Annotated in this window: 49 protein-coding genes and 5 tRNA genes (1 of these 54 running past the window's edge); 28 read left to right on the forward strand and 26 right to left on the reverse strand. The window is 67.6% G+C overall.

The window, feature by feature from the left end; translation table 11 throughout:
- Positions 1-109: 109 nt before the first annotated feature.
- From A9K58_RS11250 to ahpC, 5 genes are all read right to left on the reverse strand, one after another.
- On the reverse strand, positions 110-1,066 hold the full coding sequence (locus A9K58_RS11250) for a transaldolase (RefSeq protein WP_065199455.1): 957 nt from the start codon (positions 1,064-1,066) through the stop codon (positions 110-112).
- 48 nt (positions 1,067-1,114) lie between these two features.
- Positions 1,115-1,519: a nucleoside diphosphate kinase regulator gene (gene rnk, locus A9K58_RS11255; RefSeq protein ID WP_065199456.1), complete on the reverse strand. Its 405-nt coding sequence runs from the start codon at positions 1,517-1,519 to the stop codon at positions 1,115-1,117.
- A 123-nt stretch (positions 1,520-1,642) separates the two neighbouring features.
- A complete protein-coding gene (locus A9K58_RS11260) occupies positions 1,643-2,605 on the reverse strand; it encodes a LysR substrate-binding domain-containing protein (RefSeq protein WP_065199457.1) in 963 nt (320 codons plus the stop codon).
- Between the two features lie 85 nt (positions 2,606-2,690).
- Positions 2,691-4,283: an alkyl hydroperoxide reductase subunit F gene (ahpF, locus tag A9K58_RS11265; protein WP_065199458.1), complete on the reverse strand. Its 1,593-nt coding sequence runs from the start codon at positions 4,281-4,283 to the stop codon at positions 2,691-2,693.
- Positions 4,284-4,508: 225 nt separating this feature from the next.
- Positions 4,509-5,072, reverse strand: coding sequence for an alkyl hydroperoxide reductase subunit C (gene ahpC / locus A9K58_RS11270; protein WP_065199459.1), 564 nt, complete (start codon positions 5,070-5,072; stop codon positions 4,509-4,511).
- A 322-nt stretch (positions 5,073-5,394) separates the two neighbouring features.
- Between ahpC and prmC the strand changes: the two genes are divergently transcribed.
- Both prmC and pip read left to right on the forward strand, forming a co-directional pair.
- Positions 5,395-6,252: a peptide chain release factor N(5)-glutamine methyltransferase gene (prmC, locus tag A9K58_RS11275; RefSeq protein WP_065199460.1), complete on the forward strand. Its 858-nt coding sequence runs from the start codon at positions 5,395-5,397 to the stop codon at positions 6,250-6,252.
- Positions 6,253-6,300: 48 nt separating this feature from the next.
- A complete protein-coding gene (gene pip, locus A9K58_RS11280) occupies positions 6,301-7,242 on the forward strand; it encodes a prolyl aminopeptidase (RefSeq protein WP_065199461.1) in 942 nt (313 codons plus the stop codon).
- Positions 7,243-7,314: 72 nt separating this feature from the next.
- On the opposite strand, the gene A9K58_RS11285 is transcribed toward pip, so the two are convergent.
- Positions 7,315-8,199: a LysR family transcriptional regulator gene (locus tag A9K58_RS11285; RefSeq protein WP_065199462.1), complete on the reverse strand. Its 885-nt coding sequence runs from the start codon at positions 8,197-8,199 to the stop codon at positions 7,315-7,317.
- A 105-nt stretch (positions 8,200-8,304) separates the two neighbouring features.
- Between A9K58_RS11285 and A9K58_RS11290 the strand changes: the two genes are divergently transcribed.
- The gene (locus A9K58_RS11290; RefSeq protein ID WP_065199463.1) at positions 8,305-9,723 is read left to right on the forward strand and encodes an MFS transporter; all 1,419 of its coding nucleotides are present in this window, start codon (positions 8,305-8,307) and stop codon (positions 9,721-9,723) included.
- A 133-nt stretch (positions 9,724-9,856) separates the two neighbouring features.
- Here A9K58_RS11290 and A9K58_RS11295 read toward each other — a convergent pair whose 3' ends face one another.
- Genes A9K58_RS11295 through A9K58_RS11310 form a run of 4 tightly spaced genes read right to left on the reverse strand, consistent with a single transcriptional unit; the run spans position 9,857 to position 12,711 of the window.
- Positions 9,857-10,654, reverse strand: coding sequence for an N-formylglutamate amidohydrolase (locus A9K58_RS11295; RefSeq protein ID WP_065199464.1), 798 nt, complete (start codon positions 10,652-10,654; stop codon positions 9,857-9,859).
- On the reverse strand, positions 10,647-11,201 hold the full coding sequence (locus A9K58_RS11300; RefSeq protein WP_065199465.1) for an NUDIX hydrolase: 555 nt from the start codon (positions 11,199-11,201) through the stop codon (positions 10,647-10,649). The genes A9K58_RS11295 and A9K58_RS11300 overlap by 8 nt, the downstream gene beginning before the upstream one ends.
- Positions 11,198-12,133, reverse strand: a complete 936-nt coding sequence (locus A9K58_RS11305) for a 5'-3' exonuclease (RefSeq protein ID WP_065199466.1) — start codon at positions 12,131-12,133, stop codon at positions 11,198-11,200. Before A9K58_RS11305 ends, A9K58_RS11300 begins: the two co-directional genes overlap by 4 nt.
- Positions 12,130-12,711: a nitroreductase family protein gene (locus A9K58_RS11310; RefSeq protein WP_065199633.1), complete on the reverse strand. Its 582-nt coding sequence runs from the start codon at positions 12,709-12,711 to the stop codon at positions 12,130-12,132. Before A9K58_RS11310 ends, A9K58_RS11305 begins: the two co-directional genes overlap by 4 nt.
- Before the next feature lie 331 nt (positions 12,712-13,042).
- Between A9K58_RS11310 and A9K58_RS11315 the strand changes: the two genes are divergently transcribed.
- A complete protein-coding gene (locus tag A9K58_RS11315) occupies positions 13,043-15,364 on the forward strand; it encodes a DUF1631 domain-containing protein (RefSeq protein WP_065199467.1) in 2,322 nt (773 codons plus the stop codon).
- Between the two features lie 51 nt (positions 15,365-15,415).
- The gene (locus tag A9K58_RS11320; protein WP_065199468.1) at positions 15,416-16,495 is read left to right on the forward strand and encodes an NAD(P) transhydrogenase subunit alpha; all 1,080 of its coding nucleotides are present in this window, start codon (positions 15,416-15,418) and stop codon (positions 16,493-16,495) included.
- A gap of 102 nt (positions 16,496-16,597) precedes the next feature.
- Here A9K58_RS11320 and A9K58_RS11325 read toward each other — a convergent pair whose 3' ends face one another.
- The 3 genes from A9K58_RS11325 to A9K58_RS11335 are packed head-to-tail and all read right to left on the reverse strand — an operon-like array spanning position 16,598 to position 17,974.
- The gene (locus A9K58_RS11325) at positions 16,598-17,068 is read right to left on the reverse strand and encodes a DUF3106 domain-containing protein (RefSeq protein WP_065199469.1); all 471 of its coding nucleotides are present in this window, start codon (positions 17,066-17,068) and stop codon (positions 16,598-16,600) included.
- A 4-nt stretch (positions 17,069-17,072) separates the two neighbouring features.
- Positions 17,073-17,393, reverse strand: coding sequence for a hypothetical protein (locus A9K58_RS11330; protein ID WP_065199470.1), 321 nt, complete (start codon positions 17,391-17,393; stop codon positions 17,073-17,075).
- Complete coding sequence (locus A9K58_RS11335) at positions 17,390-17,974, reverse strand: RNA polymerase sigma factor (RefSeq protein WP_081284036.1); 585 nt, start codon at positions 17,972-17,974, stop codon at positions 17,390-17,392. The genes A9K58_RS11330 and A9K58_RS11335 overlap by 4 nt, the downstream gene beginning before the upstream one ends.
- A gap of 98 nt (positions 17,975-18,072) precedes the next feature.
- Between A9K58_RS11335 and A9K58_RS11340 the strand changes: the two genes are divergently transcribed.
- Positions 18,073-18,393: an NAD(P) transhydrogenase subunit alpha part 2 gene (locus A9K58_RS11340; protein ID WP_005408173.1), complete on the forward strand. Its 321-nt coding sequence runs from the start codon at positions 18,073-18,075 to the stop codon at positions 18,391-18,393.
- The gene (locus tag A9K58_RS11345; RefSeq protein ID WP_065199472.1) at positions 18,390-19,850 is read left to right on the forward strand and encodes an NAD(P)(+) transhydrogenase (Re/Si-specific) subunit beta; all 1,461 of its coding nucleotides are present in this window, start codon (positions 18,390-18,392) and stop codon (positions 19,848-19,850) included. The genes A9K58_RS11340 and A9K58_RS11345 overlap by 4 nt, the downstream gene beginning before the upstream one ends.
- A 97-nt stretch (positions 19,851-19,947) precedes the next feature.
- Here A9K58_RS11345 and A9K58_RS11350 read toward each other — a convergent pair whose 3' ends face one another.
- Positions 19,948-20,367, reverse strand: coding sequence for a hypothetical protein (locus A9K58_RS11350; protein ID WP_065199473.1), 420 nt, complete (start codon positions 20,365-20,367; stop codon positions 19,948-19,950).
- Between the two features lie 122 nt (positions 20,368-20,489).
- On the opposite strand from A9K58_RS11350, the gene sufT reads away from it, so the two are divergent.
- The 3 genes from sufT (at position 20,490) to A9K58_RS11365 (ending at position 24,381) form a co-directional block, all read left to right on the forward strand.
- Positions 20,490-21,041 carry a putative Fe-S cluster assembly protein SufT gene (gene sufT, locus A9K58_RS11355; RefSeq protein ID WP_065199474.1) on the forward strand — a complete coding sequence of 184 codons (552 nt, stop codon included), beginning with the start codon at positions 20,490-20,492 and terminating at the stop codon, positions 21,039-21,041.
- 59 nt (positions 21,042-21,100) lie between these two features.
- A complete protein-coding gene (locus A9K58_RS11360) occupies positions 21,101-22,195 on the forward strand; it encodes a branched-chain amino acid aminotransferase (protein ID WP_065199475.1) in 1,095 nt (364 codons plus the stop codon).
- Between the two features lie 443 nt (positions 22,196-22,638).
- Entirely contained in the window at positions 22,639-24,381 is a 1,743-nt protein-coding gene (locus A9K58_RS11365) for a S8 family peptidase (protein WP_065199476.1), read from the forward strand.
- Between the two features lie 89 nt (positions 24,382-24,470).
- Here the strand turns inward: A9K58_RS11365 and A9K58_RS11370 are convergent, their stop codons facing one another.
- The 3 genes from A9K58_RS11370 to wrbA form a co-directional block, all read right to left on the reverse strand.
- Positions 24,471-24,956 (reverse strand): asparaginase domain-containing protein, encoded by a 486-nt coding sequence (locus tag A9K58_RS11370; RefSeq protein ID WP_010481766.1) that lies wholly within the window; start codon positions 24,954-24,956, stop codon positions 24,471-24,473.
- Between the two features lie 79 nt (positions 24,957-25,035).
- On the reverse strand, positions 25,036-25,371 hold the full coding sequence (locus A9K58_RS11375) for a DUF2069 domain-containing protein (protein ID WP_065199477.1): 336 nt from the start codon (positions 25,369-25,371) through the stop codon (positions 25,036-25,038).
- A complete protein-coding gene (gene wrbA / locus A9K58_RS11380) occupies positions 25,368-25,961 on the reverse strand; it encodes an NAD(P)H:quinone oxidoreductase (RefSeq protein WP_065199478.1) in 594 nt (197 codons plus the stop codon). Before wrbA ends, A9K58_RS11375 begins: the two co-directional genes overlap by 4 nt.
- Positions 25,962-26,038: 77 nt before the next feature.
- Here wrbA and A9K58_RS11385 point away from each other — a divergent pair, with 77 nt between their 5' ends.
- Complete coding sequence (locus A9K58_RS11385) at positions 26,039-27,313, forward strand: YihY family inner membrane protein (RefSeq protein WP_065199479.1); 1,275 nt, start codon at positions 26,039-26,041, stop codon at positions 27,311-27,313.
- A complete protein-coding gene (locus tag A9K58_RS11390) occupies positions 27,310-27,885 on the forward strand; it encodes a TlpA family protein disulfide reductase (protein WP_065199480.1) in 576 nt (191 codons plus the stop codon). Before A9K58_RS11385 ends, A9K58_RS11390 begins: the two co-directional genes overlap by 4 nt.
- 586 nt (positions 27,886-28,471) lie before the next feature.
- On the opposite strand, the gene ppk2 is transcribed toward A9K58_RS11390, so the two are convergent.
- From ppk2 to hemA, 4 genes are all read right to left on the reverse strand, one after another.
- Positions 28,472-29,254: a polyphosphate kinase 2 gene (ppk2, locus tag A9K58_RS11395; protein WP_065199481.1), complete on the reverse strand. Its 783-nt coding sequence runs from the start codon at positions 29,252-29,254 to the stop codon at positions 28,472-28,474.
- Positions 29,255-29,432: 178 nt separating this feature from the next.
- Entirely contained in the window at positions 29,433-31,133 is a 1,701-nt protein-coding gene (locus A9K58_RS11400; protein ID WP_065199482.1) for an O-linked N-acetylglucosamine transferase, SPINDLY family protein, read from the reverse strand.
- 5 nt (positions 31,134-31,138) lie between these two features.
- The gene (gene prfA, locus A9K58_RS11405; RefSeq protein WP_065199483.1) at positions 31,139-32,221 is read right to left on the reverse strand and encodes a peptide chain release factor 1; all 1,083 of its coding nucleotides are present in this window, start codon (positions 32,219-32,221) and stop codon (positions 31,139-31,141) included.
- Positions 32,199-33,482 carry a glutamyl-tRNA reductase gene (gene hemA, locus A9K58_RS11410; protein ID WP_065199484.1) on the reverse strand — a complete coding sequence of 428 codons (1,284 nt, stop codon included), beginning with the start codon at positions 33,480-33,482 and terminating at the stop codon, positions 32,199-32,201. Before hemA ends, prfA begins: the two co-directional genes overlap by 23 nt.
- Before the next feature lie 63 nt (positions 33,483-33,545).
- On the opposite strand from hemA, the gene A9K58_RS11415 reads away from it, so the two are divergent.
- The 8 genes from A9K58_RS11415 (at position 33,546) to ychF (ending at position 40,503) form a co-directional block, all read left to right on the forward strand.
- On the forward strand, positions 33,546-35,231 hold the full coding sequence (locus A9K58_RS11415) for a tetratricopeptide repeat protein (protein WP_196769189.1): 1,686 nt from the start codon (positions 33,546-33,548) through the stop codon (positions 35,229-35,231).
- Positions 35,228-35,887, forward strand: a complete 660-nt coding sequence (gene lolB / locus A9K58_RS11420) for a lipoprotein insertase outer membrane protein LolB (protein WP_065199486.1) — start codon at positions 35,228-35,230, stop codon at positions 35,885-35,887. Before A9K58_RS11415 ends, lolB begins: the two co-directional genes overlap by 4 nt.
- Complete coding sequence (gene ispE / locus A9K58_RS11425) at positions 35,884-36,753, forward strand: 4-(cytidine 5'-diphospho)-2-C-methyl-D-erythritol kinase (protein ID WP_065199487.1); 870 nt, start codon at positions 35,884-35,886, stop codon at positions 36,751-36,753. The genes lolB and ispE overlap by 4 nt, the downstream gene beginning before the upstream one ends.
- Positions 36,754-36,764: 11 nt before the next feature.
- A tRNA-Gln gene (locus A9K58_RS11430) sits at positions 36,765-36,841 on the forward strand.
- 139 nt (positions 36,842-36,980) lie between these two features.
- Positions 36,981-37,940: a ribose-phosphate diphosphokinase gene (locus tag A9K58_RS11435; RefSeq protein ID WP_065199634.1), complete on the forward strand. Its 960-nt coding sequence runs from the start codon at positions 36,981-36,983 to the stop codon at positions 37,938-37,940.
- Positions 37,941-38,049: 109 nt separating this feature from the next.
- Positions 38,050-38,667: a 50S ribosomal protein L25/general stress protein Ctc gene (locus A9K58_RS11440; RefSeq protein WP_065199488.1), complete on the forward strand. Its 618-nt coding sequence runs from the start codon at positions 38,050-38,052 to the stop codon at positions 38,665-38,667.
- A gap of 48 nt (positions 38,668-38,715) precedes the next feature.
- The gene (gene pth, locus A9K58_RS11445) at positions 38,716-39,294 is read left to right on the forward strand and encodes an aminoacyl-tRNA hydrolase (RefSeq protein ID WP_065199489.1); all 579 of its coding nucleotides are present in this window, start codon (positions 38,716-38,718) and stop codon (positions 39,292-39,294) included.
- Between the two features lie 117 nt (positions 39,295-39,411).
- A complete protein-coding gene (ychF, locus tag A9K58_RS11450) occupies positions 39,412-40,503 on the forward strand; it encodes a redox-regulated ATPase YchF (protein ID WP_065199490.1) in 1,092 nt (363 codons plus the stop codon).
- Between the two features lie 504 nt (positions 40,504-41,007).
- On the opposite strand, the gene A9K58_RS11455 is transcribed toward ychF, so the two are convergent.
- From A9K58_RS11455 to A9K58_RS11475, 5 genes are all read right to left on the reverse strand, one after another.
- Positions 41,008-44,256: an autotransporter family protein gene (locus A9K58_RS11455; protein ID WP_065199491.1), complete on the reverse strand. Its 3,249-nt coding sequence runs from the start codon at positions 44,254-44,256 to the stop codon at positions 41,008-41,010.
- A gap of 263 nt (positions 44,257-44,519) precedes the next feature.
- The gene (locus A9K58_RS11460; protein WP_065199492.1) at positions 44,520-45,161 is read right to left on the reverse strand and encodes a response regulator; all 642 of its coding nucleotides are present in this window, start codon (positions 45,159-45,161) and stop codon (positions 44,520-44,522) included.
- Positions 45,158-48,382, reverse strand: coding sequence for a hybrid sensor histidine kinase/response regulator (locus A9K58_RS11465; protein ID WP_065199493.1), 3,225 nt, complete (start codon positions 48,380-48,382; stop codon positions 45,158-45,160). The genes A9K58_RS11460 and A9K58_RS11465 overlap by 4 nt, the downstream gene beginning before the upstream one ends.
- A 112-nt stretch (positions 48,383-48,494) precedes the next feature.
- A complete protein-coding gene (locus A9K58_RS11470) occupies positions 48,495-49,679 on the reverse strand; it encodes an EAL domain-containing response regulator (protein WP_065199494.1) in 1,185 nt (394 codons plus the stop codon).
- Positions 49,676-52,447 (reverse strand): response regulator, encoded by a 2,772-nt coding sequence (locus tag A9K58_RS11475; protein ID WP_065199495.1) that lies wholly within the window; start codon positions 52,445-52,447, stop codon positions 49,676-49,678. Before A9K58_RS11475 ends, A9K58_RS11470 begins: the two co-directional genes overlap by 4 nt.
- A 164-nt stretch (positions 52,448-52,611) precedes the next feature.
- Here A9K58_RS11475 and A9K58_RS11480 point away from each other — a divergent pair, with 164 nt between their 5' ends.
- The 8 genes from A9K58_RS11480 to nusG form a co-directional block, all read left to right on the forward strand.
- Positions 52,612-53,628 (forward strand): isoaspartyl peptidase/L-asparaginase family protein, encoded by a 1,017-nt coding sequence (locus tag A9K58_RS11480; RefSeq protein WP_065199496.1) that lies wholly within the window; start codon positions 52,612-52,614, stop codon positions 53,626-53,628.
- A gap of 136 nt (positions 53,629-53,764) precedes the next feature.
- Positions 53,765-53,850 (forward strand) — tRNA-Tyr (locus A9K58_RS11485).
- Positions 53,851-53,874: 24 nt separating this feature from the next.
- Positions 53,875-53,948 (forward strand) — tRNA-Gly (locus A9K58_RS11490).
- A 49-nt stretch (positions 53,949-53,997) separates the two neighbouring features.
- Positions 53,998-54,073 (forward strand) — tRNA-Thr (locus A9K58_RS11495).
- Between the two features lie 41 nt (positions 54,074-54,114).
- Positions 54,115-55,305 (forward strand): elongation factor Tu, encoded by a 1,191-nt coding sequence (tuf, locus tag A9K58_RS11500; protein ID WP_065199497.1) that lies wholly within the window; start codon positions 54,115-54,117, stop codon positions 55,303-55,305.
- Positions 55,306-55,407: 102 nt separating this feature from the next.
- Positions 55,408-55,483 (forward strand) — tRNA-Trp (locus A9K58_RS11505).
- A gap of 49 nt (positions 55,484-55,532) precedes the next feature.
- Positions 55,533-55,946, forward strand: coding sequence for a preprotein translocase subunit SecE (gene secE, locus A9K58_RS11510; protein WP_065199498.1), 414 nt, complete (start codon positions 55,533-55,535; stop codon positions 55,944-55,946).
- Between the two features lie 10 nt (positions 55,947-55,956).
- Positions 55,957-56,270 carry the 5' portion of a transcription termination/antitermination protein NusG gene (gene nusG / locus A9K58_RS11515; RefSeq protein ID WP_004154362.1) on the forward strand. 247 nt of this gene lie beyond the right edge of the window, so the window shows 314 of its 561 coding nt (coding positions 1-314); the start codon lies at positions 55,957-55,959; the stop codon falls past the right edge of the window.

The following is a 56,270-nucleotide window of genomic DNA, read 5'->3' on the forward strand; positions in this document are numbered from 1 at the left end:
CCTCCAGGGATGGATTCACGGCGTCTCCCGCGAACCCAACCCGCCCGACCCAGCACGGCTTTTGCTCTGAGCCCCCCGCCACGAGGGGCTCAGCCGTTGGCCAGAATCCTCACAGTGCCGCGCGGATCCGCTCGCGCAGCGCTTCCAGATCCTTGGCAAACGCATCGATACCCGTCGCCAGCTTCTCGGTGGCCATCGGATCGGCCGCCAGGTCTGCCGCGAACTTCGCTGCATCGATCGGTGCCACGGTGGCACCGTCGGCCGCACCGGCCACCAGCTTGCGCGGCAGCGCGCCGTGGTCGGCATCCAGCTTCTCCAGCAGGTCCGGCGAAATCGTCAGCCGGTCGCAGCCGGCCAGCGCTTCGATCTGTGCGGTCGAACGGAACGAGGCGCCCATCACCACCGTCTTCGAACCACGGCGCTTGAATTCGTCATACACGCCGCGCACGAACTTCACGCCCGGGTCTTCGTCGATGCTGGCCGGGGTCTGGCCGTTGGCCACGTACCAGTCGAGGATGCGGCCGACGAACGGCGAGATCAGGAACGCGCCGGCTTCGCTGCAGGCCAGCGCCTGGGTCGGGTTGAAGATCAGCGTCAGGTTGCAGTCGATGCCTTCGGCCTGCAGGATGCGCGCGGCTTCCACGCCTTCCCAGGTCGCGGCGATCTTGATCAGGATCTTCTCGCGCGGCACGCCGGCGTCGGCGTACATCTGGATGAACTGGCGGGCCTTGGCCACGGTGGCGGCGGTGTCATAAGCCTGGTCGGCGTCCACTTCGGTGGACACACGGCCCGGCACCAGCGTGCTCAGCAGCGCGCCGACGCCGATGGTCAGGCGGTCGGCCACGGCGTGCACCACGGTTTCGCCGTCGCCAGCCTGCTGGCGGCCCCAGGCCAGTTCCCGTTCGATCAGCTCGGCGTAGACCGGCAGGTCCAGCGCCTTCTTCACCAGGGTCGGGTTGGTGGTGCAGTCCACCGGCTGCAGGCGCTTGATCGCCTCGTAGTCACCGGTATCGGCAACGACCACGGACAGTTCGCGCAGCTGGGACAGTTTGGACGGGGTGCTCATTGCGGCTCCTGGTTGGGGGATCGGGTCGCGCGCGGTGCGCAGCGGTAGTCAGGGGCGGTCGTTGTGGACCGCAGTCACGCGCAGGCGCAGCTTGCGACCGCCGGGCGCGTTCCAGTCGATGCTCTGGCCGATCGACAGGCCGAGCAGGGCACTGCCGACCGGGGCCAGCACGGAGACCTTGCCTTCATCGACGTTGGCTTCGCGGGGGAAGACCAGGGTCAGGACGTGCTTCTCGCCCGACATCTCATCTTCGCACTCCACGCGCGAATGCATCATGACGATGCCTTCGGGAATCTGGTCCGGCGCCAGCACGGTGGCCCGGTTGAGTTCTTCAGCAAGCGCGAGCGCGGCAGGCGTCTGGCTCAGCGCAGGGGACTCGAGCATGGCCTCCAGACGGTCCATGTCGAAGGAAGAAACGGTGATCGACGGCGGCAGGCCGCTGGCGGTGTTCATGGTGGAGCTCCTTGGTTGAAAGCCATGCAAAAGGCGGCACCTGCTGGCGCCGCCTGTCTGTATTGTGGGGACAAATGCGGCCGGAATCGACTCCTGCCGGTTCCGCACCGGTACCGCGCGGGTTCAGCCGTTCAGCGCGGGGCCGGATGGAGAGGTGGCCTCGCCTCCCGCGCCGAGGGTGTCGAGGGTGAACAGCGCCTGCGGCAGGCGCTTGAACTGATCGGCCAGCTCCATCAGGAAATCGTTCATCGCCGAGCTGCGGCGCCAGACCATGGCGATGCGGCGGCTGGGGCGGCCTTCGCCAGTGAAGTCGAGCAGGCGGATGTTGTCCGAGCGGGGCACCGGAGGCTGCACCGACAGGCTCGGCAACAGGGTGATGCCAACGTCGGCGGCGACCATCTGCCGAAGCGTCTCCAGGCTGGTGGCGCGGAACTCCGACTTCTCGTTGGCGCCGAACAGGCGGCACACTTCCAGTGCCTGGTCGCGCAGGCAATGGCCGTCCTCCAGCAGCAGCAGCTTCTGCGTGGCCAGTTCCTGCACGTCCAGATGCTCGCGGCGGGCCAGCGGGTGGCGGCCGGACACCGCCAGCAGGAACGGTTCCTCGAACAGGAATTCGGCATGCAACTGGTCATCGGCTACCGGCAGGGCCAGCAGTGCGGCGTCGAGCCTGCCTTCGCGCAGGCGGTCCAGCAGCACGTCGCTCTTTTCCTCGACCAGCAGCAGTTCCAGCTCCGGGAAGCGCTCGCGGATGCGTGGGATCACGTGCGGCAGCAGGTACGGGCCGAGGGTCGGGAAGATCCCCAGGCGCACCGTGCCGGCTTCCGGATCGCGGCTGCGCCGCGCCGCTTCCTTCAGTTGCTCCACTTCGGACACGATCACCCGCGCCCGCGCGGCCGCCTCCTGGCCGGCCGGGGTCAGCATCACCTTGCGCGGCGCGCGTTCCACCAGCGGAAGGCCCAGTTCCTCTTCCAGCTTGCGGATCTGCGTCGACAGCGTGGGCTGGCTGACGAAGCAGGCGGCGGCAGCCCGGCCGAAATGCTTGTGGTCGGCCAGGGCGACCAGGTACTTCAGATCACGTAGGTTCATCCTTACACCTCAGGGGTAACGGACCGGCTGACGGCAGGGTTACCCGACAGGCAGACAATGTTCCCGGTGATCTGGGAACGGTGGATCAGGCCGCTTCAGCAACGGCACCGTTGCTATTGCTCACCGACGAGCGGATCAGGTGATCGAACGCACTCAGTGCGGCAGTCGAGCCAGCGCCCATGGCGATGATGATCTGCTTGTAGGGCACCGTCGTGCAATCGCCAGCGGCGAACACGCCCGGCACGTTGGTCTGGCCGCGATCGTCGATGACAATTTCGCCACGCGGCGACAGCGCCACCACATCCTTCAGCCACTCGGTGTTGGGCAGCAGGCCGATCTGCACGAAGATGCCCTCCAGCTCGACGCGGTGGGCATCGCCGCCGATGCGGTCCTTGTAGACCAGGCCGGTGACCCTGCTGCCGTCGCCGAGCACTTCGGTGGTCTGTGCGCTGGTCAGCACCGTCACGTTGGCCAGGCTGCGCAGCTTCTTCTGCAGAACTTCGTCGGCGCGCAGGCTGGAATCGAATTCCAGCAGGGTGACATGCGACACGATGCCGGCCAGATCGATGGCCGCTTCCACGCCGGAGTTGCCGCCACCGATCACCGCCACGCGCTTGCCCTTGAACAGCGGGCCATCGCAGTGCGGGCAGTAGGCCACGCCCTTGTTGCGATACTGCTCTTCGCCCGGCACGTTCATCTGCCGCCAGCGCGCGCCGGTGGACAGGATCACCGAACGCGACTTCAGCACTGCGCCGTTCTCCAGCTGCACCTGCACCAGGCCGTCGTCACCGGCCGGCACCAGCGCGCTGGCACGCTGCAGGTTCATGATGTCCACCTCGTATTCGCGCACGTGCTGTTCCAGCGCCGCGGCCAGCTTCGGGCCTTCGGTCTCCTTCACCGAGATGAAGTTCTCGATCGCCATGGTGTCCAGCACCTGGCCACCGAAACGCTCGGCGGCGATGCCGGTGCGGATGCCCTTGCGCGCGGCGTAGATCGCCGCAGCGGCGCCGGCCGGGCCACCGCCGACCACCAGCACGTCGAAGGCGTCCTTGGCGGCGAGCTTCTCGGCATCGCGCTTGCTGGCATTGGTGTCCAGCTTGGCCACGATCTGCTCCAGGGTCATGCGGCCCTGGTCGAACACTTCACCGTTGAGGTACACGGTCGGCACCGACATGATCTCGCGCTTCTCGACTTCGTCCTGGAACAGGGCGCCGTCGATGGCCACGTGCTGGATGCGCGGGTTGAGCACCGCAGCCAGGTTCAGCGCCTGCACCACGTCCGGGCAGTTCTGGCAGGACAGCGAGAAGTAGGTTTCGAACCTGTACTCGCCTTCCAGGTTCTGTACCTGCTCGATCAGTTCGGCGGTGGCCTTGGACGGATGGCCGCCGACCTGCAGCAGCGCCAGCACCAGCGAGGTGAACTCGTGGCCCATCGGCAAGCCGGCGAAGGTCAGGTGGATGTCCTGGCCCGGCGTGCCCAGGTCGAAGGACGGCACGCGGCCCTGGCCGTCGCGCAGGACCTGCAGCGAGATCTTGTCCGACAGGCTCTCCAGGGTCTGCAGCAGTTCCAGCATTTCCTGCGACTTGGTGCCGTCGTCGGCGTGCGCGGTGATCTGGATCGGGCGGGTCACGCGCTCCAGATAGGTCTTCAGCTGCGACTGCAGGTTGGCGTCCAACATCGGGTCATCTCCTGGCTTCAGGCAAACACGGGGCGTGGCACCGCTGTACAAGGTAGCGGACCAGCTGGGGGGTAGGGGTGAACCCAAGACAGCGCCTGTGGAAGGGGCGGGCTGGCCAAGGCCTGCGAGCGTTGGCTGTCTTGGGTTCACCCCCACGCCGGCGGGGGGCCGGCACGGGGATGCAGGGCGCGCCGTGGCGTGGGGCCGCGGCGCGCCGGTGCTGCTTTAGATCTTGCCGACCAGGTCCAGCGACGGGGTCAGGGTCTTCTCGCCTTCCTTCCACTTGGCCGGGCAGACCTGGTTCGGGTTGGCGGCGGTGAACTGGGCAGCCTTCAGCTTGCGCAGGGTCTCGGAGACGTCACGGGCGATCTCGTTGGAGTGGATCTCCAGGGTCTTGATCACGCCTTCCGGGTTGATGATGAAGGTGCCGCGCAGGGCCAGGCCTTCTTCCTCGATGTGCACGCCGAAGGCGCGGGTCAGCTGGTGGGTCGGATCGCCGACCAGCGGGAACTGGGCCTTGCCGACGGCCGGCGAGGTCTCGTGCCACACCTTGTGCGAGAAATGGGTGTCGGTGGTGACGATGTAGACCTCGGCGCCGGCCTTCTTGAACTCGGCGTAGTGGTCGGCAGCGTCTTCGATCTCGGTCGGGCAATTGAAGGTGAAGGCCGCCGGCATGAAGATCAGGACGGACCACTGGCCCTTCAGGCTGTTGTCGGAAACCTTGATGAACTCGCCGTTGTGGTAGGCGTTGGCTTCGAACGGCTGGATCTGGGTATTGATGAGGGACATCATTTTTCCTCTTGGTGAAGGGGAGTGGGTGAATCGACAGGTGCTAGGTTACCGATTCGCTGGCGATAAGAACAATCCATTGATTACATCTATTTGATAGATGCAGGCTATCAAAATGCCATGAGCAGGCACTGAACCCGGCCGCTTTCATCCTGCAACTGCCTGTGCGACAAGGATAATCTTCCGCGGCAGGGAAAGACGGCCGATAGCCCCTCCTTATCCCGTTGCCGACAACCTGAACGGATTCCGGTTTTGCAGAGCCGAGCCCATGCTCGGCTGCGCCAGAAGCAGCCGAGCGTGGGCTCGGCTCTACAATTGCGAAATGTCCTTCCAAGCCCAAACCTCCCTGCGCCAGATCGTGGCCGACGCCAGCGCCCGCCTCGGCGGCATCGAGGCTCGCCATGAGGCGGAACTGCTGCTGCTGCATGTACTGGACCGCCCGCGCAGCTGGCTGTTCGCACATGCCACCGATCCGCTTTCCGTTGCTGACCAGGTCGCCTTTGAATCGCTGCTGGGCCGTCGCGTGGCCGGCGAGCCGGTCGCCTACCTGACCGGCCGCCGCGGTTTCTGGACCCTGGACCTGGAGGTCGGTCCGGCCACGCTGATTCCGCGCCCGGAAACCGAACTGCTGGTCGAGCTGGCGCTGGAGCGCCTGCCGCAGGACCGCGCGCTGCAGCTGGCCGACCTGGGCACCGGCAGTGGCGCGATCGCGTTGGCGTTGGCCAGCGAGCGGCCGCAGGCGCAGGTGCTGGCCACCGATGCCAGCCCCGGCGCGCTGGCCGTGGCCGCGCGCAATGCCGCCCGCCACGCACTGCACAACGTCCGCTTCGCCGAAGGTGGGCACGACTGGTACGCGCCGTTGCAGGGCGCGCGCTTCGACCTGATCGCCAGCAATCCGCCGTACATCGCCAGCAACGACCCGCACCTGGCACAGGGCGACCTGCGTTTCGAACCGGCGTCCGCGCTGGCCTCGGGCGTGGACGGCCTGGATGACATCCGCCGCATCGTCGACGGTGGCCAGGCGCACCTGCGGCCCGGAGGTTGGTTGCTGATCGAGCATGGCTGGGACCAGGGCGCCGCGATCCGCGCGTTGTTCGATGCCGCCGGTTTCGCCGAGGTGCAGACCGCGCAGGACCTGGAGCAGCGCGACCGGATCACCCTGGGCCGGCGTCCGGCCTAGAATGGCGGTTCTCCTGCCCCGGCAGGGCATCACCCTGGAGCTGCAAGCATGCGTACGCTGTACCCCGCCATCACCCCCTACGACGTCGGCACCCTGAAGGTCGACGATCGCCACACGCTGTACTTCGAACAGTGCGGCAACCCGGACGGCAAGCCGGTGGTGATGCTGCACGGTGGGCCGGGTGGCGGCTGCAGCGACAAGATGCGCCAGTTCCACGACCCGTCCAGGTACCGCATCATCCTGTTCGACCAGCGCGGCGCCGGTCGTTCCACCCCGCACGCGGATCTGGTGGACAACACCACCTGGGACCTCGTCGCCGATATCGAGAAGCTGCGCGAGCACCTGAAGGTCGATCGCTGGCAGGTGTTCGGCGGCAGCTGGGGCTCGACCCTGGCCCTGGCCTATGCCGAAACCCACCCGCAGCGCGTGACCGAACTGGTGCTGCGCGGCATCTTCATGCTGCGCCGCTGGGAGCTGGAATGGTTCTACCAGGAAGGTGCCAACCGCCTGTTCCCGGACGCGTGGGAGCATTACCTCAAGCCGATCCCGGTCGTTGAGCGCCACGACCTGATCTCGGCCTTCCACCGCCGCCTGACCAGCGAAGACGAAGCTACCCGCCTGGAAGCGGCCAAGGCCTGGGCAGTGTGGGAAGGTGCGACCAGCTTCCTGCACGTCGATGATGACTTCATCAACAGCCACGAAGATCCGCATTTCGCGCTGGCCTTTGCCCGCATCGAGAACCACTACTTCGTCAACGGTGGCTTCTTCGAGGTGGAAGACCAGCTGCTGCGCGATGCGCACCGCATCGCCCATATCCCCGGCGTGATCGTGCACGGCCGCTACGACGTGGTCTGCCCGCTGGCCAACGCCTGGGACCTGACCAAGGTGTGGCCGAAGGCGAAGCTGGAAATCACCCCGGCGTCGGGCCATTCGGGATTCGAGGCGGAGAACGTCGACGCGCTGGTGCGCGCCACCGATAGCTTTGTCTGATCGGTAGTGCCGGCCGCTGGCCGGCAAACCTGGAATGACTGGATTCCTGCAGACGCCGGCCGTCGGCCGGCGCTACCAGTCCCCGGCCAGCAACGCGTCGGCCAGCACCTGCAGCTTCGGCGAATGCTGGCGCGACGGCGGATAGATCAGCGAAAGCGCGCGGCTGCGGCCCTCGAACGGCTGCAGCACGCGTTGCAGGCGGCCGTCAGCCAAGGCACCGGCCACCGCGAAATCCATCACCTGCACGATGCCGATGCCGGCGATGGCCGCTTCCACCAGCGGATCGCCGCTGTCGAACACCATCCGCGTCGGAGGCGTGAACTCACGCAGTTGCCCGTCCTGCAGGAACTGCCAGTCCACCAGCCGGCCACTGCGCAGGTTGCGCACCGCCAGGCAGGCATGATCCTGCAAGGCGGCCACATCCTCCGGTGCGCCACAGCGGGCCAGATAGTCCGGGCTGGCCACCGTCACCCAGCGCAATGGACGCAACGGCCGCGCGACGATGCGCTGGTCGGCGATGACGCCGGTGCGCAGCGCGGCGTCGAAGCCTTCCTCGACCAGATCGACCAGGCGGTCGCTGAGCACCGCTTCCACCTGCAGCTGCGGATGCTGTTGCAGCAACGGCGCCAGCATCGGCACCAGCACTTTGCGCCCGAACATCGAGGGCGCGCTGATCTTCAGGGTGCCCGACGGCGTGCAGGGACGATCGGCCAACTGGCGCTCGGCATCCTCGAGGCCACACAGCAGCGGCGCGACCTGATCGACGAACTGGCGGCCGTCCGGGGTCAGCGCCACGTTGCGGGTGTTCCGCTGCAGCAGCTTCACTCCCAGCGACACTTCCAGGCGCCCGATCGCGCGGGACAGGCCGGACTGGCTCAGGCCCAGTTGGCCTGCAGCGACAGTGAAGCTGCGTGCTTCGGCCACCTGCACCAGCATGCGCACCGCATTGAGGTCCATCGAGGGTCCATTCATGCCAAAAATCATGACAGATATGGCGGGGGAGGGGTTTATTGATCTGCGTGCATCAATGAGACTGCGCTCCCCCTTAGCGCCAGACCGCCGATGCCTCCCCTCAAATACCCGCGCTGGGCGCTGACCCTGCTGGCCACTGCACAGCTGATCATCGCCCTGGACGCCACCATCATCTTCGTCGCCCTGCATGACATGGGGCGCGCACTGCAGATCAACGCGCAGCAGCTGCAGTGGGTGGTCAGTGCCTACACCGTGGCCTTCGGTGGCAGCCTGCTGCTGGGTGGCCGCGCCGCCGACCTGATCGGCCGTCGCCGCTTCTACCGGCTGGGCATGCTGCTGTTCGCCCTGGCCTCGCTGCTTGGCGCACTGGCGCCGAATGCCACCTGGCTGATCATCGCGCGTGCAGCGCAGGGCATCGGTGCCGCGTTGCTGTTCCCGGCCACGCTGGCACTGATCAACACGCTGTACGCCGAAGGCCCGGTGCGCAACCGCGCGCTGGCGATCTGGAGCATGGCCAGCGCGGTCGGCCTGGCGCTGGGCACGTTGCTCGGTGGCGTGCTGACCCAGGCGTTCGGTTGGCCCGCGGTGCTCGCGGTGATCGTGCCGCTGGCCACGGCATGTGCGGTCGCGGCCGGTGCGTGGCTGCCGGCCGATGGCCCGCGGGTCCAGGGCCGTTCATTCGACCTGGCCGGTTGCCTCACCGTCACTGCCGGCGGCAGCCTGCTGGTCACTACCCTCGTGCAGGGGCCGGAGTGGGGCTGGACTGCGCCGGCCACGATGATCTGCCTGCTGCTTTCGGCGGTACTGCTGACGGTGTTCGTGCAGATCGAGAAGCGCAGCCGTGACCCACTGATGCAGTTCGCGCTGTTGCGCCTGCCGGGCCTGCGCGCGGCGCTGGGCCTGACCTTCGCCTTCATGAGCAGCTATGGCGTGCAGTACTACTTCCTGGCGCTGTACTTCCAGGATGGCTACGGCTGGAGCCCGCTGCAGGCGGGGATGGCGTTCCTGCTGCCGACACTGGTGTGCACCTTCGGTATCCGCATCGCCGAACGCATGCTGCAGCGCCGTTCACCCCGGCAGGTGCTGGCGTGGGGCTTCACTGCCGGTGCGATTGGCATTGCGGCAGTGGCACTGGCGATGCCGCATGGCGCCAGCTACTGGCCGCTGCTGCCGGGCATCGTGGTGCTCAGCGTCGGCCAGGGCATGAGCTGGACGGCGATGTGGATCGTGGCAGGGCAGGGGGTGCCGGGGCCGCAGCAGGGTGTGGCGTCCGGCATGGCGGCCACCGCGCAGCAGATCGGTGGCGCGTTGGGATTGGCGGTACTGGTGATGGTGGCCAACGCCGCGCGCGGCACGCAGGCGGCAACCAGTCCCGAGGCCTTGCAGGGCATGGTCAATGCCCAATACGGCGCGGCGCTGTTCGCCGCGCTCGGCGTGGTCATCGCGCTGGGCCTGCGCCCGGTGCCGCTCCTATCGGCCGCGACCGTCTGCCCGACCAGCGAGGCATGATTCAAGGCGCTCCCGTGGATGGATGTGCAATGCCTCTGGTAGTGCCGGCCGCTGGCCGGCGATCCCAGGGCGGGATCATTGCGGTTGCCGGCCAGCGGCCGGCACCACAGGCGCGGGGTCGATCCACGCGCGTTCAACCCAGTCCCAGCAACTCCGGCTGCAACGCGATGAAGATCCGCGCCAGCCGCGCCGCCCACGCCTGCTGCCCGGCCACATCGGCAATCAGGTCCTGGCGGATCTCCAGCTCCACATGCACCAGGCCGCGGCCTTCGCCATGCACCGGCACCGCGTAGTCGCTGGTGCTGCTGACCGAATAGGGTTCATTGTCGCCCACCACCAGGTCGCCTTCGTCACGCAGCGCCCGCAGGAGTGCATGCGCGAAGCGCGTGTCCCGGTGGTACAGCACGCCGGCATGCCATGGCCGCTGCACGCCGTTCATTGCCGGGGTGAAGCTGTGCATCATCACCATCAGGGTCGGGCGGCCGGCATCGCGGCGTGCATCCAGTTCCGCCGCGATGCGCGCGTGGTAGGGCACGTGGATGGCATCGATGCGCTGCTGCCGCTGCGCCGCCGACAGCCCGCTATTGCCCGGTACCTCGGTGTGGTCGCTCACTTCCGGAATCAGCGTGGGCGAGGCCAGCGGGCGGTTGCAGTCGATCAGCAACCGCGAATAGGCCTGCTCGATCGCCCAGGCATCCAGCTGTTCGGCCAACGCCCGGGTGGTGCCGGCAATGCCGATATCCCATCCGATGTGGCGGTCCAGCTCGGCCCGCGCCAGGCCGAGCCCGGCCAGTGCGCGCGGCAGTTGCTGCCCGGCATGGTCGGCCAGCAGCAGGAAAGGCGAGGCCCCCTGCGGCCGATGGATCGTGTACACGGCGGGATCGTCGGCGCTCAGCAGCGCCGGCAGCGCGTGCAGGTCGGCATCAGCCACGCGGGCGCCCGTCCAGGTGGTGCTCGATCATCCACAGCCCGGCCCAGAGCTTGGCATCCAGCTCGTAGCCTTCGCCCATCTTCTGCACCAGCCAGGCCGCCGCTTCACTGCGCGGAATCTCGTGCACGGTGATGTCCTCGCTGTCATCGCCCCCGCCGCTACCGACCCGGCGCAGGCCGGTGGCACGCACGAAGGCGATCTTCTCGCTGCTGGCGCCGGAGGAGGTGGGGCCGATCATCAGCACTTCGGCGTGATCGGCGGTCCAGCCGGTTTCTTCCTCCAGCTCCCGTACCGCCGAGACTTCAATCGACTCACCGGCGTGGATGTCGCCGACCAGGCCGGCCGGCATTTCGATGGTGGGCGCCTGCAGTGGGACGCGGAACTGCTCGACGAACAGCACCTTGTCCTCGGGCGTGACGGCGATGATGATCGCCGCCAGGCCACCCGCATGGGTACGTTCGCTGTACTCCCAGGTACCGCGCACGACCATGCGCTGGTACTTGCCTTCATAGACGACACGCGGGGCTTCGGTATTGCGCTGGCTCATGCGGGCTCGCTGTGGGTGGGAAGAGGGTCGGCCACGCCGGCAGCATCGAACAGCCGGCGGCGTGTCATCGGGCCGAAGCGCAGGGCCTGGCACAGGCCGCCGAGCAGCTCCGGGTCGGCCGCCTGGCGCAGCAGCCCGGGCTGGCTGCCCTCCAGCGGCGCGTCCAGTGCGATGGTCGTCAGCTGGCGCCACAGCTGGGCGTGCTCGCGCTGCTCGCGCAGGCGCACTGCCATCTGTGCAGCGCCACGCAGGCGCAGGAACGGCACTTCGTCCAGCCGTTCGTACAGGGCGTCCAGGCTGCCGAAGTGGGCCAGCAGCACCGCTGCGGACTTGCTGCCGACGCCACTGACCCCCGGAATGTTGTCCACCGCATCGCCGCACAGCGCCAGGTAGTCGGCGATCTGGTGCGCGTGCACACCATGCCGGGCCTTTACCCCGGCCACGTCCCAGCGCTGGTTGCGGGCGTAGTCCCACTGCTCGTCGCGGTCGACCAGCAACTGCGACAGGTCCTTGTCGGCGGAGATGATCACCCCGCGATGGCTGCCGCGGTGCAGGTGCAGGGCGCTGCCGATCAGGTCGTCGGCCTCGTATTCGTGGTGGGCCAGGACCGCCAGCCCAAGCGCCGCGCACAGGGCCTTGCAGTGCACGAACTGGCGCTTGAGCGCCTCCGGCGCCGGGTCCCGGTTGGCCTTGTAGGCCGGGTACAGGCGGTGGCGGAAGCCACTGTCCAGGGCTTCATCGAAGGCGATGGCGATGTGACGCGGGCGCTCGCGTTCGAGCAGGTCCAGCAGGAAGCGGGCGAAGCCATGCACGGCATTGGTCGGCCAGCCCTGCGCATCCTGGAACTGGTCGGGCAGCGAATGCCAGGCCCGGAAAACGTAGATGCTGGCATCGACCAGGTACAGCGAGGGCAGTGCTGCCGGCAGGGTCATGCCGGCGGCGTCCAGTCACGCAGCAGGGTGGCCACATCGGGGCGCTCGCGCTCGGGAACCGCAGCCTTGGGCGTGCCGATATGGATGAAGCCGGCAATGCGCTCGCCCCCGGCCAGGCCCAGGTAGGCCTGCACGGCCGGGTCGAAGGCCATCCATGCGGTCAGCCACTGCGCGCCAAAGCCCAGCGCCTGCGCCGCCTGCAGCAGGGCGAAGCAGACGCAGCCGGCGGTCATCAGCTGTTCCTGTTCAGGTACCTTCGGGTCGGGACGCGGGCTGGCCACCACCACGATCACCAGGGGCGCATGGCTGAAGCGCTGGCGATCCTTCGCGAACACGGCCTCGCCGGCATGCGGGTCACGCTGGCGGCTGCGTTCGGCCACGAAGTCGCCCAGAGTGTGACGTGCATCGCCGGCAATCTTCAGGAACCGGAACGGCACGCGCTTGCCGTGGTCGGGCACGCGCACTGCCGAGGCCAGCATCCGCTGCAGGGTGGCTGGATCGGGCCCGGGCTCGCCGAGTTGCCGCGAGGGCACCGAGCGGCGGGCGTCCAGGGCAAGCAGGGCAGCTGGATCGGGCATCGAGTCTGAACCGGTCATCACGGGGAGGTGATTATAGTCGGGGCGATCAATGACGCCGTCTGTGTCGTGCCCAGCCACCGAACTCCAAACTGTGATGAACGTCCTGCCACTGCCGGGAAGCGGACGGCCGCTTCCCCTCGCCTCACGGGCCATGCACGGCTTACGATATCGATCTTGCCGGGCCGCCGGTCGTGAGGTTTGAAGTGAGGACTGTTTCACTGTCCGTGACGGGCTGGCCGGCCTACCATCGACGTACCGGTACATGGGGTGTGCCGGCCGTCGCGACATTCATGTTGCCTGTCGTACCAGAGAAGGTGGGGAGCCTTCCCGAATGATGAGCGCGCCCACACCGATGGGATCGCCGGGCCGTGACCCGGCCCAGCTCCTGCTTGCCAGGGACATGGTCCTGCCTGCGTTGTGCCAGGCTTTCGGGGCGGCGCTGGCGCGCTTCGACGATGCCCTGTTCGACCGGGCCAGCAATGCCGGGTCATCGCAGCTGCTGTTCCTGGACGCGATGCGCGAGCTGCGCCGTCGCCGCGAGGACATTGCCGCTGCCTTTTCCGGTCACCTGAAGCGTGCCTGGGGGGCATTGGCCGATGGCGAGCCGTTGTCGGCCGAAGCCAGCCTGTCCGGCCCGGCCGAGGATGGGCTGAGCCTGCTGCCGGAGCATGTGCTGGAATCGCGGCTGGCGGTGCGCAACTTCGCCACGGTGCTGCTGCGCGACTTCAAGCCGGTGCTGGCGCGGCTCGACCGTCGCCTGGGCCGGCTGACCGGTGGTATCGAACTGGACGCCGACCGCAACCCGATCAGTCCCGAGCATCTGGGCGTGGCCATCCATGAAGCCTTCGCCGGCTGCGAGCTGGCGCCGGAGGTACACCTGGTGCTGATCAAGCTGTGCGAGCGTGACCTGCGCGCGCCGGTGGGCCGCATCTACGAGAAGCTGGACGAGCAACTGGCTGCGGCCGGCGTGATGTCGCAGGGCGGCACGCCACGGCGCCCGCTGTCGGTTGCGCCCGATCAGCGCATGGCGCCTGGCCTGGACGATCTGGTCGAGCAGCGCCAGGGTACAGGCTTCGACGCCGAATCCGGCGATGACGAGCAGGCCGCGCCGGCCTGGGCGCAACGCTTCGCCGCGCGCTGGTCCGAGCGTCGCGGCCACATGCAGCAGCACCTGGGCGGCGAAGACGGCGGTGTCGGCGAGCCCTACACCGGCCAGCAGGGCATGCTGCTGGAGGCCCTGCACGAGCTGCTGCAGCAGACCCGCCATGTACGCGAAGACGCGACCTCGGCCGCGCAGGTGGCGGTGGGCCAGCAGCGCCCGCTGAGCCAGCGCGAGATGATGTCGGTGCTGTCACTGCTGCAGGCCACGCCCAGCGCGACGTTGCGCGCGGCGATCGGCGAGGATGGTGAATCGCTGGCGCAGCGGCTGAAGAGCGAGGTGCTGTCCAGCGCCACCCGCCTGGGTGTCGACCCGGGCCAGACCCGGCTCGACCCGCAGGACGAGGATGCGATCGACCTGGTCGGCATGCTGTTCGACGTGATGCTGGACGAACGCGAACTGGAGGGCCGCTCGCGCGAGCTGATCGGCCGGCTGGTGGTGCCCTTCGTCAAGGTCGCCATGCTCGATCGCCGCATGTTCGTGCAGAAGACCCATCCGGCACGCAAGCTGCTCAATTCGCTGGCCGAGGCCTGCGAGGGCAACACCGGCGAGAGCCAGGCCGAGCGCATGCTGATGGCCAAGGTCGAAGAGATCATCGAGCGGCTGGTGGCCGAGTTCAACGAGAACCTGGCGATCTTCCTGACCCTGGAAGAGGAGTTCCGCGAGTTCCTCGTGCAGCATCGCCGCCGCGTGGAAATCGCCGAGCGCCGTGCTGCCGAGACGCAGCGTGGCCAGGAGAAGCTGGAGATGGCCCGCAGCCGTGCCGGCGCCGAACTGGACCGCCGCATCGGCGATGCGACCTTGCCGCAGGCGATTGCTGAATTCCTGCGCCAGCCATGGCAGCACCACCTGACGCTGGCGCTGCTGCGCGAGGGCGACGAGGGAGCATCGGTGGCCGAAGCACTGAGCCTGGCCGACGGCCTGCTGGAGGAAGTGGCCGAAGCACGCCGGCAGATCGTCGGCAAGCCATGGCTGCAGGCCTGGCAGCCGGCGTTGGCGCGGGTATTTGCCAGCGTGGGCGTGCACGGGGACGCGGCCACCGCCGCCGTCGATGCACTGCATGACACCTTGCAGGGCATTGCCGAATCGCGCCCGGAACTGCAGCGCGCGCTGCCGGAGCTGCCGCAGGTAGCCTTGCCGACGCCGCCGGTGGCCGAGTCGCCAGCGGTGGAGCTGGCAGGGCAGGTCGAGGCCGATGACTTCGACAACGCAGACGCCGATCGCTTCCGCCGCATGGAAATCGGCAGCTGGCTGGACTTCGTCGACAAGGACGGCAAGGTCCAGGCCGGCAAGCTGTCCTGGGTCAGCCCGATTTCCTCGCGCCTGCTGTTCGTCAACCGCCGTGGCGTGCGTTTCTGCGTGGCGTCGCCGGAGGAGCTGGCGGTGATGGTACGGCTGGGCCGCCTGCGTGCGCATGTCGACGATGGTGCCTTCGACAGCGCGATGCAGGGCGTGATCGAACGCCTGGACACGAGCAGCGCCACCCTGCATTGAGCAGGGCCGCCTGCTAGGATCGGGAAAACTGACCGATCAGCGGGGACCTGCATGGCTGTGGCGTTGCTGGGGATCAAGGAGACCGCGCCGGGTGAACGGCGCGTGGCGCTGACGCCGGAAACCGCGCGCAAGCTCGGTGCCTTGGGCATTACTGTCTGGTATGAGGCGGGTGCCGGGTGGGCGGCAGGGTTCGCCGATGCCGCCTACGACGATGCGGGTGCACGTGCGTTTGATGCCGGCCGTTGGAGCGAGATCGACATTCTCCTGTGCGTGCAGGCACCGCCTGCGGCCGTGCTGCAGCAGCTCAAGCCCGGAGCCAGCGTGGTCGGACTGCTGACCCCGGCCAGTGATCCGGCCCTGGCGGCGTTGGCCGCAGATGACCGCCTGCGGCTGTTCCCGCTGCAGCAGCTTCCACGAACCACCCGGGCGCAGGCGATGGATGTGCTCAGTTCACAGGCGGGCATGGCGGGTTACAAGGCGGCGCTGATCGCCGCCGAGCGCGCCCCCCGCTTCTTCCCGATGCTCACCACCGCAGCCGGTACCGTGCGCCCCGCCAAGGTCCTGGTGATCGGAGCCGGGGTGGCCGGCCTGCAGGCCATCGCCACGGCCCGTCGCCTGGGCGCACAGGTCGAGGGCTTCGACGTGCGCCCGGAAACCCGTGAGCAGATCCAGTCGCTGGGAGCGCGCTTCCTCGATCTGGGCGTGAGCGCGGCGGGCGAAGGCGGTTACGCCCGCGCGCTGACCGACGAGGAACGCGCCGAACAGCAGCGGCGGCTGGCCGACCACCTGCGCGGCGTGGACGTGGTGATCTGCACGGCAGCAGTACCGGGGCGCCCGGCACCGACGATCGTGACCGCGTCGATGGTGGAGGGCATGTCCACCGGCAGCGTGATCGTCGATCTGGCCGCCGAGAGTGGCGGCAACTGCGCGTTGACGCGGCCGGGGCAGTGCATCGAGCACCAGGGCGTGACCATCGACGGTCCACTGGGCCTGGCCAGCCGCGGTGCGACCCAGGCGAGCGAGATGTATGCACGCAATCTGCTGAACTTCGTGGCGCTGTTCGTGCGCGAGGGGCAGATCGGTTTCGACTGGGACGACGAGCTGCTGGCGAAGACGCGATGGCAGGCGTGAATCTCATATGCCTCCTGTAGAGCCGAGCCCATGCTCGGCTTGCGCAGGCGCGATAAAGCAGCCGAGCGTGGGCTCGGCTCTACAAAGGGTTGAACGCTGCCTTTACCGCGGCTTTGCCGGCGGCGGGTTGTCGCGCACCCAGTCCCTGCGCTGTTCCGGTGTCATCTGCGACCAGCGCTCGCGCAGCGCCTCGCGCTGCGCCGGTGGCAGGTCCCGCATCTGCCCGAACAGCGCCCGCGCGCGCTCGCGCTGCTCCGGGCTCATGTGCTCGAAGCGGCGCAGTCCGCGTCGGGCCTTGGCGCGCTCCTCTGGACTCATCGACTGCCAGCGCTGCCCATGCGCGAGCATGCGCTGGCGCTGGCCGGCATCGGCGCTGTTCCAACGGTCGCGCAGCGGCGCCAGCAGGGCGTCACGCTGGGCGTCGCTGAGCTGTTCCCACGCAGGCAACGGCGCGGCCGGGGATGGGCGCGCCGCGGGCGCAGCTGCGGAGCCGGCGGCATTCTGCGCCAGCGCCGGGACGGCCGGCAGGAGAGACAGGGTCAGCAGCAGGGGCAGGGTGTGCAGTCGGGGCATGGGGTCACTCCATCGCCAGGTCGGTATCGCCCAGCCACAGGTACAGATCAGGATTCTCGTCGTACAGCGCGCTGTTGTCTTCCACCGCCGCAACCGCCGGTGCCGGGCGCGGAGGGGCGCCAGGGTGCGTGAAGTGCAGGCCGACGCCCAGCGCCACCACCAGCGAGCAGGCGCTGGCCAGCCACCAGCGTCCGCTACCGCGACGGGCAACGGGTGCGGCGTGGCGGGCCTGGCGCAGCCGCACCAGGGTCGCCGGCGACAGTGCCTGCAGCGACTGCGCATGCAGGCCGCGCAGGGTGTCATCGGAGGGCAGGGAGCGGTTCACGGGTGGGTCTCCAGGTAGTCCTGCAGCGCCTGGCGGGCGCGTGCCAGATGGGTTTTTACCGCGCCGTCGCTGCAGCCCATGGCGCGGGCGGTAGTGGCCCCGTCCAGGTCCTGCAGCACGCGCAGGGTGAAGGCCTCGCGCTGCCGTGCGGGCAGCGTGCGCAGCGCCTGTACCAGCCGTTGGTACTGCTGGCGCTGTTCGTGTGCCTGGGCCGGGTCGGGGCCGGGGTCGGCCCAATCGATCTCGCCGCCGTCGGCATCGCGGCTGTCGCGCCAGAACGGCAGGCGGAAGCGGCGTCGGCGCTGCAGGTCGATCACCCGCCGGCGCAGGATGCTCCAGAACAGCGGTGCCCATTCGGCAGCCGGCTTGTCGGCGTAGTCCAGCATGCGCAGCAGGGCATCCTGCACGGCGTCCAGCGCATCCTCGCGCTGGCGCAGGCCGGCCTCGGCAAAGCGGAACGCGCGCGGTCCGATACTGGCCAGGAATGCCTCCAGTGATACCGGCAGGGCATCGGATCCGGCATTCGGGGTCACGGGGCTGCTCACCAGCACAGGGTACGGTTCCTCGCTTGGGGTCACCACCGGTAACGCGCGGGCGCGGCTTCGGTTGACGCCGGGCGCGCGCCGGGTTCAGCCCGTGGTTATGATGGGACGACGAAGACAGAGCAGGAGCGTTGCCGGTGAGTGACGGGTTCGTGGCGCTGTACATCTTCATGCTGGCGGCCATCGCCGGCCATGTGATCATTTCGCGGGTACCGGTGATCCTGCACACCCCGCTGATGTCGGGGTCCAACTTCATCCACGGCATCGTGCTGATCGGCGCGATGGTGGTGCTGGGCCATGCGCAGACGCCGCTGGAAAAGGCACTGGGTTTCCTCGCCGTAGTGCTGGGTGCCGGCAATGCGGCCGGTGGCTATGTGGTCACCGCGCGCATGCTGGAAATGTTCAAGCCGAGCGCACCCAAGGGTGGCAAGGACGAACCGAAGGAGCCGCAGGCTTGAACGTCAGCACCGTCGAACTGCTCGATTGGCTGGTCAAGGCCAGCTATCTGGTCGCCGCTACGCTGTTCCTGCTCGGCCTGCAGCGGATGGCCTCGCCGCTGACCGCGCGCAGCGGCATCCGCTGGGCCGGGCTTGGCATGCTGCTGGCCACGGCCGCCACGTTCTTCCTGCCCGAACTGCACAATGTGCCGCTGATCCTGGTGGCGCTGGTGCTTGGCGCGGGGCTGGCCTGGTGGTCGGCCGGCAAGGTCGCCATCACCGACATGCCGCAGATGGTGGCGCTGTACAACGGCATGGGCGGTGGTTCGGCCGCGGCGATCGGCGCGGTGGAACTGCTGCGTTATGCCTTCCTGGCGCACCGCGATACCACCCACTGGAGCGCGCAGGCGCTGGCCGACCTGGCCGCGCGGCAACCCTCCGGCACCGTGCTGCTGCTGGCGGTGGTCGGCGCGGCCATCGGTGCGGTGTCACTGTCCGGTTCGGTGATCGCCTGGGCCAAGCTGGATGGACGCCTGGACAAGCGCGTGACCTGGCCCGGCCAGCAGGCGCTGAACCTGCTGGTGGCGCTGGTGGTGGTGGTGCTGGCGATCATCGCGGCCAGCACGCTGAGCACCTGGGCGATCGTCGCCTTCTTCGTGCTGGCGCTGGCACTGGGCGTGCTGATGACGTTGCCGATCGGTGGCGCCGACATGCCGGTGGTGATTTCCCTGTACAACGCGTTCACCGGCCTGGCGGTGTCGTTCGAAGGCTATGTGCTGGGCAATGAGGCGCTGATCATCGCCGGCATGATGGTCGGTGCCGCCGGCATCCTGCTGACCCGGTTGATGGCCAAGGCGATGAACCGGCCGATCCGCAACGTGCTGTTCTCCAATTTCGGCGCGGGTGCCGGTGGCGAAGCGCAGGCAATCACCGGTTCGCAGAAGCCGATCGAAGCGGCCGACGTGGCCGCGATGATGGCCTTTGCCGAGCGCGTGGTGATCGTGCCCGGCTACGGCATGGCGGTGGCCCAGGCGCAGCACAAGATCTGGGAGCTGGCGCAGCGGCTGGGCCAACGCGGGGTGAAGGTGAAGTTCGCCATCCACCCGGTGGCCGGGCGCATGCCTGGGCACATGAACGTGCTGCTGGCCGAAGCGGGCGTGCCCTACGACCTGATCGCCGACATGGACGACATCAACCCGGAATTCGCCAATACCGACGTGGTGCTGGTGATCGGCGCCAACGACGTGGTCAATCCGGTGGCGCGCACCGACCTGGCCAGCCCGATCTACGGCATGCCGGTGCTGGACGTGGTCAACGCACGCAACGTGGTGGTGATCAAGCGCGGCAAGGGCACGGGCTTTGCCGGCATCGAGAATGCGCTGTTCTACGCCGACAACACGCGGATGCTGTACGGCGATGGCGCCGAGGCGGCCGCGTCGCTGGTGAGCGAACTGAAGGCGCTCGACGGCGGGCATTGAAACCCTGGGCTCGGATCCCTTTCCGCAGGAAAGGGCTCTGCCCCCTTTCCCGAGCGGCCGGGACGCCCCCATCCACGCGTGGCGTGAATCTGCGCGTTCAGCGCGCCAGCCACGCACCCACGGCCATGGCCACGGCCAGCCACAGCCACTCCACCACGCCGTTGGCGAGCGTGATCAGCGTCCAGGCCAGGTGCGGGCCCATCCGCGTGGTGGCGTCCCACAGGTCCAGCCCGAGCGAGCCCCCCATCCAGGCACTGGCGATGGCCCAGTTGGCCACCGCAGCGACCAGCAGGGTGCCCAGCACGACCAGAGCGACGCGCAGCCGGCCAGGGCCCAGCGTGCCCATGCGCAGCATGAACACCAGTTCCAGGGCGGTCAGTACCGCCATCCAGCCGACCTGCCGGCCGGTCATCAGCGCCAGCACCATCCAGGCGAGGGGAGCAATAAACAGGCCCAGCAGCAGCATGAGGGGCCAGAGCCAGGTCACGGTCCTGGCACGCGGGGCATTGGAGGACATCGAAGCTTCCTGAGGATCACCCACAGGATACTGTGGTTTGCCGCAGTGCACCGGCGGGGACAGGGCGGCTGGGCTAGAATGCATTCTTGCGTGGCCGTGGCCACGGCCCCATATCGATCCCCATGTATTCCCGTAGCAGCGAACCTGTCCACTTCGAACGCGACTGCGAGGCCGTGATGGTCCCGCAGGGCGACACCGTAACCCTGCCCGCCGGCAGCTATGGGTACATCACCCAGGCCCTGGGCGGCAGCTATTCGGTGTTCGTCGAGGGCAATCTGTTCCGCATCGCCGGCAAGGATGGCGACGCGATCGGCAAAGAGGCTCCGGCCCCGTTGGAGCTGCCGGCCGATGCCACCGATGAACAGGTGGAGCAGCTGGTGTGGCAGCAGCTTCGCACCTGCTTTGATCCGGAAATTCCGGTGAACATCGTCGAGCTGGGCCTGGTGTACGAAGTCGAGATCAAGCACCTGGATGCAGGCCAGCGCGAGATCGATGTGAAGATGACCCTGACCGCGCCCGCCTGCGGCATGGGCGACATCCTCGTCGATGACGTGCGCAGCAAGCTTGAAATGATCCCGACGGTGGCCGAGGCTGACGTCGAGCTGGTCTTCGACCCGCCGTGGAACCAGCACATGATGTCCGAGGCGGCCCGGCTCGAGACCGGCATGCTTTGACCCAGGGCCCGCAGTGACGCGGGCCCGGCATTACCCGCAACCAGAACAGGAATCCTCCGGTGTCCCAGTCCATTCCCAGCTTCGCCGTCACCCGTTCGGACCACCCGCGCAGCGCTGAAGAGCGCGCCAAGATCCTTGAGAAGCCGGGGTTCGGCCTGTACTTCACCGACCATATGGTGGAAGTGCGCTGGGACAAGGACGCCGGTTGGCACGATGCCAGCGTGCGCGCGTATGGCCCGCTGCAGCTGGACCCGGCCGCAGCCGTGCTGCACTACGGCCAGGAGATCTTCGAAGGCATCAAGGCCTACCGCCACGCCGACGGCTCGATCTGGACCTTCCGCCCCGATGCCAACGGCCGTCGCCTGCAGCGCTCGGCGCAGCGCCTGGCGCTGCCGGAACTGCCGGTGGAGATCTTCGTCGAGTCGCTGAAGCAGTTGATTGCCGTGGACCGCGACTGGGTACCGTCGGCCGATGAGTCGAGCCTGTACTTCCGTCCGTTCATGATCGGCGACGAGGCCTTCCTCGGCGTGCGCGGTGCGCACAAGGCCGGTTACTACGTCATCGCCAGCCCGGCCGGCCCGTACTTCGCCAAGGGCGTTGCGCCGGTGTCGATCTGGCTGTCCACCGAGTACGCGCGTGCGGCCAAGGGCGGCACGGGCGCTGCCAAGTGCGGCGGCAACTACGCGGCCTCCCTGCTGCCGCAGCAGAAGGCGCAGGCACAGGGCTGCTCGCAGGTGCTGTTCCTGGACCCCGTCGAAGGCAAGTACCTGGAAGAGCTGGGTGGCATGAATGTGTTCCTGGTCTACAGGGACGGCACGCTGGTCACGCCGGAACTGTCGGGCAGCATCCTCGAGGGCATCACCCGCGAGAGCATCCTGCAGCTGGCCCGCGACCGCGGCATGAAGGTCGAGGAGCGCAAGGTCAGCATCGACGAATGGAAGGATGGCGTTGCCTCCGGTGCCATCAAGGAAGTGTTTGCCTGCGGCACGGCGGCGGTGATCACCCCGATCGGCGAGCTGAAGGGCGAAGGCTTCTCGGTCGGTGATGTCAATGCACCCGCCGGCGAAGTGACCATGTCGCTGCGCAAGGAGTTGACCGACATCCAGTACGGCCGCCTGCCGGACCGCCACAACTGGCTGGTCAGGCTGGGCTGATCGCCCGCCCTTCGCTGTAGAGCCGAGCCCACGCTCGGCTGGCGTCATCCCGGAAAGCCCGTCCTCGTGACGGGCTTTCCGCGTTCCGGGCCCGGGGACAGATCCCCTTCCCGGACTGGCCCTGGATCTTCCGTACGCCGATGTCGGCAAAGACACGGCGGGACAGGAAATGCGCCAGTCAGGTTCGTGCCTGGGGCGCGAAAGTTCTTCACCTTCACAAACCCTCGACCCAAAAAGTCTCAGAACTGACATTTCATCTTGCTGAAAAGACGCTGAAAATCTTGTGGTGTCCGGTTTTGGTCATTAGCGTCATCTACACGGCGGGTCGTTAGGGGGATCCGCCGGCGCACCGGACTCCGAACCTCGCCAAAGCAAGCCAGCCCACGGTTCGGGCCGGTGTTTCTGCCGATTCCGGCATTCACACCATTAGAAAGGGAAATACGATGTCCCAGGTTACGCAACCGCGTGTGCGTCGAGTGTGGGTGGTTCTTGGTGCGTCCGTTCTGTCATCGCTGCTGCTGGCCACGCCTGCGCTGGCCGGTGATGTCCAGCTCAGCGGCCTGCAGTCCGCGCCGACGCATCAGCGTTTCATCGTCAAATACCGCGACGGCAGCGCTCCGGTGGCCAGCACCAGCGCGCTGGCGTCGTCATTGAAGGCCGCCGCCGCAGGCCTGGGCGGCAGCCAGGGTCGCGCGCTGGGCCTGCAGCAGGTCCGCAAGCTGGCCGTGGGCCCGACCCTGGTCAAAAGCGACCGCCCGCTGGACCAGGCCGAATCCGAGCTGCTGATGCGCAAGCTCGCTGCCGACCCGAACGTGGAGTACGTCGAGGTCGACCAGATCATGCGCCCGACGCTGACCCCGAACGACACCCGTTTCAGCGAGCAGTGGGGCTTCGGCACCTCCAACGCCTCGATCAACGTCCGTCCCGCATGGGACAAGGCCACCGGCACCGGCGTCGTGGTCGCAGTGATCGATACCGGCATCACCAACCATCCCGACCTCAACGCCAACATCCTGCCGGGCTATGACTTCATCAGCGATGCCGCGATGGCGCGCGATGGAGGGGGCCGTGACAGCAATCCGAACGATGAAGGCGACTGGTACGGCGACAACGAGTGTGGCGCCGGCTACCCCGGATCCAACTCAAGCTGGCATGGCACCCATGTGGCCGGCACCGTGGCAGCGGTGACCAACAACAGCACCGGCGTGGCCGGTACTGCATTCAATGCCAAGGTCGTGCCGGTGCGCGTGCTGGGCAAGTGCGGCGGCTACACCTCCGATATCGCCGACGCGATCGTCTGGGCATCCGGTGGCAGCGTCAGCGGCGTGCCGGCCAATGCCAACCCGGCCGAAGTCATCAACATGTCGCTTGGCGGTGGTGGCAGCTGCTCGACCACCTACCAGAATGCGATCAACGGCGCAGTCGGCCGTGGCACGACGGTCGTGGTGGCCGCTGGCAACAGCAACACCAATGTGTCCAGCTCGGTGCCGGCCAATTGCCCGAACGTGATCGCGGTGGCCGCAACCACCTCGGCCGGTGCACGCGCCAGCTTCTCCAACTACGGCACCGGCATCGACATCTCGGCGCCGGGCCAGAGCATCCTCTCCACGCTCAACAGCGGCACCACCACGCCGGGCAGCGCCAGCTACGCATCCTATAACGGCACCTCGATGGCGGCGCCGCACGTGGCGGGCGTGGTCGCGCTGATGCAGTCGGTTGCTCCCAGCCCGCTGAGCCCGGCGCAGGTCGAGAGCATCATCAAGAGCACCGCGCGCCCGCTGCCGGGGTCATGCTCGGGTGGCTGCGGCGCCGGCATCATCGACGCCGATGCCGCGGTGTCCGCGGCGATCAACGGGGGCGGCACGCCGAACCCGGGCGGCAACGTTCTGCAGAACAACGTCCCGGTCACCGGACTGTCGGCCAGCAGTGGTTCTTCGCTGAACTACACGGTGAATGTCCCGGCCGGCAGCAGCCAGCTGCGCGTGACGATCAGCGGTGGCACCGGCGACGCCGACCTCTACATCCGCCAGGGCAGCGCTCCGACCGACACGGTGTATACCTGCCGTCCGTACCTGAGCGGCAACAACGAGACCTGCACGGTGAACAGTCCGACTGCCGGCACCTGGTATGTCCGGGTGAAGGCGTACAGCACCTTCTCGGGCGTGACCCTCAACGCCCAGTACTGAGCCCAGGCCCTCTCCATGGGCACGCCCCGGCCCCGGCCGGGGCGTTTTCTCTTTAGGGCAGGTGCCGACCTTGGTCGGCAGGCTGTTCCTCAAACCGACTCGAAGCGGTTCGCTGCCACGTTCTTGCGCACGTGTTGCGGGTCGAAGATGCGCCCGTTCATTGCAATGTACACGCCGCTCGGCAGCGACTGCACCGCACCGATCGCGCAGCCGATGTTGAACTCCGCATCCGAACCGCGGAAACGGGCGGGGCTCAGTGCCCCGGTCATCACGATGGTCTTGTCCGGAATCGTCGCCAGCACCTTGCCGGTCTGCACCATCGAGTCGGTGCCGTGCGTCACCAGCACGTGCCGGGTCGGCTGCGCGGCGATCGTGGCGCGGATCAGCTCGCGGTCTTCATCATTGATGTGCAGCGAATCCTTGCGCAGGATCGGAATGACGTTGAAGCGGAATGTCACGCCCAGTTCGCGCAGGATCATGCCGATCTGCGGATCGCCGATCTGGTAGTCCGACTTGTCGTCGAAGTAGATCTTGTCGATCGTGCCACCGGTGGTGACGACCAGGAGCTCTTCCATCATGTGCATGCGCGAAACCAGGACAGGTACTGCGGCGCGGGGCCGGGAACGCAGATGATACGGCCCTGCGGGCGCAGCGTCAGCGTCGCCTGCCGAAGCGGGCGCGCAGCCCGGGCAGGCTGGCGGCGAAAATCACCAGCAGGGCCAGGGCGATCTCGATCAGTGCCAGCCAGCGCGTTGCCGGATGGCTCCAGGCACTCATCACGCCGTGGCTGAACCAGCCCAGCGCCAGCACCGAGGCCCAGAAGCCGGCCTTGCGCCATCCCAGGCGCAGGGCAATGGCCAGCACCAGCGGCGGTGCGGTGAATACCAGCTGGGTGGCCAGCCAGTGCCTGTCATTGATGAACCAGCCGGCGAACAGCGCGGCCAGCCCCATCAGGGCCAGCAGCAGGACCGTGCGCGGCGGGCGGTTCATCGGGCCAACCGCTGTGCGATGTCGGCCACCCGGCGGCCCAGCGCACGGGCCAGCACGGCTTCGTCGTCGGTTGGCTGCGGGTCGTCGGCGGCACCGGCCACGTGGCTGGCGCCATAGGGCGTACCGCCGCTGGCGGTATGGCTCAGGGCCGGTTCGGTGAACGGGATGCCGACGATCACGCAGCCGTGGTGCAGCAATGGCACCTGCATCGACAGCAGGGTCGATTCCTGGCCGCCATGCATCGACGCGGTGGAGGTGAACACGCCGGCCGGCTTGCCGGACAGGGTGCCGTTGACCCATTCGGCGCCCAGGCCGTCAAGGAAGTGCTTCACCGGCGCGGCCATATTGCCGAAGCGGGTCGGGCTGCCGAGCAGCAGGCCCTGGCATTCGGCCAGGTCCTGCACGCTCACGTAGGGGGCGCCGTCGTCGGGTACCGGGGGCTGCGCGGTCTGGGTCACCGCCGCTACCGGCGGCACCGTGCGCAGGCGCGCGGCCATGCCCGGCACTTCACCGATGCCCCGCGCGATCTGGCGCGCCAGCCGTGCCACCGAACCGCCCCGGCTGTAGTACAGCACCAGAATCTCGCCCATCGTGCCCGCTTCTCCTCGTCGTGGAGGCACCAGTATGGCTATCCTGCCAGCATTCCGCATCGGGTACCCTTTCGCCGATGGAACCTTTGGATACGTTCAACCTGTGGATGGAGCGCGCGCGGGATCGCGCACGCGCCATCAGTTTCGGCCGCTTCCTGTGGCATCGCTTCCTCGACGACCGCCTGTTCCAGGCGGCGGCGGCGCTGGCCTACACCACCGTGTTCGCGCTGGTGCCGCTGGCGATCGTGGTCTTCGGTGTGCTGTCGGCCTTCCCGGTCTTCGATCGCTGGAGCGACCAGCTCAGTGATTACGTCTTCTCCAACTTCGTGCCCAGCGCCGCGCGGGCGGCCGAAGGCTATCTGAGGCAGTTCTCCGCCAGCGCCGGCCAGCTCACCGCCGCCGGCTTCATTGCGCTGGTGGTGTCGCTGCTGATCACCCTCAACAGCGTCGAAGAAACCTTCAACCAGATCTGGCGGGTCGGCTCGACCCGGCCCAAGCTGACCCGCTTCCTGGTCTACTGGACCGTCCTGACCTTGGGCGCGATGCTGGCGGCCGCGTCGTTGGCGGTGTCGGCGCGGGTGTTCGCGATGCCGCTGTTCGGCACCCAGGAGGGTCGCTGGCTGGCCGAGCTGGCGCTGCGGTTGGCGCCGGTGCTGATCGAGTTCGTCTGCATCGCGCTGATGTTCCGGGTGGTGCCGCACCACACGGTGAAGTGGCGGCATGCAGTTCCGGGAGCGATCCTGGCAGCGGTGATCCTTGAGGTGGTGAAGTGGGGCATCGGCGCCTACCTGGGCAGCTTCCAGTCGTACCAGAAGCTCTACGGTACGGTGGCCTTCGTGCCGATCCTGCTGCTGTGGATCTACCTGTGCTGGGTGGCCGTGTTGCTCGGTGCTTCGCTGGCCTCGTCGATGGCGGCCTTCCGCTACCAGCCGGTCGAGCTGCGCCTGCCGCAGGGGTACGAGTTCTACGGCCTGCTCCGGCTGCTCGGGCGATTCCATCATGCGCGCGCCAAGGGCAAGGGGCTGGCCGATGATGAGATCCTGCGGCTGGAACCGATGCTGACCGACTCGCTGTTGCAGGATCTGGCCTGCAACCTGCAGGAGATCGGCCTGCTGCGCCGTGACGAGCGTGGTGAATGGCTGCTGTCGCGGGACCTGGACCAGGTCAGCCTGGCCGATCTGTACGAATGCACCCAGCTGCGTATTCCGGTGGCCGAGCAGCACCTGCCGTACCGCGACGACAGCCTGGGACGTGCCGCGCTGGCGGCGCTGGACCAACTGCGACTGCCCCTGCGCGAACACCTCAAGCGCAGGGTCAGCGATATCTACACCGATGCTGGAGACACGCCATGACCCGCAAGACCCCGCTGCCGCTGGTATTTCCGCTGGCCCTGCTGCTGGCCCTGGCGGCCTGCAAGCCGGCCCAGGAGCCGGTGCCGGCCAGCAGCCAGCCACCGGCGGAGGCACCGGCGCCGCAGGCACCGGCACCGATCGAGGAGACGCCGGCCGAGCGCACCACGGCCGAGTTTCCGACGCTGAAGATGAAGGCGGTGGATGGCAGTGACTACGATCTGGCCGCGCAACGCGGCAAGTGGGTGGTGGTGAACTTCTGGGCGACCTGGTGCGCGCCTTGCCGCAAGGAGATGCCGGAGTTGTCCGCGCTGCACGCGATGCGCAGCAACATCGAAGTGGTCGGCCTGGCCTATGAAGAAATTGAAGCATCGGAGATGCAGTCGTTCCTGGCCAAGCATCCGGTCACCTATCCGATCGTGATCGTGGATCCGTTCGATCCGCCGGCCGATTTCGCCACACCGCGCGGCCTGCCGTTGACGCATCTGCTGGATCCGCAGGGCAGGCTGGCCCACACCTTCCTCGGCCCGGTGACGGCCGCCGAGATCGAAAAGCAGATCGCTGCTACCAAGTAATGGGGTTGGGCGGCAGGGCCTGCGGCCCTGCACCCGCGAAAGTGCCGGCCGCTGGCCGGCAACCCCAGCAACAGCAAAAGCAACAGCAACAGCAACAGCCCAAGCGGGGTTTCCTGTGGGTAGGCGGGGTGGGTCCGGTGGCGGGGGGCGCTGCAAGTACGTCCATGTAAGCTCGGTCGCCGCATCCATGCGGCTCACGCCCCCGCCACCGGACCCACCCGCCTTCGACAGTTCTCCGCGATCTGTCGGAATGCATGGCCTGCTCTTGGTGGGTGTCGACCCTGGTCGACACGTAGATCCACGCCATGCGTGGATGCTCTTCGTTCAATTGTCGAAATAATCAATTTCAATGGAGATTCATCCACGCATGGCGTGGATCTACCTCCGTCACCGGAAATCCGTCGGGGATGGGGCGGTGTGGGTTGGCAGGACCGTTGGCGCCATGGATGGCGCCATCGAGCCCCCATGGATGGGTTTACGGCGTGTCCTGCCAACCCACACCACCCCAGCCAACAAGCAAAACTCCCAGAGCCGGCTGTTGTCGTTGCCTCTGCAGGTGCAGGGCCGCAGGCCCTGCCGACCCACCCTAATCCTCGACCGGGAAGTTCTCGATCGGCTTCAGCACGTCGTAGTGTTCCCGATGCAGCTTGCCCTTCAGCTTCGGCAGTTCCGGCAACGGCGCATCCACGCGCGTATCCGGCAACCGGTCCAGCAGGTTGCGCACCAGGGTCAACCGGCCCAGCCGCTGGTCGTTGAAATCCACCAGCGTCCATGGCGCCGCTTCGCGGTGGGTGGCGCGCAGCATCGCCTCGCGGGCCTCGGTGTACGCGCTGTACCTGCTGCGCGACTTCAGGTCTACCGGCGACAGCTTCCAGCCCTTCAGCGGATCGATATGGCGTTCGCAGAAACGCTTCTCCTGCTGCTCCTGGTCCACGCACAGCCAGTACTTGAACAACAGGATGCCGTCGTCCACCAGCAGCTGTTCAAACACCGGCGCCTGGTGCAGGAACTGCTGGTACTCGGTCTCGCTGCAGTAACCCATCACCCGTTCCACGCCGGCGCGGTTGTACCAGCTGCGGTCCATCAGCACGATCTCGCCTGCGGCGGGAAGGTGCGCGGCGTAGCGCTGGAAGTACCACTGCGTGGCTTCACGATCGGTCGGCTTGGGCAGCGCCACCACCCGGCATTGGCGTGGATTGAGGTACTGGCTGATGGCCTGGACCGCGCCGCCCTTGCCGGCGGTATCACGACCTTCGAACAGCACCAGCAGGCGCTGCCCGCTGTGTTGCACCCAGCGTGCCATTGCGGTCAGTTCCAGCTGCAGCGGCTGCAGCAATGCGTCGTAGTCCTTGCGTTTGAGCTTGCCCATGGGTGCACCACGCGGAAAGGAAATCCGAGCGTAACGCAGGGCGGCGTCAGGTCATGTCGACGTCAGGCGGGCGGCCGGTACCCTGCGCCAGCAGGTCGCCTGGCAGCAGTTCCAGCCGTGCATCGCCCAGGTGCATGGCCGTGTCGCGCACCGGCTGGATCGAAAGATGCGCCGTCGTTCATCGCGTTCCCTGCCAACCGTGTTCGCGGGCCAGTGCCTGCAACAGCACCGACAGGTCGCGCGCAAACCCAGCCATGTCGAACACGCCGCTGCGCTCGCGTGCCTGCAGCAGTTCCGCGCGCAACGCCGCCAGTGCTCCCGGGTCGTTGCCCAGTGCACTTGCGGTGGCGACAAACGCGGCATCGTCGGCGACGTTCATCCGAACCAGGCCGAGGTGATGGTTGAGGCTGCCGGCCACGCGCGCGGCGAAGGTGTCACCCGGGCAGGTCAGTACCGGGCAGCCCGCCCACAGCGCGTCGGATGCGGTGGTGTGCGCGTTGTACGGATGGGTGTCCAGGAACAGGTCGGCCAGCGGGTAGCGGGCCAGGTACTGCGGATGCGGCAGCTTGGCCATGAACACCAGGCGCGCCGGATCCAGGCCTGCGGCCCGCGCGGCCGCACGCAGGCGCGCATCGGCCTGGCCGGGCCCGGACAGCAGCCACAGCACGCTGCCGGGCACCGCCTGCAGCACCGCGAAGGCGCGCCCCATGCTGCGTGGGTTGAGCTTGTAGCTGTTGTTGAAACAGCAGAACACCACGCCCTGCTCGGGCAGGCCGCAGTCGGCACGGGTCGGCGCTGGCGCCAGCACGCGGGTGTTGTCTGAGGGCTGGAAGACGCGCGGCAGGCGCAGCACGCGCTCGCTGTAGTGCGGTTCCAGAGCGGGCGGCAGGGCGAAGGCATCACCGATCACCGCGTCGATCCACGGCGCACCCGACGTGCCCGGGTAGGCCAGCCAGTTCAGCTGCAGCGGCGCAGGGCGCATCGCCAGCGCTTCCGGTGTACCGCCACCGCCCCATCCGCGCAGGTCGAACAACAGGTCGATGCCCTGCGCGCGGATGCGCGCGGCGGTATCGGCATGGCGCAGGCCGGCCACATCGTGCAGGCGCGTCGCGGCCTGCAAGCGCTGGCGGATGCGGCTGTCATCGGCGCGGTTCAGCGCGAACAGATGCAGTTGCAGTGCCGGATCATGGCGCAGCTGCTCGAACAGGGCCACGGTCAGCAGCCCCGTGGGATGGGCGCCAAAGCCATTGGAGAGGAAGCCAACCCGCAGTGGGCCCTGGGCACGCACCTTCACGGGTGGCAGCGGCCGTACCGAAGCGGCCACGGCCGATGCGCGCGCGCGCGCACAGGCCAGCTGCTCGGCGGCGCTGGCGTCTTCGCTGAGGAAGGCGAACGGTTCGACCACGCCGTGTCCGGAGGCCAACGCAGCACGCACCTGTGCGGCCAGCACGTCCACGTCCTGCCAGTCGCACAGGCGGCGCTGCCAGGCCAGGCGCTGGGCGGCGATGTAAGGTTCGGTGGGCATCAACGTGTGTGCGCGGCGATAGGCCGCGGCGGCACCTTCGGCATCATCGGCGTCTTCCAGCGCGTGGCCCAGCCATAGGGCGATGCCCGGGTGCTGCGGTGCCAGCGCCGAGGCTTGGCCGAGCAGCTTCGCCGCATCGCCATGTGCGCCGGCCATCCACGCTGCGCGGCCCAGCCGCGCCAGTGCTTCGGGATGGTTGGGGCGCAGTTGCAGCGCGCGTCGTGCGGCCTGTTCGCCGGCCGCGATGTCGCCGGCTTCCAGTTCCACATCGGCCAGCATCACCCAGGCGACGAAGTCGTCGGGCTGGCGGGCGATCGCCTGCTGCAGGTGTTGCCGCTGCTGCCAGGCCGACATCGTGCTCAGCCCGCCGACAGCTGGGCCAGGGCGTCGACCTGGTGTTCGTGGCTGAGCCGCTGCAGCAGCGGGTCGAGGTCGCCGGCCAGGATGTTGGGCAGGTCGTACAACGTCAGGCCTTCCACGCGGTGATCGGTGATCCGGCCTTGTGGGAAGTTGTAGGTGCGGATGCGTTGGCTGCGGTCGCCACTGCCCACCTGCAGGCGGCGCGATTCGGCCTGCGCCGCATCCTGGCGCTGGCGCTCGGCATCGAGCAGCTGTGCCTTCAGGCGCTTCATTGCCTTGTCGCGGTTGGCATGCTGGCTGCGTTCGGTCTGGCACTCCACCACCACGCCGGTCGGCACGTGGGTGATGCGGATCGCCGATTCGGTCTTGTTGACGTGCTGGCCGCCGGCGCCGGACGAGCGGAAGGTATCCACCTTCAGGTCGGCTGGGTTGATGACGATGTCATCGACTTCGTCGGCCTCGGGAATGATCGCCACGGTGGCTGCGGAGGTGTGGATGCGGCCCTGCGATTCGGTGGCCGGCACCCGTTGCACGCGATGCGTGCCCGATTCGAACTTCAGGCGCGAAAACGCGCCGCGGCCGACCACCCGCGCCACGATTTCCTTGTAGCCGCCGTGCTCGCCCGGATTGTCCGATTCGATCTCGACCCTCCAGCCCTGGCGTTCTGCATAACGCGCGTACATGCGGAACAGGTCGCCAGCGAAGATCGCGGCCTCGTCGCCGCCGGTACCCGCACGCACCTCCAGGAACAGGTTGCCATCGTCGCGTGGGTCGCGCGGAACCAGCAGCAGCGCCAGCTCCTGTTCCAGTTCCTGCAGGCGTGCCTGCGCGGCGGCGATTTCCTCGTCGGCCAGTTCGCGCAGGTCGGGGTCGGCACGCATGCCTTCGGCCGCGGCGAGGTCGGCCTTGGCGCGGGCCTCATCGGCGAGTGCGGCAGCGACCGGTTCAAGTTGGGCGAATTCGCGCGAAAGGTCGCGGAAACGGGTGTTGTCGGCGACCACATCGGGTTCGGCGAGCAGGCGTTCCAGTTCTTCGCGGCGCTCGGCCAGCGCTTCCAGCTTACGGCGCAGGGTCGGCGTCATCGGGTCTCACGGGTGGGTGGCGGTAACCCGGCACGGCCGGGAACAGGCGCTCGGCGGCGCGGGTCAGGTCGGCATCACCGCTGAGCGCGGCCGCACGCAGCGCGGCGGTCGGCGGATGCAGCAGGCGGTTGGTCAGGCCGTGGGCCAGCAGTTCCAGTACTTCGTCGGCCGGCTTGCCGTTGGCCAGCTGCTGGCGTGCGCGCTCCAGCAGTTCGGCGCGCGTGGCCTCGCCAAATGCGCGCAGCTGCCGCAGCGGTGCCTGGTAGGCACTGGCCTGCTGGGTCTCGACGAAACGCGATACCTGCAGGTCGATGATCGCCTCGGCTTCGGCAGCGGCTTCGCGGCGGCCGCGGCGGTTGTCTTCCACGGCACGTTCGAGGTCATCGACGGTGTAGAGGAACGCATCGTTGAGCGTTCCGACTTCGGCCTCGATGTCGCGTGGCACGGCCAGGTCGAACAGCAGCATGGGCTTGTGCCGGCGTGCACGCAGAGCCTGGGCCACCATGCCGCGGTGGATCACCGGTTCGCGCGCTGCGGTGGCCGAGAACACCACGTCGGCCTCGGCCAGGTGGCGGTCGAGTTCGGTCAATGGCAGCGCCACGCCGCCGTGGCGGGTGGCCAGTTCCTGCGCGTGGGCGAGGGTGCGGTTGGCGATCAGCAGCCGCCGCACCTTGCCTTCGCTCAGATGGCGCGCGGCCAGTTCGATGGTCTCGCCGGCACCCACCAGCAGTACGGTGGAATCGTCCAGGCGCGCGAACGCGTTCTGCGCCAGGCGCACCGCCGCCGAGGCGACCGACACCGGGTTGGCGCCGACCTGGGTGTCGGTACGCGCGCGCTTGGCCACCGAGAAGGTCTGCTGGAACAGCCGGTCCAGGCGCTGGCCGAGCAGGCCGTGGTCACGTGCGGTCGACCATGCCTCCTTCACCTGGCCCAGGATCTGCGGTTCGCCCAGCACCATCGAGTCCAGCCCGGTGGCGACCCGGAACAGGTGGCGCACCGCGTCAGCGTCGGCGTGCTGGTACAGGTAGCCCCGCAGGTCGCCCGCCTGGCTGTGCAGCCACTGGTCCAGGGCCTGCGCCGAGTCGGCCACGGCGTACAGCTCGGTGCGGTTGCAGGTGGACAGCAGTACCGCCTCGGCGATCTGCGGGGTATCACGCAACGATCCCAGCGCACGCGGCAGCGCCTCACCAGCGAAGGCCGCGCGTTCGCGCAGCTCCACCGGCGCTGTCTGGTGATTCAGTCCGAGCACCCACAGGGTCATTGTTCAGTTGCTTGCGATAAGCTGCTGGCCATTGGACGACATTTTAAGGCCCCGATGCCGACGATGCCCGCATTGATTCGCATCCCCAGTGTTCTGCTGCTGTCCCTGGCCTGCGGCCAGGCCCTCGCGGCGATCCCGGCCAAGGCTCCGGTGCGGCCCCCGGCCACTGGGGAACTGGCGCTGGAGCCGGTGATGGCCGGTGAGTTCGCCCTGCAGGCCGGCAAGCTGGCCGAGGCCGCGCGCTGGTACCTGCAGGCCGCGCAGCAGAGCGACGGCGACGCCGGCCTGGCAGAGCGCGCGACCCGTATTTCCATGCTTGCCAACGACGACGCCAGCGCGGCCAAGGGCCTGGCGCTGTGGCAGCAGCGCGCCCCCAGCTCGTTGACCATGCGCAGTGCCGCTGCCGCGCTGGCAATGCGCCAGGGCGATGTGAAGGCGGCGCGCAGCGATCTGCAGGCGTTGCTGGCCGACCCGGATGACCGCGGCTGGAAGTTCGCCCTGGCCGCGCTGATCGGCGGCGGCCGCGACCCGGCGGTGCCGGCGCAGGTGCTCGGCGAGCTGGTCGATGCCAACGCCATCCCGCCGAAAATCGAGGCCTGGCAGGAGTTCGGCCGGCTGGCCCTGCGCATGGAGAAGCCTGAGCTGGCCCGGCGCATGGTCGACGAGGTGGTCCGGCGTTTTCCCGAGGAACCCCGCGTAGCGTTGCTGCGGGCCAGCCAGCTGCAGCAGGCGGGCGAGACCGGCAAGGCGCTGTCATTGCTGCGGGACGTCGAGCCGAAGACCCGGGAGGATCCCGAACTGCGCAATGCGGTGGCCGTTGCCTACGACGGCCTCGGCCAACCCGCTGCGGCCGAGCGTGTGCTGGCCTCCGGTCCGCAGGATGTACAGACCTGGGGCATGCGCGCTTCGTTGCTGGCCAAGCAGGGCGACAATGCGGCGCTGTCCAACCTGTACAACGAACTGTCGCGGCAGGCGGCCAAGCCCGACCCGGCACAGCGCCTGCTGCTGGGCAAGATCGCTGAATACCTCAAGCGCTATCCCGAAGCCGTGCAGTGGTACCACAGCGTTCCCGGTGGTGATGAACTGAGCGAGGCGCGCCTGCGCGCGGCCAATGCCCAGGCCCTGGCCGGGCGCCTGCCGCTGGCACTGGACGAAGTGCATGCGATCCAGTCCGATGCGGTCGTTGACGATGACGTCCGCCGCGACGCCTATCTGCTGGAGGCCGAGCTGCGCCAGCGCGCCGACGACAGCGCTGGCGAGCTGGACGCGCTGGCCCGTGGCCTGGCCGCCTACCCCGACGACAACGGCCTGCTGTATGCGCGCGCGCTCACCTGGGAACGCCGCGATGACATCCCGCGCGCCGAGGCCGACCTGCGCAAGATCCTGGTGACCGACCCGGAGAACGTGCCGGCGCTGAATGCGCTGGGTTACACCCTGGCCGACCGCACGGGCCGCCTGCAGGAAGCACTGGAGCTGATCGACCGCGCCCGCGTGGCCGAGCCGGACAATGCCGCCATCGTCGACAGCTATGGCTGGGTCCTGTATCGCCTCGGCCGCAACGAGGAGGCACTGGTGCAGCTGCGCCGGGCCTGGACCTTGGCCAAGGACCCCGAGATCGCCGCCCATGTCGGCGAAGTGCTGTGGGTGCTCGGCAAGCATGATGAGGCTCGCCACTTCTTCGAAGAGGCGGCCAGGCTCGACCCTGAGAACCGCGCGCTGCTGCGCGCCCGCGAGAAATTCAATCCATGAGTGTTTCCCTGATCCGGCCGCTGCTGATCGCGGCCGCGGCCCTGGCGGTCAGCGCCTGCACCACCGTGGGCACGCAGAAGACCCCGGCACCGGCGGTGGTCGAGACGGTTTCGGCGGAAGCGGCGCAGGCCGAGGCCGTGCGCGTGGCCACCCTGCAGGCACAACCGGGCTGGACCTTCCAGGGCCGGGTCGCGGTCAGCAAGGGCAAGGACGGTGGCAGCGGTCGCATCGACTGGAAGCAGGAAGGGCGCCGCTATGTGGTCGAGCTGAGCGCGCCGGTGACCCGGCAGAGCTGGAAGCTGAGTGGCGATACCCACTCGGAAGCGGGCCACCTGGAAGGCCTGGCCGGCGGCCCGCGCGATGGCGAGGACGCCCAGCAGCTGCTGCTGGAAGCGACTGGCTGGGACATCCCGGTCAACCAGCTGCCTGACTGGATCCGTGGCCTGGTGGCCGCCGATGCGGCGGGCCCCGGCCAGGTCGAGCGTGACGCCGAGGGCCGGCCGCGGCGCATGCAGCAGATGGGCTGGCAGGTGCAGTACCTGGACTGGTACCCGGCCGACGCTGGGCGCCCGGCGGTGCCGCGCCGGATCGAGGCCAGCAAGGACGACGCCAAGGTGCGCCTGCTGGTGGACCAGTGGGGGCAGGGCGCGCCATGAGCGCCGGGCTCGATGACGCGGGCTGGTCCTGGTGGCCGGCCCCTGCCAAGCTGAATCTGTTCCTGCACATTACCGGCCGGCGTGCCGATGGCTATCACGAACTGCAGACCGTGTTCCGCCTGCTGGACTGGGGGGACCGCATCGGCCTGCGCCTGCGTGAAGATGGCCAGGTGCGCCGGGAGGGCGAGGGCGCGGCGGGCGTGGCCGAGGCCGATGATCTCGCGGTGCGCGCTGCGCGCCTGCTTAAAGAGTCGGCGAACGTCGCACAAGGAGCGGACATCATCGTCGAAAAGAATGTTTCGGCCGGTGGTGGCTTCGGCGGTGGCTCGTCCGACGCGGCCACCGTACTGGTGGTGTTGAACCGGCTCTGGCAGGCCGGCCTGGATGAAGATGCCCTGGCCGCGCTGGGCCTGCGCCTGGGGGCCGACGTGCCGGTGTTCGTGCGCGGGCACAATGCCTGGGCCGAGGGGGTGGGCGAGCGGCTGCAGCCGGTTGCGCTGGCACCGGCCTGGTATGTGATCGTCGAGCCGGGCGTTCATGTTCCCACGCCGGCACTGTTCGCAGATCCGGATTTGACGCGCGACAGTCCAGTGGCGAAAATAGAGGACTTCGCTTCCGGGACCCTGGTCGGGAACGTGTTCGAACCCGTGCTGCGCCGCCGTGAGCCTGCCGTCGAGGCGGCGCTCGCTGCGTTGAGCAGCATCGGGTCCGCGCGGCTGACCGGTTCGGGAAGTGGTTGTTTCGTCGAGTTCGCATCGCACGCTGCCGCGGAGCAGGGGCGGTCGAAGTTGCCGAAGGAGTTGCGGGCAAGGGTGGCAGCGGGCGTTGCACGTTCGCCACTGCTGGATGCACTCGAGCAACACTGATTTATCAATGCAGGGGCGTCGCCAAGAGGCCCAAGGCACCAGGTTTTGATCCTGGCATTCGTAGGTTCGAATCCTACCGCCCCTGCCAATAGCGGCTGTGTCCGCGCCTTCCAGCGCATCGCCCGCGCGGGACGTGGAAACAGCCGCGGTGTTGTCAGCTGCAAGGGTCCATCGGGTCCTTGCCGACCCCGGATCCCCGCCACTCGTCCCCGCCCGAGACAATCATGATGCAACAGTCCCCGAACCTGCTGGTCTTTTCCGGCAACGCCAACAAACGTCTGGCGCAGAACATCTGCAAGGAACTGGGGGTCCGCCCGGGCAAGGCGCTGGTCTCGCACTTCTCCGATGGCGAGGTGCAGGTGGAGATCGAAGAGAACGTCCGCAAGCAGGACGTCTTCGTGATCCAGCCGACCTGTGCGCCGAGCGCGGAAAACCTGATGGAACTGCTGGTGCTGATCGACGCGCTCAAGCGCGCATCGGTAAACAGCGTGACTGCCGTGGTGCCGTACTTCGGCTACTCGCGCCAGGATCGCCGCATGCGTTCCTCGCGCGTGCCGATCACCGCCAAGCTGGCGGCGAAGATGTTCAGCACCGCTGGCGCTGATCGCGTGTTGACCGTCGACCTGCACGCCGACCAGATCCAGGGCTTCTTCGATATTCCGGTCGACAACGTGTACGCCTCCCCGCTGCTGTTGGCCGACATCTGGCGCGCCTACGGTACCGAGGACCTGATCGTGGTGTCGCCGGACGTGGGTGGCGTGGTCCGCGCCCGCGCAGTGGCCAAGCGCCTGGATGACGCCGACCTGGCGATCATCGACAAGCGCCGCCCGCGTGCCAATGTCTCCACCGTGATGAACATCATCGGTGACGTCGAAGGCAAGACCTGCGTCATGGTCGATGACATCGTCGACACCGCCGGTACCCTGTGCGCCGCTGCCGCTGCCCTGAAGGCGCGTGGCGCGCTCAAGGTTGCGGCCTACTGCACCCACGCGGTGCTGTCGGGCCCGGCGGTGGACAACATCACCAATTCCCAGCTCGACGAGCTGGTGGTGACCGACACCATCCCGCTGAAGGACGCGGCGCGGGTGTGCAGCAAGATCCGCCAGCTGAGCGTGGCGGAAATGCTGGCCGAAACGATGCGCCGCATCGCCTTCGGCGAGTCGGTCAGCTCGCTGTACGTCGATTGAGTTTTCGTCCCTGCCGGCGACGGCGGGGACATGCCCCGGGTGCTTCTGGTCGCGGAAGCATCCTCAACCGCCAAGCCATCCGGCAAGGCAACAACCTGAGTAGTCGAAAATGTCGAAGACCCATGAAATCAAGGTCACCAAGCGTGAACTGCAGCGTAAGGGTGCGAGCCGCCGCCTGCGTCACGCCGGTGTGATCCCGGCCATCGTGTACGGCGGCAACGCCGAGCCGGTCGCCATCAGCCTGAACCACAACGAGATCTGGCTGGCCCAGCAGAACGAGTGGTTCTACTCGTCGATCCTGGACCTGAACCTGGACGGCAAGGTGCAGAAGGTCCTGCTGCGTGACATCCAGCGCCATCCGTACAAGCAGCTGATCATGCACCTGGACTTCCAGCGCGTGAACGAGAACGAAGCCCTGACCGCTTCGGTCCCGCTGCACTTCGTCAACGAAGACACCTCGCCGGCCGGCAAGGCCGCCGACGTCGTCGTGACCCACGAACTGAAGGAAGTGACCATCAGCTGCCTGCCGAAGGACCTGCCGGAGTCGATCGAAGTCGACCTGGGCGAGCTGAAGGCCGGTGACGTGGTGTACCTGTCCAACATCAAGCTGCCGAAGGGCGTGACCATCCCGGCGCTGGCGCTGGGCAAGGACCACGACGACGCCATCGTCACCGCCAAGGCCGGCAAGGCCGACGCGGCCGACGAAGAAGCGGCTGCCGCCGAGTAATACCGCTACGGTGCCTGCCTCCGGGCAGGCACCGTATTGGAAGGAACCATGGCAGGACTGCGACTGATCGTCGGTCTGGGCAACCCCGGATCGGAACACGCCCGGACCCGGCACAATGCCGGGTTTCATTTCGTTGAGGCCTTGGCTGAAAAAGCCGGTGCGCGATGGAATGTGGACAGCAAGCTGTTCGGTGAGATCGCCAAGGTCGAGATCGCCGGGCAGGCGGTGTGGCTGCTCAAGCCCGCTACGTTCATGAACCTCAGCGGCAAGTCGATCACGGCGGCGCAGCGGTTCTGGAAGATCGAGCCGGAAGAAACCCTGCTGGCCCACGACGAACTGGACCTGGCGCCCGGCGTGGCGCGGCTGAAGTTCGACGGTGGCCATGGTGGCCAGAACGGCCTGCGCGACACCATGCGCCTGCTGGGCCATGGCAGGTTCCATCGCCTGCGCGTGGGCATCGGCCATCCCGGCCACAAGGACCGCGTGGTGGGGTGGGTACTCGGACGTCCCTCCAAGGAAGACGACGTGCTGATCGCACGCGCCATCGATGATGCGATCGACGTGATGCCGCTGGCGGTCAAGGGCGATTTCAGCGAAGCGATGAAGCGGCTGCACACCCCGAAGTAACCCGCTTTGGGTAGGTGCCAACCCTGGTTGGCACGCAATGATCGACACCGAGATGGATTGGCCAAGCGGCGCGCGCGCTGTTTCGCCAATCACTTTCACCCCAGAGAGCTGTCAAACATGGGTATCAAATGCGGCATCGTCGGCCTGCCCAACGTCGGCAAGTCGACCCTGTTCAATGCGCTGACCAAGGCGGGCATCGCCGCGGCGAACTTCCCGTTCTGCACCATCGAGCCGAACGTCGGCATCGTGCCGGTACCGGATCCGCGCCTGAACGAGCTGGCGGCCATCATCAATCCGCAGAAGGTCATCCCGACCGCAGTCGAGTTCGTCGACATCGCTGGCCTCGTTGCCGGTGCCGCCAGCGGTGAAGGCCTGGGCAACAAGTTCCTGGCGCATATCCGCGAAGTCGATGCGATCACCCATGTGGTGCGCTGCTTCGAGCATGGCGACATCGTGCATGTCGCTGGCAAGGTCGATCCGATCTCGGACATCGAAACCATCGACACCGAGCTGGCGCTGGCCGACCTGGACAGCGTCGAGAAGGCACTGAACCGTGCCGAGCGCGCGGCCAAGGGCGGCGACAAGGATGCAGCGGCGCGCAAGCCGGTGCTGGCCAAGCTGCAGGCCGCCCTGGCAGACGGCAAGGCTGGTCGCTCGGTGGGCCTGGATGATGAAGAGAAGGCACTGGTCCGTGACCTGTTCCTGCTGACCCTGAAGCCGGTGATGTACATCGCCAACGTGCTGGAAGACGGTTTCGAAAACAATCCGCACCTGGAAGCCGTGCGCGCGCATGCCGCCGCCGAAGGCGCGCAGGTGGTGCCGGTGTCGGCTGCGATCGAAGAAGAGCTGTCGCAGCTCGATGACGAAGACCGGGACACCTTCCTGGCCGACCTGGGCCTGAGCGAGCCGGGCCTGAACCGCGTGATCAACGCGGCCTACAGCCTGCTCGGCCTGCAGACCTACTTCACCGCCGGCGTGAAGGAAGTCCGCGCGTGGACCGTGCGCAAGGGGGCGACCGCCCCGCAGGCCGCCGCGGTCATCCACACCGACTTCGAGAAGGGCTTCATCCGCGCCGAAACCATCGCGTATGACGACTTCATCAAGTACAAGGGCGAAGCCGGCGCCAAGGAAGCCGGTCGCCTGCGCCTGGAGGGCAAGGAATACCGCGTGCAGGAAGGCGACATCCTGCACTTCCGCTTCAACGTCTGATCCGGCGGCATCGGATCGATCCCGGACGCCCCGCCCTGTGCGGGGCGCTCGCGTTTATGGGGATGGACAAAAAAACACCACGCTGCGAAACGCTTGCAGGGTGATGTTCGCCGGCACTTGTCCACAGCAAACTCCCATCGCTTTCCACGCCGGATGTGGAAAACCACACGCTCCCCTGTAAGGCCGAGCCCATGCTCGGCCGCAATGGGTGTCAGCTGTGCATGGGCTCGGCCCTACAGGGCCCAACCGTGCAGCGTGGATAAATTTTCACCACGTTTCAGAACGCCTGCGCGGCAACGCTCCCAGCCACTTGTCCACATCAAATCCCAGCCACTCTCCACGACGGGTGTGGAAAACCGCGGGCGGGCATGGATAAAAATTGACCAGCATCTGAAACGCCTGCGCCGCAATGCTCGCGGTCACTTGTCCACACAAAGTTCCCACGGCTTTCCACGCGGCATGTGGAAAAAGCGCCCGGCACTCCCTTGCCGGGCACTTCCCGCATCACCAGTTGTACGAGACACCCAGCTGGGCGCCGACATCGCGGAAGCCCATGCCGCCGCTCTGCCGGCTCAGTTCTCCCCAGCCGCGCCAACCGCCGGACAGATTCACCTGCACACCGGCCTTGGCCTCGTAGATGTCGCGCGGCAGCTGCCGCTGCAGCCGCTCGCCGTCCATCGCCATGCCCGCGCCGTTGCCGCCGGACCACCAGTTCACCGCCACGTACGGGTGCACCTGGCCCTGCGCCGGGGTCAACCCGCGGCTGTACAGGCGCAGGCCGAGGCGGGTGCTGGTCTCGCCGCGACCACGGTCTTCGACCACCGTGCCGTTGGCCTCGATCAGCCGGTCGCTGTCGTAACGGCTGTGCACCACCTGCAGTTGCGGTTGCAGGTAGATGCCGCGCTGCGCGGTACGCCGCAGCGGCAGCACGTAGCCCGCCTCGGCCGACGCACTCCAGTTGCGGGCGTCATAGCGCTCCTTCTGCAGGCCGTCGCCCTGTACGCTGTTGCGGAAGCGGCCGTACTGCAGCCAGCCATCCACATAGGCGCCGCCTTCCATGCGCGCATCCTGCAGCCAGGTGGCATAGGCGCCCACGCTGGTGCCGGTGACCACGCCACGCGCGGTGTAGCCGGTCAGCTGCGAGCGGCTGTCATTGCGCGCGCGGCCATGGCCGAGCATCGCACCGGCCTGCAGTTCGCCCGTGCCACCCACCTCGAAGCGGCGTCCTGCGCCGACCAGCACGCTGCTGATCTGGCCGTCGACCTGTACCTGGCGGTTGCGGTCATGGCTGTCGGGTTGCGCGCTGCGAAGGTGCATCCAGGCCACGGCGTCGCTGCGGGCACCGGCCTCGGCGGCGGGATCACCGGCACGGTCGTGCAGGCTGTGACGGAACATGCCCAGCGCGGCGCTGCGGTTGCCCAGGTAGGCCGCCGGTTCCGGGCGTTCCACCTGCGGGCGCGGCGGATCGATCGGCGGCTCCGGCGGCAACGGCGGATCGACCGGCGGCTCCGGCGGCCGTGGCGGGTCGACCGGGGGATCCGGCGGCTGCGGCGGGTCGATCGGAGGATCCGGCGGCTGTGGCGGATCGACCGGCGGCACGTATTCCGAGCGCAGGTACCAGTTGCCATCATCCGGGCTCGACACGCCGCCCTTGAACAGGAAGTAGTCGTAGGCACCGGCGACCGCGCGCCCCTGCAGGCTGAACTGTGCGTCCGACTGGCCAGCCACGGTGATCAGGCGGATGCCCTCCTGGGTCGGAGCGCCGGCGCCGCCAGCATTGCGCACACTCACGCTGGCCGCGCCGCTGCTGTTGCCGTTGATGACCAGCTGATCGCCGAGCGAGGCGTCGTCACCCAGTGCGCGGTTGAAGATCCACCGGCCACCATTGCCCACGTAGTCGCCGCTGACAGTGACGGTCTTGAAGCCGTCCGCCGCCGGGGCATCAAAGGCGATGGTGCCGGCGTGTTCAAGCGCGCCGACGCTGGAACTGGCACGCACGTTCCACTGGCTGCTGTCATCCAGCGCCAGTTGTGCCACCTGGTAGCCGGAGTCGTTGCGCAGCGCACCGCTGAAGGTGGTGCCGTTGCGCAGCACCATGTGCACCTCAGCGGTCGCGCTGTCGACCACCACGTCACCGCGCAGCGTGCTGGCGTCGGCGCTGAAGTCGATGCGGCTGGTCGCCACGCTGCTGCCGTCGGTGAACACCGTGTCGCTGACCCGAAGCAGGCGGCCGCTGCCGTCGCCCGCGGTCACCTCGCTGCCATTGAGGGTCAATGCATGATTGCTGCCCTGCAGCCAGAACGCGGCGCCGCTGGCGGTCTCGATGTGGCTGTCATTGAAGGTGGCACGGTTCCAGTACGGGCCGAACGCAGTCAGGTAGGAGCGGTAGCCACCGCTGTTGCTGCCGGTCATGCGGATGTCCAGGCGGTCGGCCTGGGTCAGCCGCGCGGTGTTCATGTGCACGATGCCGAATACGTTCTCGCCGTCGCTGCGGATTGCCACGTTGTCGAGCAGCGCGGTGGAAGTGGAACCACCGATGAATACACCGCCGCCGCCGCTGCCGCGCACCTCGATCACACTGCCGCTGGCTTCGATGCGGCTGGCGGTGCTGCCGGTGGACCCGGTCACGCGTACGCCGTAGGTCGCATCGCCATGCGTGGTGATCTGGCCACCCTGCACGCTGGCGACGCCGCCAGCGATCTCCACGCCATGGCCATAGGTGTCGGTCCAGGTGTCGATGGTGCTGTCGGTCAGCTGCAGGCGCGACTCATTGCTGGCCAGCCAGAATCCGGAGTAGCCATCACGAACATCGAATGCGGCGTCGCGCGCGGTCAGCTGGCCCCAGCTGTTGATGTTCACGCCATAGCCGCCGACGGTGGAGAAGCTGCCGCCGTTGATCACTGCACTGGAATAGGTCTTGCTGATGCTGCTGCCGAGCAGGCGCATGCTGCCGCCCACCGAATGGGCTTCCACGTTCTCCAGCAGCACGCTGCCACCGCTGTCGATATCGAACCAACCGTTCTGCAGGTAGGTATCGTACAACTCGGCACGACTGCCCACGCCATTGACCGCCACGCCTGCAAGAATGCCACCGGGAGCGAGGGTGATGCGGCTGTTGCGGATCGTCAGCAGGCCTGCGCTGTCGGCGCGCAGGCGGGCACCACCGTCGGCGGTCATCTGCAGATCGGCCAGATGCAGTTCACTGCCCTTGCCGGACGCACCGGCCAGCACCGCACCGGTACCTGTCACTGAAAGGCGGCCCCCGGTGTAACGGATCACGCCACCGTTGTAGGCCTGCACGCTGCCGAATCCGCTGCCATTGCGCGTGGCATCGATGTCGACATCGCGCGCATCGATCACACTGCCGGCTCCATTGGCGTACAGCGCGTAGAAGCCTGCACCGGTAGCCGGGGCGATCGACAGGGTGGCGCCGCGCAGCCGCACCTGGCCGCCGTTGGCGGCAGATACGGCACTGCCATTGCCGGTCACGTTGATGTGGCTGCCGTTGATCAGTGCGTTGCTGCCAGTGTCCGTGACATTCAGCGCGAAGCTGCCTGCGCCATGGGTGAGGACATCGTCGGCACCGAGCTGCAGGCTGCTGCCAGCGCTGACCTGCAGGGGCCCGGTCAGGTCGGCGGCGTGGACCGGCAGTGCCGCCCACAGGGCGGTGGCCAGCAGGCTGGGAAGGAGGGGGGCAGGCGCGAGACGCGCGCGCCCGGACGCACGGCGGCGCCGAGTGGGGGAGGCGTACATGCTGTTGGACTTCCTGTGGCAGGGCGCAGCACGGCTGCGCGAACTGGCGCGGCAGGGCCGCGTCGCTGCGGAAGCGCTGGCGATGGCCGCGACAGGCGCCATCGTGCTTCCGTCCCCCTTGGCGGCGCAGCAATGGCTGGCAGGCGCCACCTTGACGGGATGCGTCCAGCCTAGAAATCGTCGCTGTCCTATGGAATCAGGCGATTCCTAAAGCAGGCGCAGGGCCTGCGCGATGCACCGGCGGATCCAGCGGCCAGCAGGTGTCACGCGAACAACGAGGCCTGCAGGCAGTACTCGATCAGCGCCTGGTCACTGTCCACGCCGAGCTTGCGCATCGCACTGATCTTCTGCGTGCTGACCGTCTTGGCGCTGCGCTGCAGCTGGCGTGCGATGTCGCCCACGCTCATGCCGCCGGTGAACAGCCGGATCACTTCCAGCTCGCGCGGCGACAGGCGCGCACGAACCGCATCGGCATCGGCCGGTTCGCTCGCCGCGACCGGCAGCAGGCCCGGGGGCCGGTAGACGCGATCGGCCAGTACCACGCGCAGGGCCTGTACCAGGCTGCCCAGTCCATGGCTCTTGAGCACGACGCCCCCCGCTCCGGCGGCATACATCGCAGCCACCAGCGATGGGTTGGAGACCATCGTCAGTACCAGCAGGCGAGTCTCCGGGAAGCTGCGGCGCAGGAATGAGATCAGCTTGATGCCGTCGCCGAAGTGGTCGCCACCGGGCATGCTGTAGTCGGTGATCACCGCCTGTGGTCGGGTCCGGGTCATCAGTTCGATCAGCGTAGCCGGATCGGCGGCTTCACCCACGACCTCCAGGTCCAGCTCCCCGGCCAGGACGTCGCGGATGCCGGCAAGCACGATCGGATGGTCGTCGGCGATGAGGATCTGTGTGGTCATGGCAGGTCCGGGGCGTCATGAAGGGAAGTGGGGGGGGCGCCGAGCAGCGGATGCAGCAACTGCAGCAGGCGCTGCTGGAAGGCGGCCAGTGGGCCGGCCTGGCCGGACAGGCTGTCGCCGCCGGCAAGGTGCTGTTCGATCTGCAGGCCACTGTCCGCCAGCGCGGGCGCGCCGACAATGACCAGCGCGCCGCGGATGCGGTGCAACGCCTGCGCCACGCGCCCCGGATCGGCTCCATCGATCGCCTGGCGCAGGCTGTCCAGGTCGGCCTGCATGGTCTGCACGAACAGCGATCTCATCTTTGCTGGGACGCGCAGCGGCGGATCACCTTCGTGCCTAGCGGTGGCCGCAGGTCCCGCCAGGGGCGCGGAAGATGGCGCATCATCACCGGCAGTCTGAAGCAGCAGGCGCTGCAGCGCTTCCAGTGTGATCGGCTTGACCAGCACGCCCTGCATGCCGGCGTCCTGGCAACGCTGTCGTTCGGAAGGGTCGGCATTGGCGGTTGCGCCGTGAATCGGCACGGTGGCGCCGCGTGCACGCAGCGCGCGAGCCAGCCCATAGCCATCCAGGCCTGGCATGTTCAGATCGGTCAGCACCAGCCCGAACCTGCCTTGCTGCCAGTAGCCCAGCGCTTCGTTGCCATCGCTGGCGACCACCGCGCGGCAGCCAAGCTGCTCCAGCTGGTCGCGCAGGATTGCCTGGTTGATCGGATTGTCCTCGGCCACCAGTACCTGCAGGCCGAAGCGGCGTGCTGCCGGCAAACGGCCCTGGGTGCTGCCTGCCAAGGGCTGGCCGCCGGCAACGGCCAGCGCGGCCACGATGGCGTTGAAGCGATGCAGGCCCACCTGCCAGCTGCCATCGATCAGCTGCGGGCTTGCGCCACCTTCGCGGCAGGCGACCACGTGCGGGCCGCCAATCCAGGCCGGTGCCGCGGCGTCCAGAACCAGGTCGAGCAGCACCGCCGTCGTCGGCAGGCCCGCGGCCATGTCCTCCTGGTACACGCTGGCGACCGCATCGCGTTGCTGCAGGCGCTCGCACAGTGATTGCACCAGTTCCCGCACGCTGCCGCGGACCTGCACGCGGAGCCCCGCCGGCAGCTGCGGCGCGGGTGATTGCAACGGATCCGGTGGAGCGGGTGGAAGGGGCAGCTCGATACTGAAGCTGCTGCCCAGGCCGCTTTCGCTGACCACGCGCAGGTGCCCTCCCATCAACGCCACCAGATGCGCGCAGATGGACAGGCCCAGGCCGGTGCCACGCATGGCATCGGTGCCCGGGTTGGCCTGGTAGAACGGTTCGAACAGATGCGCCTGGTGCTCGCTGGCAATACCGATGCCGGTGTCCGTGACCTGCCATTGCAGCCACGTCAGTTCGTCCTGCCAGCGCGCCGAGACACGCACCACCACGCGTCCGCTGTCGGTGAACTTCAGCGCGTTGCTGATCAGGTTGTTGAGTATCTGGCGGATCCGCGCAGCATCGCCGTACACGGAGGCCGGTATGTCGGCATCAATGCAGGCATAGAACTGCAGTCCCCGGTTCGCGGCTGCAGCGGAGTAGGAGTCCAGTGCGTCCTCGGTCAGCCGCGCCGGATCGAACGGGCTGGGCTCCAGGTTCAACTGGCCGGCCTCGGCCTTGCTCACGTCAAGGATGTCACTGATCAGCTGCATCAACGTCGAGGACGATCGCTGGATCGTGGCGAGGTAGTCCTGCTGCCGCGCATCCAACGAGGTCAACCCCAGCAGTTCGAGCGTGCCCAGCACGCCGTACAGCGGTGTCCGGATTTCATGACTTATGGTAGCCAGGAACTGGCTCTTGGCGCGGTTGGCCTGGTCGGCGGCACGGCGGGCCTGCTGCAGGACCTGTTCGGCTTCATGCTGGCTGCTGAGGTCGATGAACAGGCACAGTACGGCCGGTTCGCCGCGATAGCGCGCCGGCGCCGCCTTCACCAGAAGATGGCGCCCGTCGGGAGTTGTGTAGCCCAGGCCATCGCCCAGTGTGGTGCCTCCGGCAGCCAGCACGCTGCGCCGCCACTGACCGTGCCAGCCGCCGTCATGATGATCTTCGCCCAGCCAGCTGCGGGCCAATGCGTTGTCCAGCAGCACAGTGCCATCGGCGCGCCGCAGCAGGCACAGCCCGATCGGTGCGTTGTCCAGGACGGTGCGGCTGAACGCTTCGCTTTCCAGCAGGCGCGCATGGTTGTTGCGCAGTGGCTCGATGACCGAGCGGCGGTAAGCGCGCAGCACCAGTGTGCCACCCATCGCCAGCAACAACGCCGCCACCGCCGCACCCAGCAGCGGACCCCGCGGATGCTGCAGGACCTGCCGCCAGCTGACGTGGTAGACCGCCAGCCAGTGATCGTTGCGCATGTAGAACTTCAGGCCTCCCTTACCGGCCCGCCAGGAGGTACCGGCATCGGTGGCGTCTGCGGCATTGCCGAGCAGATGCCGCCCATCGGCATCGAACAGCGACAGCCGCTGGAATACAGGAACCCCGAGAACCTGCCGGTAGTCGTCGACCCGTGCCGGGTCGAGCAGGCAGGCCAGTGCTGCCAATGAGCCGTCGCTGCGCTCGCCCCACAGGCGCGCATCCTGCGGGGCATGCGCGATGGCCAGCAGGCGGGTCTGCCGGTCGCGCCAGGGCACGGCAGTCCAGGCGATGCCACCGCGCTGCAGGACCGCCTGCGTGCGCAGCGCCTGATGGATTGCCGTGATCGCTGGGCGCAAGTGGTGCGGGCTGCTCTGGCCCGCATCCGTGCCGGACCCCTGTACCGGGGCCAGCAGTCCCCGCGCGCCCTGGCCATCGACCAACAGGCATTGCGGAGGTGGATAGCGCGAGGCCGACCAGAACGTGCCGTAGAAGCGCAGGAATCGATCGCCCAGTTCGCTCGGAGGCGATGAACCAGCGCCGTCGCCGCCCACCACGGCGAAGTTGGCGAACAAAGGACCGCGCTGCGGCTCCACGCTGGCATCCGGCAGTGGCTGCCCGCGGGTGCCGACGTCATGCAACCGCCACTGGCGCAGGAAGCGCTCCTGTTCGCGCAGCGTGCCGTCCAATCGGCGGAAGTGGTATTCGATCTTGGTGCGCTCTTCGTTCAACAGCTGCGTGCCAGTGGACAGCAGCAGCCCGGCCTGGAGAGTGGCCAGCACCACCACGCCGATCAACAGGGCATGGACCCGCAGGGAGCGGCGGGCGAGTCGGCGGACTGAAGAGGATTCGGCCGGCATGGCGGGTCTCGGAGCAGTGGGCGGCCAAGGAAGGCACCGTCCGTGGCAGCACGCGATGCCCGCTGTCACGGCAGGGAGGATCGTCAATGCTACTTGATGAATCCGTGAAGCTTCAGGGCAGCGCGTCGCCCAGCAGGCGGGTGAACTCGTCCGAGGGCAACGCCTGCGAGATGAGGAAACCCTGCACCTGGCTACACCCCAGCTGGCGCAGTGCGGCCAGGTCAGCATCGCTTTCCACGCCCTCGGCCACGATGGTCAGGCCGAGCTGGTTGGCCAGCGCGATGATCGTCGACAGTGTCAGGTGCAGGGCCGGATCACGGGCGCAGCCACTGACCAGTGCGCGGTCGATCTTGACCTCGGTGAAAGGCGTATTGACCAGGTTGTGGACCGAACTCAGGCCCTGCCCGAAATCATCCTGTGCCAGCCCGAAGCCCTTCATGCGCAGGCGACAGGCGCCGGCATAGAAATCACTGACGTGCCGCGTAGTGCTGTTCTCCATCAGCTCGAAGCACAGTTCGCCGGGGTTGCCTCCGAGGGCCAGGGTCAGCGCCAGCAGCTCGTCGGGCAGGTCGGACTGCTCCAGCAGATGCGGCGGCAGGTTGATGGAGACCGGTATCCGGAATCCCTGCTTGCGCCATCGGGCCTGGGCCTTGACGCTGGCCTTGAGCATCATCCGCAGCAGATCGCCTTCCAGGCCATGGCGGCACATCGCAGGCAGGAAAGTGCCCGCTGCCAGTGTCCCCAGCGTTGGATGACGCCAGCGTACCAGCGCTTCAGCCGCCACCACCCGGCCGGATTGCAGTGACTGCTTGGGCTGGAACCAGGCAGTCAAGCTGCCATCGGCCATGGCCTGCCGCAGTTGCTGGGCATCGGGCTCGGCGGGCGCGGTGCCGACAGGAGTTGCGGGCGTGGGCGGCCGCGTCTGTGCCAGTGCTTCGAACAAGGCCTGGACATCGGCCGCGGCGACCGGCTTGGGCAGCAGGCCGATCACCTCCAGCCCCAGGGATTCGGCCATCAGGCGGGCCGCGGTCATCATCCGCCGGGAGGCCGCACTGGCCAGTGCAAGCCGTGGCGGCCGCGGTTGGGCAGCCAGTGCCTGGATGAACTGGATGCCGTCCTGTCCTGGCATCAACAGGTCGCTGACCACCAGGTCGTAGGGCTGGCAGGCACACAGCGCGATCGCTGCGTCCACATCCTCGCAGGCATCGACCTGCACACCGTCGCGGCTGCCGAACAGGTTGGCAAGGAAGCCGCGCTGGAAGGGCTGGTCTTCCAGGATCAGGACACGCTGGGTCATGCGGGGTCTCCTTGGCGCAGGGCGATCAGCGCCTTGCGCAGGCGGGCGATATCGATGGGTTTGCTCAGGTAGCCCTGCATGCCACTGGCCAGGCAGCGCTCGCGTTCCTCGGCGGTGGCATTGGCGGTGGCGCCGATCACTGGCACCGGGTTGCTGTCATCGCGCAGCTGCCGCGCCAGTGCGTGACCGTCCATGCGTGGCATGTTGATATCAGTCACGACCAGGTCGAAGACCAGTTCGCGGCACAGCTGCAACGCCTCGACACCATCCTGTGCCAGTTCCACCTCGCAGCCGAGGGTGCGCAGCTGTTCGGCCAGGATCACCCGGTTGATCGGGTTGTCTTCGACGGCCAGCACGCGCAGGCCGAGCGGCATCGGCGGCGCGTCGCGCGTGGATTCTGGCAGCGCCGCGCGCCGTTGCTGCAGGCTGGCCAGTGCATTTCCGATCGCGCTCATGCAATGCAGCGTCACCACGAGGCTGCCGTCGGCGGCCACCGTGGGCTGGTCGCCACCATCGATCGAGGCCACCACCCGCGGGCCGGTCCACGCCAGCGGGGCTGTGGCCTCGCCGTCCATCAGGATGGCGCCATCATGGTCGAGCAGGGCTGGGTCGCCGCGCAGCGGCTGCGCGTTGGCGCCCCAGCGCCGCAGCCACCCGCATGCGCTGTCAACCAGATCGCGATCACGGCCACGTACCAGGATCGGCGGTTCAGGCAGCAGTGACGGGCCATCCTCCGCCGAGGCGAGTACCGGCAACGGCAGGCGGACGCTGAAGCTGCTGCCCAGCCCGGGCTCGCTCACGACCTGCAGTTCCCCGCTCATCAGGCGCACCAGGCGATCGCTGATGGAAAGGCCGAGCCCGGTGCCCTGCGCGCTGGCCGCGCTGCGGACCTGGCGGAACGGCTCGAACAGCCGCGCTTGTTCCTCGGCGGGAATACCCACGCCCGTGTCGGTCACTTGCCAGGCCAGTACGCTCGACTCACCTTCGCGCTGCACCTGGCGCACGCGCAGCACCACGCGGCCGTGCTCGGTGAACTTGATCGCGTTGCTGAGCAGGTTGCCGAGTACCTGGCGGATCCGGTCCGCGTCACCGAGGACGCGGGTGGGCAGGGCGGGATCGGTGCACACCAGTATCTGCAGCCCCTTGCATGTTGCAGATGCCGCGAAGCCGCGCAGCACGCTCTCGGTCAGCTCGCGTGGTGAGAATGAACTCGGTTCCAGGCTGAGCTGGCCCGATTCGATCTTGGAGACATCCAGCACGTCGCTGATCAGCTGAAGCAGTACCGACGAGGAGCTCTCGATGGTGCGCAGGTATTGCGATTGCCGGGCGTCCAGCGAGGTACGGCCAAGCAGCTCCAGGGTTCCCAGCACGCCGTAAAGCGGCGTGCGTATCTCATGGCTCATGGTGGCCAGGAACGCGCTCTTGGCCTGGTTGGCAGCGTCTGCGGCCTGGCGTGCCGATGACAGTGCTGCCTGCGCCTGGCGGTGCCGCGAGATGTCGTGGAAGACGCACAGGAGCACATCATCGCTCTGGTAGCGGCAAGCGGCATGCAGCACCTGCAGCTGCCGGCCCTCGCGGGTGGTGAACTCCAGCCCACGGCCCCGCTCGCCGGCATGCCCGCGCCAGGGGGCATGCCAGTCGCCATCCTCGCCATCGTCGCCCAGCCAGTCGCGCAGCAGCTGGTTGGAGAGCAGCAGCTGTCGGTCGCTGCGGCGCAGCACGCAGATCCCGACCGGCGCCATGTCGATCACGGTTGAACTGAAGTCCAGGTTTTCCAGCAGGCGACTGTGCTGCTGCAGTGCGGGTTGGATCAGCTGGCGGTCGACGCGATGCTGCAGCAGGCCAAGGACCCCGCCGGCCAGCAGCAGCAACAACAGGCAGACCAGCAGCGGCACGGCCAGGTCACCCAACAGCAGTGGCGGCGGCAGATGGTAGACCAGTCGCCAACCATCGTTGCCGACACTCTTCACCAGTGCGACACCCCGCGGTAGCCAGCCACTCCAGAGTGTGCCGAAGCTGTCGTCCTGGCGCTGCAGCAGAGTCGTCCAGCCCGCCCTGTCGAGCCGGGGCGCCTGGCTCGACAGGGCCGGTTGTCCCGCACGGTCGAGCAGCGCATAGCCCCCGATGCCTTGGCCGTCGATCACACTCGTTGCCGCAGCGCCATCCAGCAGCAGCACCAGCCATTGCGTCGGATGAGGACCGGCGTGCAACGGCCGGGCCAATGCCACGCCCGTGTCGCCCGGTCGCATCCAGTACACCGGATCTGCGCCACCAGGGAGGCCGCGGGCCTGCAGGGCGCGCAGCGACGGCAGATCGGCAGGGCGGGCATTGCTCTTGTCACCGGCCAGCCAACGAGTGCCGTCCGCATCAACCAGCGCCAGCTGTGTCTGCAGTGCCCGCAGCGTGCGTTCGGCACGTGCCGAGAGCAGCAATTGCTGGCCCGGGAGGCCATCCGCCGTGCGCGGACGCTCCAGCGGGATCCGGCGCACGCCGTCACTATCTATTGCTGCTGCGGCGCCTTGCACCACTGAATCACCCAGGTACCGCAGCAGCGCCTCGCGCTGGTCGAAGTAGACCTGTGCCCTGTATGCGGCGGCATTCATTTCCCGTCGGTGGTGCGAGATGTCCTCGGTGAGCGCTGCGAGCAGGTAGAAGCCCGCAGCTGCGGCCAGGCAGATGAACACGCACACGGTCAGGACGCGCAGCAGCACCGAGGCGGTGATGGGCGGTGCGGCCTGCGACAGCGAAGAGCGAGGAGTACGGAACATATACCGATGCTAGGAAGCGGGCAGAAGTGGCGGAATCAGCCGTTTCCTAAAGTCCGCTGCCATCGCGTCGCACCGGGCCCTGTCCCCACTTCCGCTCCCGGCCCGCACGCCGGGCGTGGCCAGGCGTTACCCTCTCCGGCACATCCTCGCTGGAGTGCTCTCCGATGAAACTGCAACTGGCGCTGTCCGCGCTGCTGTTCCTGCCACTGCTTGCCCAAGGCGCGCCGGCCCGCTCGCCGCTGCTGGTCATCCACGGCGGTGCCGGCGTCGAGCGCAAGGACCTGTCGCCGGCAGAAGAGAAGGTCGCGCGCGAAGCGTTGCGCGCGGCCCTGCTGAAGGGGCATGCCGAACTGGCGGCCGGCCGGCCGGCGCTGGCTGCGGTCACCGCGGCGATCACCGTGCTGGAGGACGCCCCGGCCTTCAACGCCGGCAAGGGCGCGGTCTTCACCCACGAAGGCCGCAATGAACTGGATGCAGCGGTAATGGATGGCGCCACCCAGGCCGCCGGTGCGGTCGCCGGCGTGCAGCGGGTGCGTAACCCGGTCCTGCTGGCGCAGGCGGTGATGCAGAAGTCCAGGCACGTGATGATGGTCGGGCAGGGCGCCGAGGCCTTCGCGGTGGAGCAGGGCATGTCCCTGGTCGATCCGTCCTACTTCCGCACCGACAAGCGCTGGCAGCAACTGCAGCGCGCACTGAAGGAAGAGGCCAGCGGCCAGGCGCATGCCGAGCCGGAGACGGCCAAGCACTTCGGTACCGTGGGCGCGGTCGCGCTCGATGCACAGGGGCATCTGGCCGCCGGAACCTCCACCGGCGGCATGACCAACAAGCGCTATGGCCGCGTGGGCGACTCGCCGATCATCGGCGCCGGTACCTGGGCCGACGCTGGCTGCGCGGTCTCAGGGACGGGCTGGGGCGAGTACTACATCCGTACTGCGGCGGCGCACGAGATCTGCGCACGCATGCGCTACCAGGGGCAGAGCCCGGAACAGGCCGGCAGGGGCGTCATCAACGAGGCGATTCCGCAGATGGGGGGCGACGGCGGGGCGATCGTGCTCGCCGCCGACGGGCGGATGGCCACGCCGTTCAGCACCCAGGGCATGTATCGGGGCTGGATCGGTGCCGACGGTGTCCCCCATGTCGCAATTTTCGCCAGCGAGGCGTTGCAGCCTCCTGGTCAATAGCCTTGCGTATCAGTGGGTTTGCGACGCATGTGAAAAAAAGTGAAAAAAAGCGTTGACAGGCCCCTGCTTCATCTCCAGAATTGCGGGCTCACCACCACACACCGCAACGCTTCGGCGGGCCGGGATGGGGTGGCAAGGAGGGATACCCAAGCGGCCAACGGGGGCAGACTGTAAATCTGCTGGCTTACGCCTTCGGTGGTTCGAATCCACCTCCCTCCACCAGTTTCACGTTGTGACATCCCCGGCGCGGGAGTAGTTCAATGGTAGAACCTCAGCCTTCCAAGCTGATGGTGCGGGTTCGATTCCCGTCTCCCGCTCCATTGGATGAACTTTGAATACTACAGAGTTCATGTCATAATGCAAAACTCGGCTCACGTAGCTCAGTCGGTAGAGCACTTCCTTGGTAAGGAAGAGGTCGAAGGTTCGATTCCTTTCGTGAGCACCATCTTCAGCATCACCTCTCAGACGAATTCGAGATAAGCAGCCATGGCCAAGGGTAAGTTCGAGCGCACCAAGCCGCACGTCAACGTCGGCACCATCGGTCACGTCGACCACGGCAAGACCACGCTGACCGCCGCACTGACCAAGATCGGTGCCGAGCGCTTCGGTGGCGAGTTCAAGGACTACTCCTCGATCGACGCCGCGCCGGAAGAAAAGGCTCGTGGTATCACGATCTCGACCGCGCACGTCGAATACGAATCCCCGATCCGTCACTACGCCCACGTTGACTGCCCGGGCCACGCTGACTACGTCAAGAACATGATCACCGGTGCCGCCCAGATGGACGGCGCGATCCTGGTGTGCTCGGCCGCTGACGGCCCGATGCCGCAGACCCGCGAGCACATCCTGCTGTCGCGCCAGGTCGGCGTGCCGTACATCGTGGTGTTCCTGAACAAGGCCGACATGGTCGACGACGCCGAGCTGCTCGAGCTGGTCGAGATGGAAGTGCGCGAGCTGCTGAGCAAGTACGAGTTCCCGGGCGACGACACCCCGATCATTGCCGGTTCGGCCCGCCTGGCGCTGGAAGGCGACCAGAGCGAGATCGGCGTGCCGGCCATCCTGAAGCTGGTCGACGCGCTGGACAGCTGGATTCCGGAGCCGGAGCGTGCGATCGACAAGCCGTTCCTGATGCCGGTGGAAGACGTGTTCTCGATCTCGGGCCGCGGCACCGTGGTGACCGGTCGTATCGAGCGTGGCGTGATCAAGGTCGGTGACGAAATCGAAATCGTCGGTATCCGTCCGACCCAGAAGACCACCGTCACCGGCGTGGAAATGTTCCGCAAGCTGCTGGACCAGGGCCAGGCAGGTGACAACGCCGGTCTGCTGCTGCGCGGCACCAAGCGTGATGACGTCGAGCGCGGCCAGGTTCTGGCCAAGCCGGGCACCATCACCCCGCACACCGAGTTCGAAGGCGAAGTGTACGTGCTGTCGAAGGACGAAGGCGGCCGCCACACCCCGTTCTTCAACGGCTACCGCCCGCAGTTCTACTTCCGCACCACCGACATCACCGGCGCTGCCAAGCTGCCGGAAGGCGTCGAAATGGTGATGCCGGGTGACAACGTCAAGATGACCGTCACCCTGATCAACCCGGTGGCGATGGACGAAGGCCTGCGCTTCGCCATCCGCGAAGGTGGCCGTACCGTCGGCGCCGGCGTGGTCTCGAAGATCATCAAGTAAGCCTGCAGTGCCGGCGGTTGCTTAGCGCTGCCGGTTACGCGAATGGCGGGCCGGGAACCTCGGTCCGCCTTCGCCGTCTAAGGGAAGGCAAGTTTCAAACGTACGCCAGTAGCTCAATTGGCAGAGCAGCGGTCTCCAAAACCGCAGGTTGGGGGTTCGAGTCCCTCCTGGCGTGCCATCTGCCCACCTTATCCAGCGGCCTGGGCCGCTAAAGCAGACACAGCCGGATGAATAGCAAGATCGAACACTCCAAGGACACCTCCGCCAGCGGCGGGGATATCGTCAAGTATGTCGCCGCATCGTTGCTGGTGCTGGCCGGTCTGTTCGTCTGGTTCTGGTTCTCCGCCGACTCCGGTCGCGCTGCCCAGCTGGGCGCGTGGGCGGGTCAGTTGCGTGCGTTGGCGGTCGTGGTCGGTCTGGTTGGCGGTGTCGGCGTGTTCATGCTGACCGGCAAGGGGCGCGACACCCGCGAATTCCTCTCCGAGTCGCGTTTCGAACTGCGCAAGGTGGTCTGGCCGACGCGCCAGGAAGCCATCCGCATGACGTGGGTCGTGATCGTCGTGGTGCTCATCCTCAGCCTGCTGCTGGGTGGCTTCGACTTCCTGATCCAGAAACTGACTCAGTGGTTCCTGAGCCGCTAAGGAGAATTGCATGAAGCGTTGGTACGTCGTTCACGCCTATTCGGGCTTCGAGAAGTCGGTGGCGCAGGCCCTGCGTGATCGCATCGTCCGTGACGGCATGGAAGAGCGCTTTGGCGACGTCCTGGTCCCGACCGAAGAAGTGGTCGAGATGCGCGCGGGTCAGAAGCGCCGCTCGGAGCGCAAGTTCTTCCCCGGTTACGTGCTGGTCCAGATCGAGACCCACGAGGAAGCCGGTATTCCGCGCATCGACAACGAAAGCTGGCACCTGGTCAAGGAAACTCCGCGTGTGATGGGCTTCATCGGCGGCACCGCCGATCGTCCCCT

This window comes from Stenotrophomonas maltophilia (assembly GCF_001676385.1).
Lineage (GTDB): Bacteria > Pseudomonadota > Gammaproteobacteria > Xanthomonadales > Xanthomonadaceae > Stenotrophomonas > Stenotrophomonas maltophilia_J.

Coding starts and splice junctions, on each gene's coding strand:
- ppk2 (WP_065199481.1), bottom strand. CDS start 29,254: ATGGGCAAGCTCAAACGCAAGGACTACGACGCATTGCTGCAGCCGCTG.
- A9K58_RS11350 (WP_065199473.1), bottom strand. CDS start 20,367: ATGTCCTCCAATGCCCCGCGTGCCAGGACCGTGACCTGGCTCTGGCCC.
- A9K58_RS11300 (WP_065199465.1), bottom strand. CDS start 11,201: ATGAGCCAGCGCAATACCGAAGCCCCGCGTGTCGTCTATGAAGGCAAG.
- A9K58_RS11310 (WP_065199633.1), bottom strand. CDS start 12,711: ATGCCCGATCCAGCTGCCCTGCTTGCCCTGGACGCCCGCCGCTCGGTG.
- A9K58_RS11390 (WP_065199480.1), top strand. CDS start 27,310: ATGACCCGCAAGACCCCGCTGCCGCTGGTATTTCCGCTGGCCCTGCTG.
- pth (WP_065199489.1), top strand. CDS start 38,716: ATGGCAGGACTGCGACTGATCGTCGGTCTGGGCAACCCCGGATCGGAA.
- A9K58_RS11290 (WP_065199463.1), top strand. CDS start 8,305: ATGCCTCCCCTCAAATACCCGCGCTGGGCGCTGACCCTGCTGGCCACT.
- wrbA (WP_065199478.1), bottom strand. CDS start 25,961: ATGGGCGAGATTCTGGTGCTGTACTACAGCCGGGGCGGTTCGGTGGCA.
- A9K58_RS11465 (WP_065199493.1), bottom strand. CDS start 48,382: ATGCCGGCCGAATCCTCTTCAGTCCGCCGACTCGCCCGCCGCTCCCTG.
- A9K58_RS11385 (WP_065199479.1), top strand. CDS start 26,039: ATGGAACCTTTGGATACGTTCAACCTGTGGATGGAGCGCGCGCGGGAT.
- hemA (WP_065199484.1), bottom strand. CDS start 33,482: ATGACCCTGTGGGTGCTCGGACTGAATCACCAGACAGCGCCGGTGGAG.
- ahpF (WP_065199458.1), bottom strand. CDS start 4,283: ATGTTGGACGCCAACCTGCAGTCGCAGCTGAAGACCTATCTGGAGCGC.
- A9K58_RS11460 (WP_065199492.1), bottom strand. CDS start 45,161: ATGACCACACAGATCCTCATCGCCGACGACCATCCGATCGTGCTTGCC.
- A9K58_RS11285 (WP_065199462.1), bottom strand. CDS start 8,199: ATGGACCTCAATGCGGTGCGCATGCTGGTGCAGGTGGCCGAAGCACGC.
- A9K58_RS11470 (WP_065199494.1), bottom strand. CDS start 49,679: ATGACCCAGCGTGTCCTGATCCTGGAAGACCAGCCCTTCCAGCGCGGC.
- A9K58_RS11305 (WP_065199466.1), bottom strand. CDS start 12,133: ATGACCCTGCCGGCAGCACTGCCCTCGCTGTACCTGGTCGATGCCAGC.
- ispE (WP_065199487.1), top strand. CDS start 35,884: ATGAGCGCCGGGCTCGATGACGCGGGCTGGTCCTGGTGGCCGGCCCCT.
- A9K58_RS11250 (WP_065199455.1), bottom strand. CDS start 1,066: ATGAGCACCCCGTCCAAACTGTCCCAGCTGCGCGAACTGTCCGTGGTC.
- A9K58_RS11400 (WP_065199482.1), bottom strand. CDS start 31,133: ATGTCGGCCTGGCAGCAGCGGCAACACCTGCAGCAGGCGATCGCCCGC.
- A9K58_RS11415 (WP_196769189.1), top strand. CDS start 33,546: ATGCCCGCATTGATTCGCATCCCCAGTGTTCTGCTGCTGTCCCTGGCC.
- ahpC (WP_065199459.1), bottom strand. CDS start 5,072: ATGTCCCTCATCAATACCCAGATCCAGCCGTTCGAAGCCAACGCCTAC.
- A9K58_RS11435 (WP_065199634.1), top strand. CDS start 36,981: ATGCAACAGTCCCCGAACCTGCTGGTCTTTTCCGGCAACGCCAACAAA.
- A9K58_RS11455 (WP_065199491.1), bottom strand. CDS start 44,256: ATGTACGCCTCCCCCACTCGGCGCCGCCGTGCGTCCGGGCGCGCGCGT.
- A9K58_RS11375 (WP_065199477.1), bottom strand. CDS start 25,371: ATGAACCGCCCGCCGCGCACGGTCCTGCTGCTGGCCCTGATGGGGCTG.
- prmC (WP_065199460.1), top strand. CDS start 5,395: ATGTCCTTCCAAGCCCAAACCTCCCTGCGCCAGATCGTGGCCGACGCC.
- secE (WP_065199498.1), top strand. CDS start 55,533: ATGAATAGCAAGATCGAACACTCCAAGGACACCTCCGCCAGCGGCGGG.
- A9K58_RS11440 (WP_065199488.1), top strand. CDS start 38,050: ATGTCGAAGACCCATGAAATCAAGGTCACCAAGCGTGAACTGCAGCGT.
- A9K58_RS11320 (WP_065199468.1), top strand. CDS start 15,416: ATGGCTGTGGCGTTGCTGGGGATCAAGGAGACCGCGCCGGGTGAACGG.
- A9K58_RS11370 (WP_010481766.1), bottom strand. CDS start 24,956: ATGGAAGAGCTCCTGGTCGTCACCACCGGTGGCACGATCGACAAGATC.
- A9K58_RS11480 (WP_065199496.1), top strand. CDS start 52,612: ATGAAACTGCAACTGGCGCTGTCCGCGCTGCTGTTCCTGCCACTGCTT.
- A9K58_RS11325 (WP_065199469.1), bottom strand. CDS start 17,068: ATGCCCCGACTGCACACCCTGCCCCTGCTGCTGACCCTGTCTCTCCTG.
- prfA (WP_065199483.1), bottom strand. CDS start 32,221: ATGACGCCGACCCTGCGCCGTAAGCTGGAAGCGCTGGCCGAGCGCCGC.
- sufT (WP_065199474.1), top strand. CDS start 20,490: ATGTATTCCCGTAGCAGCGAACCTGTCCACTTCGAACGCGACTGCGAG.
- tuf (WP_065199497.1), top strand. CDS start 54,115: ATGGCCAAGGGTAAGTTCGAGCGCACCAAGCCGCACGTCAACGTCGGC.
- pip (WP_065199461.1), top strand. CDS start 6,301: ATGCGTACGCTGTACCCCGCCATCACCCCCTACGACGTCGGCACCCTG.
- A9K58_RS11315 (WP_065199467.1), top strand. CDS start 13,043: ATGATGAGCGCGCCCACACCGATGGGATCGCCGGGCCGTGACCCGGCC.
- rnk (WP_065199456.1), bottom strand. CDS start 1,519: ATGAACACCGCCAGCGGCCTGCCGCCGTCGATCACCGTTTCTTCCTTC.
- A9K58_RS11365 (WP_065199476.1), top strand. CDS start 22,639: ATGTCCCAGGTTACGCAACCGCGTGTGCGTCGAGTGTGGGTGGTTCTT.
- lolB (WP_065199486.1), top strand. CDS start 35,228: ATGAGTGTTTCCCTGATCCGGCCGCTGCTGATCGCGGCCGCGGCCCTG.
- A9K58_RS11260 (WP_065199457.1), bottom strand. CDS start 2,605: ATGAACCTACGTGATCTGAAGTACCTGGTCGCCCTGGCCGACCACAAG.
- ychF (WP_065199490.1), top strand. CDS start 39,412: ATGGGTATCAAATGCGGCATCGTCGGCCTGCCCAACGTCGGCAAGTCG.
- A9K58_RS11475 (WP_065199495.1), bottom strand. CDS start 52,447: ATGTTCCGTACTCCTCGCTCTTCGCTGTCGCAGGCCGCACCGCCCATC.